Origin of the sequence: Curtobacterium sp. MCPF17_047, from assembly GCF_003234045.1 — a bacterium.
In the GTDB taxonomy this organism is placed as follows: Bacteria; Actinomycetota; Actinomycetes; order Actinomycetales; family Microbacteriaceae; genus Curtobacterium.
This window is the reverse complement of the sequence record NZ_QKSF01000005.1, coordinates 166,529-222,360: the sequence shown is the minus strand read 5'-3', so window position 1 is coordinate 222,360 and position 55,832 is coordinate 166,529. Positions and strand designations below refer to the sequence as shown.

Sequence of the window (55,832 nt, the reverse complement as noted above, 5' to 3'; positions counted from 1 at the left end):
CGCAGCTCGCCAGCGGAGCGGCGTCGGCCGACGCCGGTGCGAAGTCCCTCGCCACCGGCCTGCACTCGCTGGAGTCCGGCTCCTCGGAACTGGCGTCCCAGCTGGACGAGGGACGGACCGAGATCCCGGCGTCGACCGCGTCCCAGCGGGCCTCGCAGGCGAAGGTCATCTCCGACCCGGTGAAGGTCGGCGACGACAACGTCGCCGCCGCGTCGAACTACGGCGCCGGCCTGGCTCCGTTCTTCATCTCGCTGGCCGCCTGGATCGGCATGTACGCGCTGTTCCTCATCCTCAAGCCGATCTCGAAGCGCGCGATCACCGCCGTCCGACGCCCGCTGCGTGTCGTGTTCGGCGGCTGGCTGACCCCGGCGCTCCTCGGAGTCGTGCAGATGGCGGCGCTGTTCCTCATCGTCCGGTACGCGCTGGACCTCGACGTGGTGCACGCCGGTGGGACGGTCGGGATCATGGTCCTGGCATCGGCGACGTTCGCGGCGATCATCATGACGCTCAACGTGCTGCTCGGCTCGGTCGGCCAGTTCCTCGGGCTGGTGCTCATGCTCATCCAGCTCGTCACCGCGGGCGGCACGTTCCCGTGGCAGACGCTGCCGGGGCCGCTCGCCGCGCTGCACTTCGCGCTGCCGATGACGTACTCCGTCGACGCGATCCGGCAGACGATGTACGGCGGGTCGCTCGCCACGGCGTGGAGCGACGCCGGCGTCCTGCTCTGCTGGCTGCTCGGGGCGCTGCTCGTGTCGTACGTCGTCACGGCGCGGCAGACGCGGACGCGGACGCTGCGGGACCTGCGGCCGAGCCTGATCGGCTGACCCGGGCGGGCTCCCGGGCGACCCGGACACGACGGATGCCGCACCCCTCCGGGGTGCGGCACCCGTCGTGTGCAGCGGTCAGGAGACCTTGCTGTGCTGGAAGCTCCAGCCGTTCTCGGGAACGTTGTACGTCGCCGCGCTGCCGGTGGCGACGTTCTTGCACGCACGGTTCTGCACGAACTGCTGGACGGAGCCGCGGTGCTTCAGCGCGCCGATCGACAGACGTCCGATCTTGTAGCTGTTCGGGACCTTCCACGCCCCGCTCGACGACGAGGTGCCCGACTTGTTGACGGCCACGGACCAGCCGTAGTCCTGCTTCACCGCCGCGATGCCGGCGGTCACCGACACACTCGTGGTGGCGCTGAACGTCCCGGTCACCCCGAAGGTCGTCGACCGACTGATGGTGAGCGTGATGCCGCTGTTCCCGGTGACGGACGAGTCCCGACCGCTCGCCTGCGTGAACGTCGTCGAGTTGTTCGTCGCCTTGTAGAACGTGACGCCGCCCTCGCACTGACTGTTCGTCGTGTCTCCCGGATGCGTCACCGGGCTCGTCCACCCCGTGCCCGTCGTCGGCGGATCGGTCAGCGTCTGCTCGTCACCCGACTCGGAGAACACCGCTCCGTCCGTCGTGTCGGTGGACACGGGCGTGTCCGTTCCGTCCGTTGTGTCCGCGTGGGCAGCCGTCCCACCGATACCCACGAGCGCAGCCGCCAGGACCGACACTGCAATGATCTTCTTCAATTGTTCCCCCTGTTTTTTTCCAGTCAATCTTCGTCAGGAATACCAACCAGCCAGAACTGGGTCTGGGCCGGCAGTTTCACGGTGACGTGTGCGTCGCCCCCACCGTCGAGAGGAATGCCGCCGCTGTTCCCGACGATCCGTTCACACGGACCGGCGAACGTCTTCCCCATGGTGACCTCGTAGTGACTGTCCGGGGCGCACGAGACGTAGAACGTGATGCGTTTCGTGCCAGCCGGGAGCCCGCCGATGTCGAACGTCTTCGTTCCGCGGCCGAGCTCGTGTACCACGGGCTGTGCGTCGCTGTAGAAGTCGTCCGACTTGTCGGTGATCCGGACCAACGGATCGATCGGGGCCTTCGCGCTCAATGTCGTGTGAGCAGTTGCTCCAGGATGACCCGAGCAACCCACCACCCCCCCGATCGCGACAACTGACAAGAATGTTGCAGTCGCAATTCTGTAGTGCTTTTGCATTTGTTCTCCCTACGGACATGAACTTAGAGCGGGCGACCCGGACAACACCATGTGAAACCCCACAGCTTGCGAGCGATCGCTTTCCGGTGCCCCCTCGCGTACGGCGATGGTGAGGTGACAGCCCCTCTGCTCGCGACCGGGCCCGCGCTGCCCGCCCCCGGGCGTGGAGCGCGACAGCGGTACGATCGAGGGGACGCACCCGGCGGGTGCGCAGCCGGAGGTCGAGGATGACGATGGGGAACACCAAGCCCGCGACGATCTACGACGTCGCCGCTCGCGCGGGGGTGTCGAAGTCGCTCGTGTCCCTCGTGCTGCAGCGTTCCCCGCGGGTGAGCGAGCAGCGTCGGGCAGCGGTCCTCGCGGCGATCCAGGAGCTCGACTACCGCCCCTCGACGGCGGCGGTGTCACTCGCCGGCACGCGCTCGCGGACCATCGGCGTGGTGCTCGACGACTTCCGGAACCAGTGGTTCGTCGACCTGCTCACCGGCCTCCGCGAGTCGCTGCAGGACCAGGGACACCGACTCGTCGTCGCGGACCGGTTCCTCAACACCGGGCTCGACGTGTCCCCCGTCGAGGGGTTCCTGTCCATGCGCGTCGAGGGGCTGGTGATCGCCGGCGAACCGGACCCGGACCTCGTCGTCCCTGCCGGCACCCCGGTCGTCGTCGCCGGCGGACGGGCAGCGCTGCCGCGGGCCGACACCGTGGCGAACGACGACCTGGCCGGTGGCCGGATGGCTGCCGGGCACCTCGTCGAGCTCGGACACGTCCGGCTCGGCTTCGTCGGCGGACGGTCGGCCGCGAGTGACGCCCGACTCGAGGGCTGGCGCGCCGGGATCGACGTCGCCGCCGGAGTGGGCGACGACGTGACCGGGGTGGCCGTCGTGCTGGCTGCCGACGTCACCGAGGAGACCGGCGTCAGCGGCACCCACCGGCTGCTCGACGAGCACCCCGACGTGACGGCCGTGTTCGCGGCGAACGACGTGACCGCCCTCGGCGCGATGTCCGCGATCGCCGATCGAGGCCTCCGCGTCCCCGAGGACGTCTCGGTGATCGGGTACGACGACACCCCGATCGCGGCTTCTCGGTACGTCGGTCTCACGAGCATCGACGACCGGAGCATCGACATCGGCCGGGGTGCCGGCGCCCGGTTGCTCGAGCGCATCGCGGACCCGACGCTGCCGACGACCGAGGTGCTCGTCGAGCCGAGGCTCGTCGCCCGTCGGACGACCGCGCGCCGCTAGCCCGGACGCCCGAGCACCCGGCCCCGTTCGCCACGCCCGGCCCCGTTCGCCACGCCCGCCGCCCGCCGCCACGCCCGGCTCCGTTCGCCACGCCCGGCCCCGTTCGCCACGCCCGCCGCCCGTCGCCACGCCCGGCTCCGTTCGCCGAGGTCGCGACATCGTGCGCTCTCGCGGCCGGAGATGCGCACATCGTGCGACCTCGACGGGACGCGAGCGGCGAGTCGTGCGACCTCGACGGGACGCGAGCGGCGAGACACCCCGACGCCCCGCCGCCCCGCCACCCCCTCAGGCGGGGAGCTCCGCGTGCCGGACGACCCAGCTGTGCATGACGATGGCCGCCGCCGCCGAGGCGTTGATGCTCCGGGTCGACCCGAACTGCGTGATCTCCAGGTGCCCGTCCGCGCCCGAGACGGCCTCGTCGGTCAGACCCGGCCCCTCCTGCCCGAACAGGAACACACACCGCGCCGGGATCTCCGCCGTCTCGATGCGCGATGCCCCGGGCGTGTTGTCGATCGCGACGACCGGACGCCCTTCGGCGCGCATGACCGCGAGGAACGCGGCGACGTCCTCGTGGTGCCGCACGTGCTGGTACCGGTCGGTCACCATCGCCCCGCGGCGGTTCCAGCGGCGACGTCCGATGATGTGCACGGTCCCCGCCAGGAACGCGTTGGCGGTCCGGACGATGGACCCGATGTTCAGATCGTGCTGCCAGTTCTCGATGGCCACGTCGAAGCTGTGTCGTCGGGTGTCCAGGTCGGCGACGATCGCCGCCATGCTCCAGTACCGGAAGCGGTCGACCACGTTGCGCGTGTCGCCGTGCTCGAGCAGTTCCGGGTCGTACTGCGGGCCCTCGGGCCACGGCCGCGGGTGCGGTCCGACGCCGTGCGTCGTCGCCTCGTGGGTGGGTGGGAGCGCCGGCGTCGGCTCCGGCAGGTCGCCGGACGGGAGGCCCTGGGTCACGTGACCAGCGTACGGTGCGTCCGCCGCGCCTCCCGTCCGGACGCCGCCCGGCCGCACACGCCCGACCGGGCGAGTCCACCGCACTACGCTGACCCCATGGCATCCCGCGACGACGTCGAGTGCTGGCTGACGGACATGGACGGCGTGCTCGTCCACGAGAACCAGGCGCTCCCCGGCGCCCCCGAGCTGATCCGGCAGTGGCAGGACCAGGGCACCGAGTTCCTCGTCCTGACGAACAACTCGATCTTCACCCCGCGTGACCTCAGCGCCCGACTGCGCCAGTCGGGACTGCACGTGCCCGAGGAGCGCATCTGGACCTCGGCCCTGGCGACCGCCGACTTCTGCGCGTCGCAGATGCCGAACGGCTCCGCGTTCGTGATCGGCGAGGCCGGCATGACGACCGCCCTGCACGAGGCGGGCTTCATCATGACCGAGACCGCCCCCGACTACGTCGTCGTCGGCGAGACCCGGAACTACTCGTTCGAGGCGATCACGAAGGCCGTCCGCCTGATCCGCGACGGCGCGCGCTTCATCGTGACGAACCCGGACGCGACCGGCCCGAGCGCCGAGGGCGTCCTGCCCGCGACGGGGGCGATCGCCGCCATGATCGAGAAGGCCACCGGCAAGCAGCCCTACGTGGTCGGCAAGCCGAACCCGATGATGTTCCGTTCGGCGATGAACCGGATCGGTGCCCACTCCGAGAACACCGGCATGATCGGCGACCGGATGGACACCGACGTGCAGGCGGGCATCGAGGCGGGGCTGCACACCGTCCTGGTCATGACCGGGATCAGCGACCAGGCCGAGATCGACAAGTACCCGTTCCGGCCGAGCGAGGTCATCGCGGGCGTGCACGAGCTCCTGCACACGGAGCCGTACGAGGTCGAGATCTAGAGCCGGTCCATCGCCGTCACGGTCCGCCACCGTCGGCGCAACCGCCAGGCGCGGTCGTCCCGCCAGGCGACGAGTGCTCCGGCGACGACGCCGAGCAGCAGCACCGCGAACGCAGCCAGACCGAGCAGCCCGACGAGGAAGAAGTCGAGCCCAGCGCCCCGTGAGGCACTGACCGCGATCGCCCCGAAGTCCCAGAACGCGTGCAGCAGCACCGGGGCGAGCAGGTTTCCGGTCAGGCGTCGCGCCAGGTACAGCGTCGACCCGAACGAGGCGGCGAACACCACCTGCACCACCGTCTGGTCGACCGGGGCCCCGGCCAGGACGTTGACGAAGTGCAGCAGCCCGAACAGGGCGCACGACGCGAGCCACACTCCGACCTCGGGCAGTCGTCGCCGCAGTCCGACCATCAGGACGCCGCGGGTCAGCAGCTCCTCGAACACCCCGACGAGCAGCACGCCGACGGTGAGGAGCAGGAAGTAGTCCACCGACTTCCCCGCCCAGTCCACCAGCGGCAGCCGTCCGATGCACACCGCGAGGACGAGGATCGGTGCGAGCATCGTCCAGCGCGGTCGACCACGCGTCGGGTCGACGGTCGCGATCCGCCACCAGCCGAGCGCGGTGACGACCACCACGAGGACCGCGGCGACGATCGACTCCGGCACCACCAGGTCGTGCAGGACGCTGTCGGTCGTCAGGCCGAGCGAGTCGTAGTCGTCACTCGGTCGCGAGCGGACGATGCTGTAGGTGGCGAAGAGGACCAGCGGGGCGATGCCGACGAGCAGCGACGGCGGGACCGGCCACCACCGTCGACGGCGACGGACGGCGGGAGGTTGCACGGGGGTCACCTCACGGTTGTACCAGGGTCGGCCGTACCATTGGCGCATGCGCCTGCCCTCCCTCAGCACCATGGCGGAGGACTACGTCAAGCTGGTCTGGAAGGCCGGCGAACGCGGCGGCGAAGGGGGTCTCGCCACGCGGGACATCGCGGCCGCCCTGCACGTGTCCGCCTCGACCGTGTCGGGCAACCTCCGGAAGCTCGACCGCGACGGGCTCATCGAGCACACGCTGTACCGCGGCGTGGTCCTCACCCCGCTGGGGCAGCAGGCCGCCGTCGCCATGGTCCGTCGGCACCGGCTCATCGAGACGTTCCTGGTCGAACGACTCGGCTACTCGTGGGACGAGGTGCACACCGAGGCCGAGGCACTCGAGCACGCCGTGTCGGAGACGTTCCTCGACCGCGTCGACGCCGACCTCGGGCACCCCACGCACGACCCGCACGGCGACCCGATCCCCGGCGCGGACGGCGTCGTGCCGGACTCCCCCGGGGCGCTCCTCGGCACGGTCGACCCGGGCGTCTGCGGAACCGTCGAGCGGGTCTCGGACGACGACCCGGCGCTGCTGCGGTACTTCGACGAGCTCGGTGTCGGGCTGGGGACGCACCTGCGGGTCGAGCAGGTGCGGGACTACGCGGGGGTGGTGGCGGTCTCGCGGCGTGACGCCGGCGGGGCGGAGGCGATGGTGGACCTCCCGGCCGCCGCCGCGACGGCCATCTGGTTGACGCCCGACGCGCCCCACTGACGCGCGCGCCGCGCTGACGCGCCCGCCGCGCTGACACGCGCGGGCGGCGGCCCTCGAGATGCCGCGATCCGCGCATCTCGGAACCCGAGATGCGCGGATCCTGCATCCACGGCGGCTGCCTGCGGCGTGTTGCGCTATCTCGGGAGGCACGTGCTCAGGCCCGTCGCGCCTGTCGCGCCCGTCCCGCCGGACCGCCCGTCTCGCCGCGCCGGACCGCCCGGTCAGCCCTTCGCGGACCGCGTCCGCCCGAGGGCGACCTCGCGCCGGGCACGCGCGAGCGCCAGCGCCGACCCCGCGTCCGGGTCCTCGAGCAGCCGCGCCGTCTCCGCCGCGTGCTCCCGCACGTCCGGGTTCCGGTGCTCCGCCGCCGCGGCCAGCACCGGCGACGCGACGTCCGCCCCGAGCCCGGCGAGCGCACGGCTCAGCGCCAGGCGGGTCTCCGCGTCCCCGTGCCCGAGCTGCACCGCAAGCGTGCGGGCGAGTGCGGGCCGGGCGTCCTCGGGGGCGAGCAACACCGCGGCACGCCACGCGGTCCGGGCGACACCCGGGTCGACGTCGCCGAGCAGCTGCGCCACCTCCGGGTACACGGACCCGTCGCGGATCTTGGAGAGGGTGTGCAGCGCCTGGCTCCGCGCCTGCGCCTCCGGACGGTCGAGTTCGTCGAGCAGCCGCGGGACCACCAGGTCGGCCGGGAAGCGCACCAGCGCCCACGTGAGCATCTCCCGCACCTGCAGGTCCGGCTCCACCGCGCACTGCGCCACGAGGACGTCGAGCTCGTCCACGGACGGCGTGGTCCCGGCGGCCATCACCGCCCGGAGTCGGACGGCGGGACGGGGGTCGGAGAGGTACGAGGCGAGCGTCGGCATGGCTCCTCCACCTCACCCCGCGCACCTGAGTGGCAGCCCGGCGAGGGGCATAGCGTGGACCAGATCGTACCGACCTGGAAGGACTCCACCATGCCCCGTATCGGCTCCAGCGACCTCACCGTCTTCCCCCTCGCCCTCGGCGGCAACGTCTTCGGCTGGACCGCGGACCAGGAGGCCTCGCACCGGGTCCTCGACGCCTACACGGGTGCCGGCGGCGACTTCGTCGACACCGCTGACGTGTACTCCGCGTGGGGCGAGGGCAACTCCGGCGGCGAGTCCGAGACCGTGATCGGATCGTGGTTCGCCGCGTCCGGCAAGCGCGACGACGTGACGATCGCGACGAAGGTGTCGCAGCACCCGCAGTTCCCCGGGCTGTCGGCGGACAACGTCGCGAAGGCCGCACGTGCGAGCCTGCAGCGGCTCGGTACCGACCGGATCGACCTCTACTACGCGCACGCCGACGACCAGGACACCCCGCTCGAGGAGACCGTCCGCGCATTCGACCAGCTCGTCCGCGAGGGCCTGGTCCGCCACACCGCGATCTCGAACTACTCGGACGAGCGCGCCGCGGAGTGGATCCGGATCGCGAAGCAGCACGACCTGGCCGTGCCGGTCGCGATCCAGCCGCACTACAACCTCGTCAACCGCGAGCCGTACGAGTCCGACATCGCACCGCTCGCGGCGCGGGAGCACCTGGGCGTCGTGCCGTACTTCGCCCTCGCCGCCGGGTTCCTGACCGGCAAGTACCGGACGAAGGAGGACTTCGTCGGCAAGGACCGCGAGCGCCAGGTCTCCGGCTACTTCTCCGACCAGGGCCTGGCCGTCGTGGACGCCCTGTCCGAGATCGCGGCGGCGCACTCCGCCGAGATCGCCACGGTCGCGCTCGCCTGGCTGCAGGCGCAGCCGGACGTCGTCGCCCCGATCGCCTCGGCGCGCAACACGGAGCAGCTGCCGGCGCTCCTCGCCTCGGCTGAACTCGACCTCAGCACCGAGGAGCTGCAGACGCTCACCGACGTCTCGGCGGCCGTCCCCGCGGCGTCCTGACCGGATCACGGTCGCGCCCTGCGACCGACCGTCGGACGGGAGGCTCCCCACCAGCGGGTGGGGAGCCTCCCGTCCGTCACGTGGTGCGTGCGGTCAGTCTCCGGTGACGGGTGGTGCGGCCGGTGGCTGCACCGAGAGCGCCGCGGCCGGGCTGCTCGACGGCGAGGCCGGGTGCTCGTCGATCGTGTTGCCGCGGATCCACGAGGTGATGAGCAGCACGAGGAGCAGGAGCACCACGATGATCGCGATCGAGCCGTAGACCAGGAGCTGCTTGCCCCGGCGCCCCTCGTTCTGCAGGCGGGCGAAGCCCTCGTTGATGAAGTTGTCGCGGTCGGCGCCGGTTGCTCCCGGGCCGTCCGCGGCGGCACCGGCCTGCGGCGCGACGACGGCGGGCATCATCCGGGTGCTGGTGTCCTCCGGGCGGGAGGCGTCGGCGTCACGGAGCTGCTGGATCGCCTCGGTGCCGAAGAGGTCCTTGATGACGCCGGTGTCGCTCGTCTCACGGCCCTGCCACTCGGACTGGTCGATGTCCTCGGGAGCCGGGCCGTGCGCGCCGTCGACGCCGCCGTCGAGCCGGAACGACGGGTCCGTCGGAGCGGGCGTGGGCGTCTGCCAGTCCGGGATCGGCCACGCGGGGGTCGGGTCCTGACGAGGGGCGGACGACTCCGGGCCGCGCGGCTGCGGCCCGGCCTGGGCCTGGCGTTCGGGCTGGCGCTGGGCCTGGCGTTCGGGCTGGCGCTGGGGTTCGACGAGCGGCGGGACGGCCGAGCGTCGGTCGGTGTCGTCGTCCTCGGCTTCCCACCACGGGACCGCGGGCGTCGGCAGCACCGAGGGCGGTGGGACGGCTGCGGCCGAGCGCGGCGAGAACGCGGCGGTGGGGGCCGCGCCGCGGTCGTCGTCGAGGTCGTCGTCGTCGTCATGGTCGTCGACGGTGGCGAGGTCGTCGTCGGCCAAGTCGTCGTCGGCCAAGTCGTCGTCGCCGGGGGCCGTGTCGTGCACGACGACCTCGACGTCACCGGGGAACACCTCGCCGGTGCGGGCCGCGTCGTCGCTCAGGGACCAGCTCGAGCCGGAGGGGGTCGTCCGCTCATCGGTGCGCTCATCGGTGCGGTCGTGCTCGGGGACCGTGCCCTGACCGGACTGGCGGGCCGGCTCCGTCGGAACGACCGCAGCGGGCTCGACGACCGGATCGACGACCGGCTCGGCAGCGACCGGGGCGCCCGTCGCCCAGGAGTCCGCCGCGACGAGGTTCGTGTCGAACGCGTCACGGGTCAGCGTCGTCGGGACCTCGCCGGTCTGGTCGTCCAGCAGGGACCAGTCGAACGGACGGTCGGCCTGCGGCGCGGCATCGACGTCGTCCCCGAGACGCAGGAGTTCGGTGAAGGTCGGCGGCTCGGACGTGGGCGGCAGCGCGCCCTGCACCCCGACCGGCTGCGCGTCGGGACCACCGTGGAACGCGGGCGGCACCGGCGTCCCGCCGTCAACGCCCGCGGTCGGACGGGCACGGCCGAGCCAGTCGACGTCGTCACGACCGACGCCGTCCGGGTCGGTGCGGCGGCGCTCGTCCTCGATCGCCCGGGCCTCGGCAGCACGGAGGTCACGATCGGACCGGGCGGTGGGCAGCGAGATCGCGCGGGGGTCCGGGGCGTTCGACACCGGCGGCACGGCGGCGGGCGGCGGCACCCGGCCCGCGACACCACCCGGCAGCGCCAGCTCCTCGGGCATCGAGATGGCCTGGGTCGCCGCGGGGTCCGGCTCCGCCGCGGCATCGGCCTGCCCGTGCACGTCGTCGGCTTGCCCGTGACGGACGTCGTCGAGCTCGTGAACGACGTCGTCGTGCTCGTGGTCGGCCTGCGGCGCGGAGGCCGGTACCGACGCGGGGGCCGTGAACGGCTCCGGCTCCGGCTGTCCCGCCTGCCGAGCGGCACGTTCAGCCTCACGACGCTCACGGCGGGACGGCCACTCCTCCTCGGTGATCGGCGCGCCGAAGATGTCCGCCGCACTGCGGAGACCGTGGAACGGAGCGTCCGGGTCGGGACCGCGCCGAGCCTCCTGTCCGTCGCCCCCGTCTTCGGGCGCGACCGACCGGTCGGACTCGTCGCGCCCCTCCGGACGCTCCTCGGTCACGCGGACAGCCCCAGGTCGGCCAGCCCGATCGCCGCCAGGTACGGGTAGCCGGCCGCCTCGATCTTCTCCTTGGCGCCGGTGTCCCGGTCGACGACGACGGCGACGGCGGCGATGACGGCGCCCTCGCGCTCGAGCGCCTCGGCGGCCTTGAGCGGGGACCCACCGGTGGTCGAGGTGTCCTCGAGCACGATGACGCGCTTGCCGCGGACGTCGGGGCCCTCGACCTGACGGCCGCGGCCGTGGTCCTTGGGCTCCTTGCGGACGACGAAGGCATCGTACGAGCCGCCACGTGCCGCGGACTGGTGCAGCACGGCGCTCGCGATCGGGTCGGCGCCCATCGTCAGACCACCCACGGCGTCGACGTCCGGGACGCTCGCGATGAGTTCGGTCATGACCTGGCCGATCAGGGGCGCGACGCGGTGGTCGAGGCTCACCTTGCGGAGGTCGATGTAGTAGGAGGCCTGCTTCCCGCTGGTCAGCGTGAAGTCGCCGTGGAAGACCGCATCGGCCTTGATGTGCTCGATCAACTGCTCGCGCGCGTGGGTCACGGTGGTCAAGGGTAGCGGCGACGGCCGTTCCGCGCTCACCCGGGCGCACTGTCCGGCTGCTCCGATGCCGACGCCGGTACGCTCCGGTCATGCCCCTCGCCCGTCCGCGGGACGGCGTCCGACCGATCGAGGCCGGCGACCGCCGCCCCCGATCCACCGTCGTCCGGGCGGTCGCGCAGGAGGCCCTCGGAGCGGTCCTCGCGCTGGTGCTCGCGGTCCTCGCCCTGCGTCACGTGCTCGCCACGGCCCGGGTGGCGCTCCTCTGGTACGACGGGGACTCGGTGCTCCTGCCGCTGGTGGCGCGGTCGATCGCGCTCGGACAGCCGTTCGAGTGGGCGATGTCCCCGGCGCTGTTCTTCTTCCCCGAACTGCCGGTCTACCTGGCGACCGCGGCCGTGACCGCGACACCGCAGCAGGCCCTGGCGCTGAACGGCGTCCTCGTCCTGCTGGCCGTGTACGCCCTCGTCCGGGCAGCGGCGAACGAACTCATGCCGTCGGCCGGTCGCCCGGCTCGGGTCGCCGTGTCCGTGGTCGCCGTCGTCCTGCTGACCATGCTCGTGCTGACCGAGTCCTCGGCGACCGCGACCTCGCTCGAGCTGGCCTCGCTGCTCCTCACGACGACCTACTACTACGGCGCGGTGCTCGCGATGCTCGGGACCGCCGTCCTGGTCCTCCGGACGGTGCGGACCGGGCGGGCCTCCGTCCCCGTCCTCGCGACGCTCGGGCTGGTGGCGGCGCTGAGCACGGCGTCCAACCCGCTGTACGTGCCGTGGTCGGCCGGACCGGTCGTCGTGACGCTGGCACTGCTCGCGCTCGCCCGCCGCGTGCCCTGGCGACCGGCGACCTGGGTCTCGGTGACGCTGACGCTCGGTGCCGTCCTCGGGTACCTCCTGCGGATCCCGCTGCGGCCGTTCGTCTCCCTCGACCCCTCGACCTACGTGCACCCGGAGCGGGCCGGGGCGACCGCGGCGTTCTTCGCCTCGCTCACCGACGACCGGGCGGCGTCGGCGGCCGGGGACGCCGGACTGCTGCTCATGCTGCTCGGGGTGCTGCTGAGCGCCGGCGGGACGGCCTGGGCGTGGCGCGCACGGACCTCCCGGACGGTGCTCGTGGCGACCGCGCTGCCCCTGGTGACGATCGTGGCCGTGTCGGTCGGGGTGGTCGTCGCCGGCTCGGAGACACCGCGCTACCTCGAGCCGGTCGTCGCGATGCCGCTCCTGGCCGTCGTCGCCGTGTGCGAACTCACCCGGACCGCCGTCCGTCGGACCCGGCTGCACCGACCGGTGCGCGGTCTCCGGACCGCGCTGGCGGTCGCGGCCGCCGCGGTGCTCGTCCTCGGGATCGCCGTGACACCCGGCACGGTCAGGACCGTGGCAGCGGCGCGGTACACGCCGGTGGCCTGCCTGGACCGCTGGGTCGACGCGCAGCGGAACGAGGGTCGCGACCCGGTCGGCGTCGGTCAGTTCTGGACGGTGCGTCCGCTCGCGGCCTACGCGGAGCAGGACGTCCGACTGCTGCAGGTCCGCGACTCGTTCGACACCTACCCGTGGCTCGTCGACCTCGGCGCCTACCGGGACGCCCGCCCGGACTACGTCGTGATCGGCTCCGGGGACGTCTGGACGACCCCGGTCGAGGACTCGCTCGGACGCCCGGCGACGATCACGCACTGCACCGGGTACGACGTGTACGACTACGCGGACACCCGGGGCGCCGACGTGCTGCGGAAGCGGGTCGTCGGGTCGGCCGAGCAGATCCTGCGCGACCGCGGGTTCTGAACGGGCGGGTCCTGCGCGACGGGAGCCCTCACGCCTCGGTCCGGGGCACCGGGGTACGCACCCTCCACATCCCGATCTCGCGCCCGTGTCGTCCACAGCGGAGCGTCGCCGCAGGGTTCCACCTGTGGGGATGTATAGGCTCCGTTCCGATGTCTCGCACCGTGGTCCCCGCCTCCCGTCCCCGCTCCGCCTCCGCGGGCCGCCGACGCCTGCTCGCCACCGCGCTCGCGATCGCCGGCCTGGTCGGCTCGCTGGTCCTCGACGCACCGGTCGCGCAGGCCGCCTCGTACCCGTCGTGGGATGACGTCCTCGCGGCCCGGGGCAAGGAGTCCGCCAAGCAGTCCCAGATCGTCGAGATCCGCGGCATCATCGCCAGCCTGTCGGAAGAGGCGGACGCCGCGAAGGCCGAGGCGGATCGACTCGGTGCCGCGTTCGAGGCCGCGCAGCGCAAGGCCCTCCGCGCCGCCGAGAAGGAGCAGGCGCTCCGCGACGACGCCGAGGAGCACGCCGAGATCGCCGACGCCAGCGCGGCGCAGGCCGGCCGCTTCGCCGCGCAGATGGCCCGCTCGGGCGGTGGCGACGTCACGACCAGCGTGATCACCGGGGGCGAAGGCACCCGCGACCTGCTCTACGACCTCGGAGCACTGAGCAAGCTGTCCGAGCAGGCCGAACGCGTCGAGACCGCGGCCACCACCGACGCATCCGTCGCCCGCTCCCTCACCGACCAGGCCGACCGGGCAGCCGTCGCGCTGAAGGACCTCGCCCAGGCCGCGCAGGACCGGATGGGCGAAGCGCAGGCCGCATCCGACCGTGCCCAGGCCGCCTACGACGAGCAAGAGGACAACAAGTCCCGGCTCGAGGCGCAGCTCACCTCGCTGACGTCGGGCCGCGCCACGACCGAGGCCCAGTACGAGAAGGGCGAGCGGATCCGCAAGGCCGAGGAAGAGCGCAAGCGCAAGGCGCTCGAGGCCGAGCTGGCCCGCCAGCTGCGTGCCCAGCAGGCGGCGGCTGCCGCGGCTGCGGCGAACCAGGGCGGCGGTGGCAGCGGTGGCAGCGGCGCTCCGTCCGCCGGTGGCGGCGGGGCGGCACCGGGCTCCGGCTCCGGGTCCGGCTGGGTCCGCCCGGCCGGTGGCTGGATCACCAGCGGTTACGGCGTCCGCGTGAACCCGTACACGGGTGCGGTCGCCATGCACGACGGCCTCGACCTGGGCAGCGGCTGCTCCACCGCGATCGTCGCCGCCTCCGCCGGCACCGTCGAGTACGTCGGCCGGTACGGCGGCTACGGCAACTACGTCCGCATCGACCACGGCGGCGGCGTCAAGACGGCCTACGGCCACATCGTCGACGGCGGGTTCCGGGTCGCCCCCGGGCAGCGGGTGGGCGCTGGTGCCCTGATCGCGCTCGTCGGGTCGACCGGCAACTCGACCGGCTGCCACCTGCACTTCGAGACGCACGTCGGCGGCGGCACCGTGAACCCGGTCGGGTTCATGGCGGCTCGCGGGGTCGGCTTCTAGTCCGCGCCTCCTGCGGTCAGGGCCGGGAGGCCCCTCCCGCACCGCGCGGATCGTCGACGTCGTCGACGTCCAGCTCCCACATCATGCGGTACCAGGCCGTCCGGTCCCGGTCCTGCGGCAGCCCGTACGCCTCGTGGAACAGGTCGTCCCACCCGGGGCCGTGGTTCCACCCGAGGCTCATCGACGCCACCGCCAGGTCGGCCCACCGGTCCGCGACCCCGAGGGCGCCGAGGTCCACGTGCCCGATCCACCGACCGTCGTCGCCGACCAGGGTGTTCGGCGTGCAGGCGTCACCGTGGCAGACGACCAGTTGGTCGGTCTCCGGCTGCGGGCCCATCGCGTCGACGTCGCGTCCGGCTGCCCGGGCCCGGTCGAGTCGTTCCCCGGTCGACCAGACGAACGGGCACGACGCGACGGGCAGGGTCTCGTGCATCGCTCGGAGCCCCTCCCCCACCGCGATCACCGCCCTGCGCGGGTCGTCGTGCCACCGCGGGTCGACGGCGCTCCACCCGACGACCGGCCGGGTGGTCATCCAGGCGCCGGACCCGTCCGCTCCGTGGTCGACGACCTCGGGCACGGTGAGCCACCGGCCGGCCCACCGCAGTCGGGCGACCTCGGCGGCGATCCAGGGCGCGTGGTGCGGCGGCACCCACTTCACGTACGCCTCGGCACGGTCGGGCGACGGGCCGATCCGGAAGGTCGTGCCGCCAGCAGAGTTGACCCACACCGGCACGAGGGTCCGGCCGTCGGCGACCTCGGCGACGGCGTCCGGGACCGTGACCGGTTCGTCCGGCTGCCCACCGCGGCCGGCCAGGTCGTCCGGTCGCTCCACGGGTCAGCGCACCCGGTCCGGGCGCGAGGAGCCCCCGCGGACGATCCGGAGCAGCACCGGCAACCGCTGTCCGAGCAGTGCGTCCAGGTCGCGGACGACGTCCTCGACGCGGTCGACGACCTCTCGTGGTGGTGCTCCGCGCCGGGTACGGACGACGATCCGGATCGCGGTGCGGCGGCGGACGCGCCGGACGTCGACCGCCAGGGACGCGACCTGCGGCAGCGGGCTGATGGCGGCGGAGAGCGCGTGTTCGACCGCCGCGGCCTCGATCCGGACCTGACCGGGCAGTGAACCGTCGGGCCCGTCGTCCTGCAGGACCGTGCCGGTGCGGCCACCCCCGATCGCGCTGAGCACGAGCAGCGCCAGGACACCGAGGACGACGGCGCCGCCGAGCGCCCACCACCACGCGGACGAGTCGGCAGCGCCGGACCGGACGCCGCCGAGCGTCCGGTCCGCGGCCGTCTGCCAGAGGTCCGCCGCGGCGGGCAGCGTCTGCACCAGGACGACGGCGGCCCCGAGCGCCAGGAACACCAGGCCGACCAGGACCAGGACGACCCGGTTCAGTGCGCGGTTCGTGCCGTTCATCCGTCGATCCGGCCGGTGGAGCGCACGCGGACGTGTGCGGTGAGCGGGGGGACGGCGTCGACGGCGGCGAGTTCGCGTTCCACGGCCTCGGTGGCGGCGAGCGCGGCGACGTCCACCCCGGAGGCCGGCAGCAGCACGACGTCGAGCGTCCGGCGACCGACGGAGCCGACGGCGGCATCCGGCGCGAGACGGGTCGCGGCGCGGGCGGCGCGGGCTGCGGCGGAGGCCAGGACCTCGTCGTCGACGACCACACCGAGTCGGGCCGAGCGGACCGCGTGCCGGGGTCGTCGGGACGGCAGGAGCCCGTGCAGCAGGAACCAGAGGCCCACCAGGGCGATGACGGCACCGACGGCGACGACCACGGCGTCGATCAGGCCGGCCGGGGCCCGGACGGCGGTGTCCACGACGGTTCGCGGGTCGATGCCGGCGATGCGCTCGTCGAGCAAGACGACGACCGCGGCGGTCCCCACGGCCGCGGCGAGCACCAGGAGCAGGACCATCGCGGCGACGACGGAGGGTGTCCTTGACGCCGACGTCTCGCGCCGGACCATGCGACGCACGAAGCGGTCGTCGTCCGCGGGCGGGGTGTCCTTGCCGAGCTCCGGGCTCACCGGACCCTCCGTGGGACGTCCAGGACGGCGGACGAGAAGGTCACCGAGACGCGCTCGACCTTCCGCCCCGTGATCGTCCGCAGACGCTCGGCGATGGTGGCGCGGGCGCGGTGCGCCGTGGCGAGGACCGGCTCGTCGGGGACGGTGTGCGAGCCGAGTGCCGGCAGCACGAGCGGGCTGGTGACCTCGACCGCCAGCGCACCGCGACCGTCGTCGACGACCCGGGCACGGACCTCCCGGAGCGGTGCACGGAGCGCCTCGGCGGCGACGGCCTGGGCGGTGTGCACGAGTGCCGGGGACGCGATCCGGTCGGTGCCGGGCAGCGCGGCTGCGCTCACGAGGAGCTCCGGCGACCGCGGAGCACGTCGAGCAGGCGGCGGACGTCGACGTCGCCGCTGACGATGCGGCCGATCAGGCCGCCGAGCGCGATGGCGACGGCGACCACGACGAACGCCCAGAAGCCGAGCGTCAGGGCGACGATCGCCAGGACCGCCCCGACGGCCATGCCGACGACGGTGGTGTTCACCGGACGCGCGTCTCAGGCGCAGTGGCGGGGGCGTCGAGCGCGGGGATGTCGACGTCGACGATCGCGATGTTGACCTCGGTGACCTGCAGTCCGACCAGGTCGGTGACGGCGTCGGTCACGGCCTGGCGGACCGCGGAGGCGACCTGCTGCATCGGCATCGGGTAGGCGACGACGAGGGTCAGGTCGACGGCGGCCTGGGTCTCGCCGACCTCGACGCGGACGCCCTGGCCGAGGTCGCTCGAGCCGATGGCGTCACGGATCGCGCCGAACGCCCGCGCGGTGTTGCCGCCCAGGGCGACCACGCCGGCCACGTCGCGGGCGGCGATGCCGGCGACCTTCGCGACGACAGCGTCGTCGATGATCGTGCGGCCCTTCGCGGTGACCTGGGTGGTGGTGCTGCCGGTGGTCGTGCCGTCCACGCGGTCGGAGTCCGCCGTCGTTGCCATGAGTGCCTCCTGCGGTGCTGGTCTGATGTGGGTCCAGGCAACACCCTGCCACCGGGGCGTGTCCGCCGACAGGGCCGCCCCGGGCGGCCGGTCGGTCGCTCCCGGTAGGTTCGATCCCATGCGCGTCGCGACCTGGAACGTCAACTCCGTCCGCACCCGAGTCGGTCGGGTCGTCGACTGGCTGGTGCGGGAGGACGTCGACGTCCTCGGCATGCAGGAGATCAAGTGCAAGCCGGAGCAGTTCCCGGTCGAGGCGTTCGAGGCCGCCGGCTACACGGTCGAGGCGCACGGCCTGAACCAGTGGAACGGCGTCGCGTTCGCCAGCCGGCTGCCGATGGAGGACGTCACCCGCGACTTCCCCGGCCAGCCGGGATTCCTCAAGGGGCAGGAGGGCCCGGACCTGCCCGTGGAAGCTCGTGCCATCGGTGTCACGGTCGAGGGCGTCCGACTGTGGAGCCTGTACGTCCCGAACGGCCGTGAGCTCGGCGACCCGCACTACACGTACAAGCTCGACTGGCTGGCGCAGCTGGCCGACCGCACCGCCGAGTGGCTGCAGGCCGAGCCCGACCTGCCCCTCGCGCTGATGGGCGACTGGAACGTGGCACCGCTCGACGAGGACGTCTGGGACATGCGTGTCTTCGAGGGCTCCACGCACGTCAGCGAGCCGGAGCGTGCGGCGTTCCGCACGTTCGAGGAGCGCGGCCTGCAGGACGTCGTCCGGCCGCTCGTGCCCACCGGGTACACGTACTGGGACTACAAGCAGCTCCGCTTCCCCCGCAACGAGGGCATGCGCATCGACTTCGTGATGGGCTCGCAGGCGTTCGCTGACGTGACGGTGGGCGCCACCATCCACCGCGACGAGCGCAAGGGCGATGCCCCGAGCGACCACGTTCCGGTGTCGGTCGACCTGGACCTCGACACGGTCCTGGACGACGACCGCCCGATGATCTTCTGACCGGCCGGGAGGCGCGTCCCGGCCCCGCTCCGCGCCTCCCGACCGGCCTCTGCGGCTCCACGACACCCCGCTCACTCCCGCCGAGCGGTCACACCCTGTCGCTCAAGCCGCCCCCAGCCGACACTCCGTGACCCCTCGGCGGAAGACTGCCGGCCCGGGCTGGCGCGGTCCGACGGCGCGGCCGCACGCCCTACGGGTTCAGCAGCGCCGCGATCCCGACCAGGACCGGCACCGACCCGACGGTCGTGAGCAGCACCACGTCCCGTGCGACCGGCACCGCGGCCCCGTACCGCTGGGCGTAGTTGAAGACGTTCTGGGCCGCCGGCAACCCGCCGAGGACGGTGAGCACGAACACGCGCTGGTCGTCGAGCCCGAAGGCGTACCGGGCGAGCAGGAACGCGACCGCCGGCATCACCAGGAGCTTCACGCCGCTCGCCAGCAGCACGTCGACCCGGGTGGCCGCCTCCCGGAGCGGTGCCGCGCCGTGCAGGTTCATCCCGAACGAGAGCAGCACGACCGGGACCGCCGCGCCGCCGACCAGGGCGAACGGCTCGAGCACCGGGTCCGGCAGCGTGACGCCGGTGACGGAGCAGAGCAGGCCGAGCAGCGACGCGATGATGAGCGGGTTCGACACCGGCCCGAGCACCCGACGTCGCCAGCCGCCACCGGAGGCCGTGGCCGCGTCGAGCACGGTCAGCGCGATCGGGGCCATCACGACGAGCTGGAGCATGATCACCGGCACCACGGCGGTCGCCTGACCGAGGACGTAGACGGCGACGGGCAGCCCGATGTTGTTGGCGTTCGAGTACGAGGCGGCGAGTGCCCCGACGGTCGTGGTGGTGAGCGGCCGCCGGAGCACGAGCGCGAAGACCAGGGCGGTGCCGGCGGCGACGGACAGCGCGGTGATCGCCGACACGGCGAGCATCGGCGAGAACAGCGTCCGGACGTCGGCCGTGGCGATCGTGTGGAACAGCAGGCACGGCATGAGGACGAAGAACGCCAGCCGACTCAGCACGAACTGCGCGTGCGGTCCGAGCAGTCCGGCGCGACCGACGCCGTAGCCGGTCACGATGACGGCGGCGATGATCGCGAAGCCGATCAGGACGCCACTCATCCTGCCCATCTTCGCAGGCGCGTCGGGAAATACCGGTGATCCCACGGTTGTTCGGGCAACCATGACCACGCAGACGACGCTCTCCCGCTCCACGGACTCCAGCCAGCCCCTCGTGCCCCTGCTCGAGGAACGGTGGAGCCCGCGCTCCTACGACGAGACCGCGACGATCTCGGACGCGCAGCTCGATGCCCTCCTCGAGGCCGCTCGCTGGGCGCCGTCGGCTGCCAACACCCAGCCCCGGCGGTTCATCGTCGGTCGTCGCGGCACGCGCACCTTCGACGCGATCCACGCCACGCTGATGGGCTTCAACGGTGCCTGGGCGCACCGCGCCGGCGCACTCCTGGTCGCGATCGCCGAGCCGGTGACGGCCGACGGCGAGGCGCGACGCTGGGCGGAGTACGACCTCGGCCAGTCCGTCGCCGCACTCGCCGTCCAGGCACACGCCGAGGGTCTGCACCTGCACCAGATGGGCGGCTTCGAGGTCGACGCGGTCCGCGCCGCCTTCGACCTGCCGGAACACCTCGTCCCGGTGACGGTCACCGCGATCGGTCACGTCGCCGACGCCGCGCAGCTCGACGAGAAGGCAGCAGAGCGCGAGGTCGCCCCGCGCACCCGGATCCCCCTCGACGAGGTCGTGCTCGTCAAGGAGTAGTCGCCTGGCATGATCGAGGGCATGTCCGCACCTCGCCTCGTCGCCTTCGACCTCGACGACACGCTCGCGCCGTCGAAGTCCCCGCTCGATCCGCAGATGCTCGAGACGTTCGCCGCGCTGCTCGACGTCGTTCCCGTCGCCGTCATCAGCGGCGGGAACTTCCAGCAGTTCGAACAGCAGCTCGTCACGCCGCTCCGGAAGCGTCCGGGGCTGCGTCTCGACGACCTGCACCTCCTGCCGACGTGCGGCACCCGGTACTACGCGTGGGAACAGGACTGGGTGCTGCAGTACGCCGAGGACCTCACCGACGATGAGAAGGCCCGTGCCCTCGCCGCCGTCGAGGCGCAGGCGAAGGACGCCGGCTACTGGGAGTCCGAGACGTGGGGCGCGATCCTCGAGGACCGCGGGTCGCAGGTGACGTTCTCGGCGCTCGGCCAGGCCGCCCCGGTGGACGTCAAGAAGCAGTGGGACCCGACCGGAGCGAAGAAGGACGACCTCCGCCGCCGTGTGCAGGCCGAGCTCCCCGACCTCGAGGTCCGCTCCGGCGGCTCCACCAGCGTCGACATCACCCGCAAGGGCATCGACAAGGCGTACGGCATGCAGCGCCTGGCCGAGATCACCGGCATCGCGCTCGACGACATGCTCTTCGTCGGCGACCGGCTCGACCCCGAGGGCAACGACTACCCCGTCAAGGCGCTCGGTGTCCCCTGCCACGCGGTGGAGGGCTGGGAGGACACCGACGCGTTCCTCCGCGGACTGATCCCGACCCTCCGGACCGCCTGACGCGCCTCCCGGCCGGGAGGCCCCCCGACGTCGTCAGGTCATCGGACCGGCGGATCGGCGGACCGGCGACCCGTCAGAACGGTCGGACCGTCAGGGGATGCTGCGGACCGCCTCGACGAACGCCCGGATCGCACGCACGTCCTTGACGCCGCGTCCGGACTCGACACCGCTCGACACGTCGACGCCGTCGGGGTCGAGGCGCTGCACGAGACCCGCGACGTTCTCCGGCGTGAGGCCGCCGGCCAGGATCCACGCCTCGTCGACGGTGCCGGTCAGCGTCGCCGGGTCGACCAGGTGCCCGCTGCCGGGGACGGCCGCGTCGAGCAGCAGCAGGTCGTGGTCGAACGCGGTGCGCTGTTCCGCGGTCTCGGCCAGGTAGTCAGCGGCAGCGAGGGCGCGGATCGTGAAGAAGCCGGCGTCGCGGGCGCGGGCGAAGTCCGACGCGGACTCGCGGCCGTGCAGCTGCAGGGTGGTGAGCCCGACGGCCGAGGCGATGCCGACCACCTCGTCGATCGGCTGGTCACGGAACACCCCGACGGCGTCGACGCCGTCCGGCAGGCGCTCGGCGAGCTCCTTCGCGGTGTCGGCGGTGACGGTGCGGGGGCTGCCGGCGGCGAAGACGAACCCGACGGCGTCCGCCCCGGCCTCGACGGCGGCGTCGACCGTCTCCGGGGTGGAGAGGCCGCAGATCTTGATCCATCGCTGGTCGCTCATGCACCCATCCTGCCTGATCGGCCGCGGCGAGCAGCCAGTGGGGGGCGGCTCGTGCTCCCGCTCAGTGCAGCACGCCGACGACGTAACTGCCGACGCAGGCCGCCGCGACCGCCAGCGCGGTGGCCGACGCGGCCAGCACGTTCCGTCGACGCCAGCGCCGGACCACGTCGAACGTGCCGCGCCGGGCGTGCCGGTGGGCGGCCCGGTGCATGCGGTGCTCCTTGCGGCGGACCTCCCGGTCGGGTCCCAGCGGCACCGGACCGGTGACCTGCGTCGACCCGCCGCGCAGGGCACGGGCGACCGCGACCGCCGTGGGCCGGCGTGCCGGGTCCCGTGCGGTCATCAGGGTGAGCAGTTCCCGCCACTCGGAGGCGACGGTGTCGGGGACCTGCGGGTCGCGGCGGAGCCGGGCGAGGGCTGCCTCGATGACGGTGCCGGAGTACTCCTGCACGCCCGTCAGCGACTCGAGCAGCACCAGGCCGAGCGAGTAGACGTCGGTGGCGTAGCTGATGGGCTCGCCGGCGACCTGCTCCGGCGACAGGTACGCGGCGGTGCCGATGATCGTGCCGTCGTTGGTCAGCCGGGAGCCGTCGACGAAGTGCGCGACGCCGAAGTCGGTGAGCTTGACGGTCCGGACGAACCCGGACGCACCCTCGTCGCTCAGCAGGATGTTCGCGGGCTTGACGTCCCGGTGCACGATCCCGCGGGAGTGCACGTAGGCCAGTGCATCGGCGAGCTGCGCCCCGAGGTCCGCGACCTCGTAGTTGTGCAGCGGGCCCTCGGCCAGGCGGCGCAGCAGGGTGGCGTCCGCGATGAGCTCCATCACGATGAAGCGGTGCGGGCCGTCCTCGAAGTCGTGGGTGCCGGCGTCGTAGAGCGGGATGAGGCCCGGGTGCGAGAGCATGCTGAGCAGGCGGATCTCGCGCTCCTGGCGGACCCGGTCGGCGGTGGTCATGCGCTCCGGCGTCGCGAACATCTTCACGGCGACGGCGCGGTAGGTGTGCTCGTCACGTGCCTCGTACACCGAGCCCATGCCGCCCGTGCCGATCAGTTTCACGAGGCGGTACCGTCCTGCCAGAACGGTGTCCGCTCGCGCGGTGTCGGTGGCCAAGCTCATGCGTTCGTCGATCCTTCGGGAGTCCGGATCCGCGTCGGTCCTCGCGGTGTGACTCCTCGGCAACGGTACGCGCGGCCCCGTCGATCCGAGGCTCGGTTACCCGAATGTGACCCGTCCTCGGGGCACAACTGCGCATCAGGGATGGTGCCAGCGTCCTGTGGAGCGGCCCGGGTACCGTCCGGGTCCCGGACAGCCGGTCCGGACGAGGCGGGAGGCCGACATGCGCAAGGGCGACGAAGTGCACTGGAACACGTCCCAGGGCACGACGACGGGCAAGCTCGTCGAGAAGAAGACCGCGGACTTCGAGTTCGACGGGCAGGCCTTCAAGCCGACCGACGACGACCCGTACTGGATCATCGAGTCCGAGAAGTCCGGCAAGAAGGCGGCCCACAAGGAGTCGGCGCTCACGAAGGCCTAGGGGCCACCACCCCCGCCGGCTACTCCGACGCGGTCGACCGCGCTGCGGCCCGGCCGCGTCGGACCCGACGGACGACGAACGCCACCACGATCACGACGACCGCCAGGTACACGGCCCGGTCGATCCACTCGGTGTACGCCTCGACGCGCTCGTACTGGGTGCCGAGGGCTGCGCCGCCGAGGACCAGGATCGAGTTCCAGAGCCCGCTGCCGAGCACGGTGAACAGGCTGAAGGTGCCGAGGTGCATCCGGTCGGCCCCAGCCGGCAGCGAGATCAGGCTCCGCACGACCGGCACCAGACGCCCGAAGAACACCGCGCTCTTGCCGTGCCGGTGGAACCAGGACGCCGCCTTCCGGAAGTCGTCCTCGTCGACGAGCGGCAGCTTGCCGAACCAGCGGACGGTCCGGTCGAAGCCGATCACCGCGCCGAGCCAGTAGAGCACGAGCGCCCCGACGTACGACCCTGCGGTCGCCAGGACCAGCACGAGCGTCAGGTCCATCCGGCCGGCACCCCCGAGGAACCCGGCCAGCGGCAGGATCACCTCGGACGGGATCGGAGGGAACACCGTCTCGATGAAGAGCATGAGGGCGACGCCCCACTCCCCCATCGAGTCGATGACCTGCAGGACCAGGCCGGTCAGCCCGCCGATGTCGGGGTCCGGGCCACCGCCTGACCCGGAGGACGCGGTCGGGACGCCGGCGTGGGCGACGGTCGAGGGCACGGCAGTCGTCATCCCGTCACCCTGCCTGAGCGGGCTGACAGACTCCGGTGTACGGCTCGCCCGCGCGACCACTCCCGCCACCCCCGACCGCGGCGACCGCCCAGGCCGCCGCGCCCGCCCCGTCCGCCCAGGCCGCCGCGCCCACCCAGACCGTCGCGGCGCTGCCCGGTCAGGCGACGCCGGCGTGCAGCCCCGCGCCGAGCCCCAGCCGCTCGGCCCGCGCGGTCGCCAGGGACCGCGCCACCGCTCCCCGCGACACCGCGTCGCGCCCGAGGCCGGACGGCACCACCGCCACCGCCGGGGCGCCCGGGACGCCGAGGCCCGGCAACCGCTCGAGCTCGGCGGCCAGGGCGGTACAGAACTCCTCACCGTCGGGCAGCACCTCGCCACCGACGACCACGACCTCGGGGTCCACGGCCGCCACGAGCTGCGCGACCCCGGGTGCCACGTCCGCGGCGAGCGCACGGACCGCGGCCCGCCCGTCCTCCACGCCCAGTGCGGCGCCGGACCCGCCCGCCAGGGCGCTGCCACCGCGACCACCCGGGGACGTCGGGCCCGTGCCGGGACCGGTCCGGGCCTCCAGGGCGCGCGCCGCACCCGGCCACCCGGTCGCGGCGAGTCCGCCGACCTCGCCCGCGGCTCCGTGGGCTCCCTGCGCGACCGCGCCCCCGACGACCAGTGCCGCGCCGATCTGTCGTCCCATCACCAGGAGCAGGCCGTCGCGGACGCCGTGCAGGCGGCCCCAGGCGGCCTCGGCGCGGGCCGCTGCCTTGGCGTCGTTCTCGAACACGGTGACCGCGTCGGGGACCAGTGCGGCGATGCGCTCGGTGATGCCCTCGCTCTGCCACTCGGGCGCGGCGACCGTGTGCACGATCCGGCCGGTGCGGTCGATGATCGCGGGCACGCAGACGGTCACCGCGAGCAGCCGTCCGGGCGGCAGGGTGCCGACCAGGCGGTCGACGACCTCGCGGACCGCGGCCACGGCCTGTTCGATCGGCGCCAGGGTGGGGGCGAACTGCTCGGTGCGGGCGACGGGGTCGCCGTGCAGGTCGGCGAGGACGCCGACGACGGCGTGCAGGCCGAGGTCGATGCCGAGCACCAGTCCGGATCGCGCGTCGATGCGGAAGCGTCGAGCTCGTCGTCCGGCGCGGTTGGGGGTGGCGACGGCCTTGAGCTCCTCGACCCACCCCTCGGCGACCAGGTCGGTCAGGGCCGCCTCGACGGTGGGCCGCGTCAGACCGACGGCGGCGACGAGCTCGGTGACCGTCCGGGAGGCCCGCCCCGGGTCCCCGACGTCGGGTCCGGCCCGGAACAACTCGGCCAGGACCGCGCGGGAGTTCATCCTGCGGAGCAGGGCCGGGGAGCTGCCGATCGTTGACATGCTCGAGTGCGTCGCCATAATCTCCACATTACGAAAGACCGTTGAGGAATGGTGGAACCGACATGCTGATCCCCCGACCGCGATCCCGGAACGACTCGTCCGGCACCTTCACCATCGACGAGCGCACGCGCATCAGCGCCGAGCCCGCCACCGAGTCGACCGCACAGTACCTGCAGCAGGTGCTCCGAGCCTCCACGCGGCTGCCGCTGTCCGGCGCCGACGACTCCGACGCGCCGGTGATCGCCCTGCGGATCACCGCGACGCCGGAGGACCTGCCCGCCGGACCGGGCGAGGACCGCGAGGAGTCGTTCCGCCTGACCGTCACGCCGGACGCCGTCACCGTCGAGGGCGGCGGCGCTGCCGGGGTGTTCTACGGCGTCCAGGCGCTGCTGCAACTGCTGCCCGCCGACGTGTACCGCCGAGGACAGGTCCGCACCGCGGCGTGGACGCTGCCGGCGACCGTCGTCGAGGACGCTCCCGCGTTCGCCTGGCGCGGCGTCATGCTCGACGTGGCCCGGCACTTCCGCACCAAGGCCGAGGTGCTGCGCGTCATCGACCAGCTCGCCGCGCACCGGATCAACCGCATGCACTTCCACCTCACCGAGGACCAGGGCTGGCGCATCGAGATCAAGAAGTACCCGCGGCTCACCGAGGTCGGCTCCTGGCGCCGGGAGTCCCAGGTCGGCGCGCACGTCCCCGACGCCGACGGGGTGCTGCAGGTCGCCGGGTACGACGGCCGTCCGCACGGCGGCTTCTACACGCAGGACGACATCCGCGAGATCGTCGCCTACGCCGAGGACCGCTTCGTGACCGTCGTGCCCGAGATCGAGACGCCCGGGCACGTCCGCGCCGCCCTCGCCGCGTACCCGGAGCTCGGCGTCCATCCGGAACGTCGGGTCGAGGTCTGGACGGAGTGGGGCGTGGCGCACGACGTCCTCAACGCCGACGACAGCACGGTGCAGTTCTTCGAGGACGTGTTCGACGAGGTCGTCGCGCTGTTCCCGTCCGCCTACATCGGACTCGGCGGCGACGAGTGCCCGAAGGACCAGTGGGAGGACGACCCGCGGACGCAGGAGCGCATCCGGCAGCTCGGGCTCGAGGACGAGGAGCAGCTGCAGGCCTGGATCGTCGGACAGCTCGCGGCACACATCGAGTCGCACGGGCGACGGGCGTTCGGCTGGGACGAGATCCTCGAGGGCGGCACGCTCTCCCAGTCGGCGACCGTGGTGTCCTGGCGCGGCATGCGCGGAGCGGTCACCGCGGCCCGTCGCGGGCACGACGTCATCTCCACCCCGGACGACCAGGTGTACCTGGACTACCGGCAGAGCGACCTGCCGAACGAGCCGATCCCGGTGTCGATCGTGCTCACCGTCGACGACGTCTACGCGTTCGACCCGGTGCCGTCGTCGTTGACCGAGGCCGAGCGGGCGCACGTGATCGGCGGCCAGGCGAACATGTGGACCGAGCACGTCGACACCGTCCGACGGCTCGACTACCAGCTGTTCCCCCGCGTGGTCGCGCTGTCCGAGGCACTCTGGTCGGCGGACGTCGCCGGGCCGCGGGACGTCGCGGACTTCCGGGAGCGCCTGACCGAGCACCTGACCCGCCTCGACGCCCTCGGGGTGGAGTACCGCCACGAGTCCGGGCCGCTGCCGTGGGAGGAGCGCCCGGGCGTCCCGGGCCGCCCGCACTCCCGCGAGGAGCGCGCCGCCTACATCGACGCGGTCACGGCGAACATCGCGATGTAGTCCGGCTGCCTGCGGGGCGCGCCCACCGGTGGCGACACCCCGCTCACCTCCGCCGAGTGGTCATGAACTGTCGTTCTCGAGCCTCCAGAACGACGCTTCGTGACCACTCGGCGTCAGCCTCCGGGAGTGTCCCGCCGCTCGTGTCCCCACCAGCACGTGACGGACGGGAGGCCCGGTGCCAGCTGGCACCGGGCCTCCCGTCCGTCAGGTGGTGCGGCTACACCGCGACCGGCGCGCGCTGGCCGACCGTCTCGCCGGCCGAGGCCGCCTGGGCGGCGGCAGCATCCGTCGCCGCCGGCGCCCGGCGCACCCACTTCTTCAGTGCCACGAGGACCAGCGCGGAGACGACCGTCCCCGCCAGGACCGCCACGATGAACATCCCGATGCCACCGATCGCGAAGAACACGAAGATCCCACCGTGCGGCGCCCGCGAGGTGACACCGGCGGCCATCGAGATCGCTCCCGTGACGGCAGCGCCGACCATCGACGCCGGGATGACCCGCAGCGGGTCGGCGGCGGCGAACGGGATCGCACCCTCGGAGATGAACGAGGCGCCGAGCAGCCACGCGGCCTTGCCGTTCTCGCGCTCGGGCTTGGTGAAGCCGTTGCGGTACAGCACGGTCGAGGCGAGCGCCAGGGCGAGCGGCGGGACCATGCCGGCGGCCATCACCGCGGCCATGATCTCGAACGGCACGACGTTGCTGGCGGAACCGGCACCGAGTCCGGCGACGGCGAACGCGTAGGCGACCTTGTTGACCGGGCCACCGAGGTCGAAGGCCATCATCAGGCCGAGGATGATCCCGAGCAGCACCGCTGAGGCTCCGGAGAGCGAGTTGAGGAACTCGGTCAGCTGGGTCATCAGCCAGGCGATCGGCCCGCCGAGCACCAGGAGCATGAGGCCGGAGGCGATGATCGACGCGAACAGCGGGATGATCACGACCGGCATCAGCCCACGCAGCCAGCGCCACGTCGGGATGCGACCGATCCAGTAGGCGGCGGCACCGGCGATGAGGCCACCGACCAGGCCGCCGAGGAACCCTGCGTTCATGAAGACGGCGATGGACCCGGCGACGAAGCCCGGCGCGATGCCCGGCCGGTCGGCGATCGCGTACGCGATGTACCCGGCGAGGGCGGCCACGAGGAACCCGAGCGACACCGAGCCGATCTGGAACGCCGCAGCGCCGAGGTAGTACCCGAGGCCCTGCGCCGGCAGGTCGAGCAGCGTGGAGTGCTGCAGCGTCCACACGGCGTTGTTGACACCGTCGTCGCCGTGCGTCAGTGCGATGCCGTAGCCGGACAGCAGGAAGCCGAGCGCGATGAGGAGCCCGCCGCCCGCGACGAACGGGATCATGTACGAGACGCCGGTGAGCAGCCAGCGCTTCAGCGACTGCCCGAAGTGCTCGTCCTTCGCGGTGCTGGTACCGGCCTCGGCGGCGGAGCCGGAGACCCGTGCGGCCTTCGGGTCGTCGGCGGCGCGGAGGGCCTCGGCGATCATCGCGTCCGGCTCGTCCACGCCGCGCTTGACGGGGCCGGACACGAGCGGCTTGCCGGCGAAGCGGCTGCGGTCGCGGACGTCCACGTCGACCGCGAAGACGACGGCGTCGGCGCGGGCGATGAGGGCCGGGTCGAGCGGCTCCACCTGGGACGACCCCTGCGTCTCGACGTGCATCTCGGCGCCCGCGCGCTGGGCGGCGGCGACCAGGGCGTCGGCGGCCATGTAGGTGTGCGCGATGCCGGTCGGGCACGCGGTGACCCCGACGATGACCTTGCGGCGCCCGCCGGTGCCGGAGGTGTCGCTGTCGACGACGTGGGTGTCCGCGCCGGACGTGGGGCGGGCCTCCTGGCCGGCGGCGGTGCCGGTGCCGGTGCCGGCCGGGGTACCGGAGGCTCGTCCAGCGGTGCCGACGCCGGCTGCGGCGACCTCGCCGCTCACCTCGCGGTCGACCAGATCGACGATGTCCTGCGGTGTCGTCGCGGCGCGGAGGGCGGCCGTGAAGTCGTCGCGGATCAGCGCCCGGGCGAGGGTGGAGAGGACGGTGAGGTGGTCCTTGTCGGCGCCGTCCGGCACCGCGATCATGAAGACGACGTCGGCGTCGCCGTCCGGTGCACCGAACGGCACCGTCCGCGCCAGGCGGGTGAACGCCAGCGTGGGAGCGGTGACCGAGGTCGACCGGGCGTGCGGGATGGCGATGCCGCCGGGGACGCCGGTACCGACGCTCGCCTCACGCTTGATGGCGTCGGCGGCGAGGGTGTCGCCGGAGGCGGCTCGACCGGTCGCGGCGATGCGGTCGGCGAGGACGCGGATGACGTCGGACGAGGTGGCGCCGAGGTCCTCGTCGAGGCCGACGAGGTCGACCCCGATCAGGTCGGCGCCGTCGCCGGCGCCGGTGGTGTGCGCAGCGGACATGGGTTGCTCCTTCGCAGGTGGCGCGGTGCGCCGGGCTGTGCTGGTGGGACGAGTGATCTGACCTGACCGGACCGGCCCGGGGACCGAGGTCGCGGCCGGACCGACGGGACGACGGACCGTGTGGTCAGGCGCCGTGCGGGACGGGGACGGACGGGCGGTGCCCGGCCGGTGTCGGCGGTGTGCCGAGGCGGTGGACGACGATCGCGTCCGGGTCGGTGACGTCGAGTGCCGGGACGTCGCTGCCGGGCAGTCCGGCGGCGGCGGCACCGGTGGCGACGGCCTGGGCGAGTCGACGCTCGGGCGGGGCTCCGGCGACCTCGGCGAGCAGGTACCCGGCGAGCGCGGAGTCGCCCGCACCGACCGTGGAGCGTGCCGTGATACGCGGGGCGGCGGCGCTCCATGAGCCGGTGCCGTCGACGAGGACGGCGCCCGCGCTGCCGAGCGTGAGCAGGACCGTGTCGACTCCGCGCTCCCGGAGGCGTGCGGCTGCAGCTGCGGCGCGCTCCGCGTCCTGCTCGTACTGCTCCGGGTCGCCGCCGACGACCTCGGCGAGCTCCTCGGCGTTCGGCTTGACCAGGTCGACCCGTTCCCCGGACTGCAGCAGCGCGGTGAACGGCACGCCGGAGGAGTCGACCGCGATCCGGACGTCGTCGCCGTGCCGGGCGCGGACGGCGCGGACGAGCACCGCGAGGGCGTCGTCGGGCAGCCCGGGCGGCAGGGACCCGGCGAACACGACCCACCGGGCGGCCGGACCGGTCGGCGTCGGCCCCGCGGTGGTGGCGACGAGTTCCGCCAGGTCGTCCAGGCGCCCGGCGAGCGAAGGACCCGGCTCGTTGAGCTTCGTGGTGGTCCCGGTCGGTTCGGTCACGGTGACGTTCGAGCGGAGCGCGGCACCGATCGGCAGCGCGGCGGTCGGGATGCCCCGGGCGGCCAGGCCGACGAGCACCGGGTCGAGCTCGTCGCCCGGCAGGACCGCGACGGTGTCCCCGCCGCTGGCGACGACGACCCGGGAGACGTTGACGCCCTTGCCGCCGGGCTCCGCCGTGGAACGGGTGGCCCGCTGCACGGCACCACGCTGGAGTTCCCCGGCCAGTTCGATCGTCCGGTCGAGCGAGGGGTTCGGCGTGACGGTGACGATGCGGCCGGTCATGCGACGACGACCTCGACGTCGGCGTCGGCGAGTGCTCCGGCGAGGTCGGCGGGCGGGGCCTGGTCGGTGACGACGGTGTCGATCTCGTCGAGGCGGGCGAAGCGCATCAGGGCTTCCACCCCGTGCTTGGCGGCGTCGGCGAGCACCACGCTGCGCCGGGCGGCGAGGACGTACGCGGCCTTCACCGCGGCCTCGTACTCGTCCGGTGTGCTCAGGCCGAAGCCCGCGGACAACCCGTTCGTCCCGATGAACGCAACGTCGGGTCGGAGTGCCCCGATCTGGTCGACGGTGGCGGTCCCGACGGCGGCACTCGTGACGCCACGGACCCGACCGCCGAGCAGGTGCAGCTCGACGTGGTCGCTGTGCTGCAGGGTGCTGGCGATCGGGACCGAGTTCGTGATCACGGTGATCGTCGCTCCGGCCCGCTCGGGCTGCCACCGGGCGAGTTCCGCGGCGACGGCACCGCTGGTGGTGCCGGCGTCGAGCGCGATCGACCCGGTGAAGGTGGGCGGCACCAGGCGCATCGCGGCGCGGGCGATCGCGGTCTTCTCCCGGCCGTGCTGCCCCTCGCGTTCGGCGACGCTCAGCTCGACGAGGCTGGACCGTTCGACCGAGACCGCGCCGCCGTGCACGCGGCGCAGGACCCCGGCCTGCTCGAGGGCGTCCAGGTCGCGGCGGACGGTCTCGGTGGTGACGTCGAAGTGCGCGGCGAGGTCGGTGACGGACACGCGGCCGGCGGTCTGCAGTGCGGCGGCGATGGCGTCGTGCCGCTCGGTTGCGTACATGCCCGAACTCCTTCGTTCCCGTGGGTTTCGAGCACTGTACGCAGCAAACCCACTCGAACGCAACTGTTCTGTACTGAAACCAACATGAACCCAACACGGGAAGGAGGCCCGGTACCGGTCCGCCGAACCGGCACCGGGCCTCCAGACCGTCGCTTCCGGCAGTTTGGTCAGGGTGGTCCGGTCAAGCTGCTGCGAGCGCGCTCGTCGGTGGGATCCGCGCGGCCTGCGCGGCCGGGTAGAGCCCGGAGACCCCGCCGATCAGCACCGTCGCACCGAGTCCGCCGGCGACCACCCAGAGCGGCACCGCGATCGGCCAGCCCTGCGCCAGAGCGAAGACGACGGTGGCGCCGAGCCCGATCACCACCCCGGCGACACCGCCGAGGAACGACAGCAGCAGCGACTCGACGAGGAACTGGTTCCGGATGTCCCGCCGTCTCGCTCCGAGCGCGCGGCGGACGCCGACCTCGGCCCGACGCTCCAGCACGGTGATCACCATCGTGTTCGCGACACCGATCCCGCCGACCAGGAGCGCGACCCCGCCGATCCCGACCAGCAGGCCCGTGAAGGAGTCGTCGGTGGCGTTCTTCGCGGCGAGCGCGTCCGAGGGCCGTGTGACCCCGACGTCCTGGGGGGCTGCCGGACTGACCACCCGGGCGAGCAGGTCGCGCGCCGGGGCCACCCGATCCGGGTCGACGCGGGTGTACACGGCGGTGGGGTGCCCGTCGAAGCCCAGCGCGGCCGCGAGGTCCCGCGGCACGAAAGCCTGGTTGTCGAGGTCGGTCGCGAGTTCCAGCGGCCGGAGCACCCCGACGACCTGCAGCCATCGGCCACCGGTCCAGACGCGACTGTCCGTCGTCACCTGGTCGATCCCGAGCGCGTGTGCCGCGGACGCTCCGAGCACCACCTGCGGCGGTGCGTCCGGAGCCGTGTCGAGCCAGCGCCCGGACGCCAGCGACCCGCCGAGGACCTCGGGCACGTCTCCCCAGGTCCCCAGCACGCCGATGCCCTTCGTCTCGGCGGCCGGGATGAACGGGTTCCGGTACACCCGGCCGTCGTCGGCCCGGCCGACCCCCGCTGCGGCGAGCACGTCCTCCTGCCGACGGACCGAGTCGACCGCGGTAACCGGGAGCGGGGGCGTCTCGCCGAACGACTCGGCTTTCGTCACGGTGAGCACGTTCGTGCCGAGCGCGTCGAGGACCCGGTCGAGCGCGGCCTTGCTCGACGAGGAGATGCCGACGACCGCGATCATCGCCGCGATGCCGATGGCGATGCCCAGGGCGGACAGGACCACCCGGGTCGGGCGGGTCCGGAGCCCGAACACCCCGAGTCGGAGCAGGTCGCCGGAGCCCAGGGTGCGTCGTGTGGCCGTCGCGGGGTCGGCGGTCATCGGTCGGCCCCGATCGCGGGGGCGAGCTCGACGGGACCCGCCGGTGTGTCGCGTGGGCCGGCGTCACGCGGGCCGGTGTCACGTGGGCCGGTGTCACGCGGGCCGGTGTCGTGCGCACCGGTGTCGTCCTCCACCGCTCCGTCACGCATCCGGACCTGCCGTGGGAGGACCGCGGCGAGTTCCCGGTCGTGGGTGATGACGACCACCGTGGTGCCGGCGGCGTTGAGCTCCCGCAGCACGCCGAGGACCGCGGTGCCGGAGGCCGTGTCGAGGGCCCCGGTCGGCTCGTCCGCCAGCAGCACGGTCGGTTCCCCGACGATCGCCCGCGCGATCGCGACGCGCTGGCGCTCGCCACCGGAGAGCTGGTTCGGCAGGTGGTCGGTCCGGTGTCCCAGGCCGACGCGCTCCAGCGCCGTCACCGCCCGCCGCATCCGCTCCCGCCGGTGTGTGCCCGTGTAGAGCAACCCGTCCGCGACGTTCTCGGCGGCGCTGGCTCCGGCCTGCAGGTGGAAGTGCTGGAAGACGAAACCGATGTGCTCGGCGCGCAGGGCGGAGAGCGTGTCGTCCGTCATCGCGCCGACGTCCCGGCCGGCGACCTCCACCCTGCCGGAGGTCGGACGGTCGAGCGTGCCCATGACGTTGAGCATCGTGGACTTCCCCGAACCGGAGGGTCCGACCACGGCGACGAGTTCGCCGCGGTCGATCCGGAGCGAGACGCCGCGGAGCGCCCGGACCTCGCCGTGGGTGCGGGTGACGTCCGTGAGCACCAGCACGGCATCCGACCCGGACCGGGCCGGCACCGGCGGTGCGGGTACGGGCAGGACGGGCACGGCGCCGTTCACGAGGGCACCACCACGCGCGCACCCTCGTCCAGGTCTCCCGTGACCGCCGCGCGCCCGTCCGCCACGAGACCGACCTCGACCGGGACCCGCTCGGTAACCCCGTCCCGACCGACGACCTCGACCGCGTACCCCGAACTCCCACGGGCGACCAGTGCCGAGACGGGCACGGAGAGCACGTCCCGCTCGGTCCGCCCCTCGGCGACCACCTGCGCCGAGGCGGCTGCGGGCAGCCGTCGATCACCGGCGTCGAACGCCACGGTGACGTCGACCTCGTCCCGGCCGTCTTCCGTCTCGCTCGGAGTGGCGTCGGTGACCGACCCCGACATCGCGCCGCCGGCGCCGTTGACGAGCACCCGGACGCGTCTCCCCACGCCGAGCTGTCCGGCGTCCCGCGCGGGGACCCGCACCGAGACGACACGGTGCGTGCTCGTCACCTGCAGGACGTCGCCGCCGACCGGCTGCCCGAGTTGCCCCACGACCGAGGCGACACGCACCGCACCGTCGACGAAGGCGATCTGATCGCCGTCCACGACCCCGGTGACGGGCAGCCCGCGGTCCCGCTGCCACTGGCGGACGGCGGCCCCGGTCCGGGCGCCGAACACGTCGTCGGCGGGGACGTCGTACCCGAGGGCGGCCAGGTTCTCGGTGAGTTGCCGGACGTCGGCGCCCCGGGCACCGGCGCGAAGTGACCGCCAGAGCGGTGTCGTGCCGTACAGGGCGCGGACGGGTCGCTCGTCCACCGCGTAGAGCGGTTCGTCGCGGTGGACGACCTGGCCGGGCTGCGGCAACCAGGTGAGCGTGCCGCTCGCTGCCCCGGGTACCGAGGTGGGCGTGCCGTAGCCGAGCGCGCCCGCGATGGTCCGGGTCTCGACGAGGTCGCCCTGCTCCACCGGCACCGTCGTCGTGCCGTGGCGGTCCCCATCCGACTGCGCAGCACTCGCCCGCGTCGCGGCACCGTCCGCTGCGGTGGCGAGCGACCAGGTGGCGGTGCCGACGGCGAGCGCGCCGACCAGGCAGGCGCTGGCGATGCCGATCACCCGCGTCCGGCGGCTCATCCGGCGTCCTGCGTCTTCGTGTCGGGCGAGTACCGCTGCAGGCACTCGTCGACCAGCTGCTGGAACTCCGGCTCGGCCGCCGGCGGGTAGGTCGCCTCGTCGAACGAGAGGGCGCCGGACTGCTGCTCCGGGAAGTCCGGGTAGGCGTCCCGGACGCAGGAGGCGACCTGGTCGTACTCGCGTGCCCACCTGTCCTTCGCTGCGGAGTCGGCCCGGGTCACCCCCAGCTCGGTGGCGCACGAGTCGGCAGCACCGGCGAAGCGGTCCTCGTCGACGCCCTGCGGGGAGATCACCGTCCCGGAGCGCACCTGGTCGTCGCCGGGGTCCTCGATGTCGAAGCCCGCCGACCGCATGCAGTCGCCCCACCGTGCGCCGAGACCGGACGCAGCGGTCGTGCTGTCGGAGGCGGGCGCACCGCCGGCGCACCCGGTCAACCCGGAGGCCAGGCCGAGCGCGAGGACGGCGGCGGTGAGGACGCGTGTCGGAGGTCGGTTCGTTGTTCGCATGCCACCAGGACAGCGGACCGCCTGTTTCGTCAGCGGTCCCCGTCGGGAGACACCGACGAAACACCGGCGCTCGTCGCTCCGGTGTCGACCCGGACGAGCAACCCGCCGGTGTCCCCGGGACGGATCGCGAGCGTCCACCCGTGCGCCTGCGCGACCGCTGCCACGATCGACAGACCGAGGCCGCTGTGCCGTCTCCCGGGCACGACGGCGTCACGCGCGGCATGATCGGACGCGGCAGCCTCGGGTGCCCGGCGGAACGGTTCGGTCAGCGCCACCACGGTCGCCGGCGCGAGCAGCGGCCCGGAGTTCGCCACGGTCAGCACCCCGGCCGCGAGTTCCACACGGACGGACCCGCCCGGCACGTTGTACTCGACGGCGTTGTCGACCAGGTTCCGCAGCAGCTGGCGGAGCAGGACCGGCTCGGCCTGCACCGGCCGGCCGGGAGGCCCCCCCGCCGTCCGCCAGGTCAGCGTCACCCCGGCCTCCGCCGCGGCCCCGGCGAGCGCCGCCACGACCTCGGCCGTCACCGCGGCCAGGTCGACCGGCACCGTCTGCCCGCCGAGGTCGCGCTCGGCCTCGGCCAGCGCGAGGAGCGAGTCCACGAGGTGCTCGGTGCGGCGGTTCTGCTCCAGCAGTTCGGTCCGGACGACCGACACGTCGTCGGGGTCGGCGTCGTCGGGCAGACCGATCTGGATCGCAGCCCGCTGGACCGCGAGTGGCGTACGGAGCTCGTGTGCGGCGTGCGCCACGAACCGTCGCTGACTCGCGAACGAGGCCTCGAGCCGGTCGAGGAGCTCGTCGATCGTCCGCGAGAGCCGTCGGAGTTCGTCGTCCGGTCCCGTGAGGCCGATGCGCTCGTGCAACGTCGACGCGGACAGCCGCCTGGCGGTCGCGGCGATCCGGTCGACGGGCGCGAGCATCCGGCGTGCGAGGACCCACCCGGTGGCACCGGCGAGGACACCGGCGCCGGCGACCCCGAGCACCGTCCACTGCCACTGCAGGTCGGCGACGACGGCCACCGCTGCGATGCCACCGAGTCCGTCGAACGCACCGGACTCGTCGAGCCGACCGGTCGGCCCCGCGGCGCCGGAGGGCGGGCCGTCCGGGATCAGCAGCGGTCGGTCGCCGCTCCCCTCGGCCTGACGCTCCAGCACCACCTGTCCGAGCGATGCCTGCGACCCGAGGTTCACGACGGTGATCGAGGCCGTAGCGAGCGCCATGGACGTGACGGCGAACGCGAGCGCGGTGCGGGTCCGGATGCTCCCGACACGGCTCACAGCGCGTACCCGGAGCCGGGCACGGTGCGGATCGGGTCCGGTGCACCGAGCTTCCGCCGGAGCTTCGACATCGTCACCCGCACGGCCGCGGTGAACGGGTCGACGTTCACGTCCCACACCTTCTCGAGCAGTTCCTCGGCGGGGACGATCCGCCCGTCTGCTCGCAGCAGGACCTCGAGCACGCCGAGCTCCTTGCTCGTCAGGTCGAGCGGACGCCCGTCGCGGGTGACCATCCGCCGGCTCGAGTCGAGCACGATGCCGTCCCGCTCGAGCACGGGAGCCACCGGCGCGACGCTCCGCCGACCGAGTGCCCGGACGCGTGCGACGAGCTCCGGGTACTCGAACGGCTTCGTCAGGTAGTCGTCCGCACCGAGTTCGAGACCGTTCACCCGATCGGTGAGCGTGGACGCCGCGGTGAGCATGAGCACCCGGGTGAGGGAAGCACGGGCGGCGGTCCGTCGAGCGACCTCGTCGCCGTGCATCCCCGGGACGTCCCGGTCGAGCACGACGACGTCGTAGTCGTTCACCGACAGGAGCTCGTCGGCGTCGTCGCCGCGGTACGCCACGTCGACGGCCATGTCCTGCCGCCGCAACCCCCGGACGATCAGGTCGGCAAGCGGGATCTCGTCGTCCACCACCAGTACGCGCATCGCGGTACCGTACGGTGGAATGCTACATGTTCGCTGGGTGGATCAGCAGGACCGGTCACGCGGACTCGGGCACCCCGTCGGCCTCGTAGGGGACCTCGCCGTCGCGGCTGACTCCGGCGCGCTGCCGGTAGGACAGGTGTCCACCCAGGTACCCGCCGACGCTGACGACCGTGAGTCCGGCGAAGCCCAGGAGCTTCCCGGCCCCGGTGTTGCCGCGCTTCCGCTGCAGCCAGGAGAACCCGTAGAGCGTCAGTCCGACCCAGTTCACGGCCTGGTGCACCCAGCCGGTCCGGAGCTGCTCGCGGTCCAGAGCCGACCAGTCCACGTAGCCGGCGACGCTCGCGCTGCCGGCGGAGACGACACCGACGCCGACGAGGGTCTTCGCGGCCTTCGCGTTGCCGCGGCCGCCGACCAGGTCGAGGACCGCCGCGGAGATCCAGGCGCCCAGCGGCACCTGCACCATGAGCGGGTGGATCGGGTGCCCGAACGGGACACCGTGCAGCAGCTGCCGCAGAGCGCGGGGGCGAGCCAGCGCGCGCACCACCTTGCGGTCGAGGTCGACGGCCTTGTCGAGGACGCTGGCGTGTTCGATGGATTCGGTCAGGCGGCGCAGGGCGCGGATCTCCGGCATGGTGCCGAACCTAGGCCTGCGGGCCCGCGCCGGTCTCAGGGACCGGCGCGGGCCCGGGTCTACGGCCGGTCGCTACTCCGCGACGACCCCGTCCACCTCGCCGACCGCGAACGGCTCGACCAGCAGGCCCTCGCCGTCGTTCGCGACGTCAACACGCACGGTGTCGCCGTCCCGGACGTCGCCGGCCAGGATCGCCCGCGCCAGCTGGTCGTCGATCTGCCGCTGCATGAGGCGGCGGAGCGGCCGGGCACCGTACGCCGGGTCGTGCCCGCGTTCGGCGAGCCAGGTCCGCGCGGCCGGCGTGACCGCGAGCTCCAGCCGTCGGTCGGACAGGCGTCGGGCGAGCCGGTCGACCGAGATCGAGACGATCTGCCCCAGGTCGTCCTGCGTGAGCGCCTGGAACACCACGATGTCGTCGAGGCGGTTGACGAACTCCGGCCGGAATGCCTGCCGGACCAGGTCGCGGACGGAGTCCTCGCGCTGCTCGGGCGTCAGCGTGCTGTCGGTGAGGAACTGCGACCCGAGGTTCGAGGTGAGGATCAGGATCGTGTTCCGGAAGTCGACCGTCCGGCCCTGACCGTCGGTGAGCCGTCCGTCGTCGAGCACCTGCAGCAGCACGTCGAAGACCTCGGGGTGGGCCTTCTCGACCTCGTCGAGCAGGATCACCGAGTACGGACGGCGCCGGACGGCTTCGGTGAGCTGCCCGCCCGCCTCGTACCCGACGTACCCGGGCGGGGCACCGATCAGCCGTGCGATCGAGTGCTTCTCGCCGTACTCGCTCATGTCGATGCGGACGAGGGCCTTCTCGTCGTCGAACAGGAACTCGGCGAGCGCCTTCGCCAGCTCGGTCTTGCCGACCCCGGTGGGCCCGAGGAACAGGAACGAACCGGTCGGCCGGTCCGGGTCGGAGATGCCGGCACGGGTGCGGCGGACCGCTTCCGACACGGTGCCGACCGCGGTGCGCTGCCCGATGATCCGGCGGCCGAGCTCGGTCTCCAGGTGCAGGAGCTTCTCGGTCTCGCCCTGCAGCAGACGCCCCATCGGGATGCCGGTCCACTGGGCGATGACGGCGGCGATGTCCTCGTCGGTGACGCTGTCGTTCACCATCCGCTCACCCTGCTCGGCCTGTTCGGCGGCCGCGAGTTCGGCTTCGATCCGGGGCTTCTCGGCGTACTCGAGCCGCGAGACCAGCTCGTAGTCAGCCTCCCGCTGCGCCCGCTGGGACCGCATGTTGAGGTCGTCGAGCTCCTGCTTGAGTTCGCCGATGCGGTTGAGGTTCGCGCGCTCCGCCTGCCACCGGGCCTCGAGCGCGGCGAGCCGCTCGCCTCGCGAGGCCAGTTCGTCGCGGAGGGTGGCGAGCCGGGCCTTCGAGGCGTCGTCCTTCTCCTGCTTCAGGGCGAACTCCTCCACCCGCAGCCGGTCGACGCTCCGCTTGAGCTCGTCGATCTCGACGGGACTGGAGTCGATCTCCATCCGGAGTCGTGACGCTGCCTCGTCGATGAGGTCGATCGCCTTGTCGGGCAGCTGCCGCCCGGCGATGTACCGGTTGGACAGGGCCGCGGCCGCGACGAGCGCCTGGTCGTTGATCGTCACCTTGTGGTGCGCCTCGTAGCGCTCCTTGAGCCCGCGGAGGATGGCGATGGTGTCCTCGACGCTGGGCTCCCCCACGTACACCTGCTGGAACCGCCGTTCGAGGGCAGCGTCCTTCTCGATGTACTCGCGGTACTCGTCGAGCGTCGTCGCGCCGATGAGTCGGAGTTCGCCGCGGGCGAGCATCGGCTTGAGCATGTTCGACGCGGCCACGGAGCCCTCACCACCGCCGGCGCCCATCAGGGTGTGCAGCTCGTCGATGAAGGTGATGACCTGGCCGTCGGCGTCGTTGATCTCCTTGAGGACGGCCTTCAGCCGCTCCTCGAACTCACCGCGGTACTTCGCGCCGGCGATGAGCGCCGAGATGTCGAGCGAGACGAGCCGCTTGTCCTTGAGGGAGTCGGCCACGTCCCCGGCGACGATCCGCTGCGCCAGCCCCTCGACGACGGCGGTCTTGCCGACGCCCGGCTCGCCGATGAGCACGGGGTTGTTCTTCGTCCGACGGGTCAGCACCTGTGAGACCCGGCGGATCTCGGCGTCGCGGCCGATCACCGGGTCGAGCTTGCCGCTCCGCGCGATCGCCGTGAGGTCGACACCGTACTGTTCGAGGGCGGTCTTCTGCTTCTCCTGCGAGTCAGGAGCGCCCTGGAGGTTCGCCATGCGTTCCGTCCTTCCGTTGCGTTGTCGTTGGGTCGGCCGGCGCACACCAGCCGGACCGGAGTCCTCGGACCGTCCGGCTCACGGAGGCACCGCCCCACGAGCTTCCTGAGTCCACATGACTCAACTTTACGGGGAACGACCGCATTCCCGCCAGTCACGAGCAACCCCGACGAAACACCCCTCCCGCTGTGCTGGGGAGATGACCGCACCGAGAGCCCGCTCGACCCCGAGTCCACTCCGTTCCCCTGACCGCTCCCCCGACGGGCCGTCACATGCCCGGGCTTCCGCCAACCGCGCGACCCGCCTGGACGGGCTCGACCTCGCCCGTGGCCTGGCGGTGCTCGGCATGGTCGTCGCGCACCTCGGACCGCCGCACCCTGGCTTCGACTGGACGCGACCCGAGAGCTGGTCGGCGGTCGTCGACGGACGGTCGGCGGTCCTCTTCGCCCTCTGCGCCGGCGTCTCCCTGACCCTGATGACCCGTTCCCGCCCGGAGGGCGCCCCCGGTGCCGCGGACCTGGTCGTCCATCGTCGGCGGGTCCTGGTCCGGGCGGTCGCGCTGTTCGTCCTCGGGTCGCTCCTCATCGCACTCAACACCCCGGTCCAGGTGATCCTGCCCACGTACGCGGGGTGCTTCGTGGCGACGATCCCGCTCCTCCGCGCTCGCACCCGGACGGTCGCGGCAATCGCGGCGACAGCACTGGTCATCGGACCGGTCTGCACCGCGATCGGCCGGTCACTGCTGCACGACGCCGACGACCCGATCGTGCACGGTGTCCTGCTCGGCGCCTACCCGGGCATCCCCTGGTGGGGCGTGGTGCTGGTCGGACTCCTGGTCGGCAGACTCCCCCTGCGACGAACCCGGCTGCACCTGGTCCTCCTCGCGGGCGGCATCACCGCCGCGGTCGTCGGCTACGGCGGCGGGGTCCTCGCCCGGGCAGCCCTGGGACTCCCGCCCGGCACCGCGAGCCCGAGCGGGTCGGCGTCCGCCGGGTCGGCCGGCGGGAGCGAGCCGGCATCCGGTACGACGTCCGGCGCCGGGGCGGTCGGCGGCCTCCCGGATGCCGGACCGCACCTCGTCCCGAAGGGCGGTGGGACACTCGAGCACCCTGGCATCGACTGGGCCGGGCTCACCTCCGTGCAGCCGCACGCCGGGTCCACACCCGAGGTGCTCGGGGCGCTCGGGGTAGCGGTGGCGGTCCTCGCGCTCAGCCTCGTCGTTGCGCGTCCCGCCGGTGCCCTCCTCGCTCCGGTCCGTGCCGTCGGGGCACTCGCCCTGACCGTCTACGCCGCGCACATCGTCGTCCACGCCGCGCTCGACGCGGTCGCCGGTGACCGGTGGCACACGGAGTGGAGGGCGGCCCTCCTGGTCATCGTCGGCGCCGGTCTGCTGGCGACACCGTGGCGTCGGTGGCTCGGCGCCGGACCCCTCGAACGGTTGGTCAGGCGGACGAGTCGGAGCCTCGACGGTCCGGGTCCACGATCCCGACCGCACTGACGACGGCGCCGGCGAGCAGCAGCACGGCCATCACGACCATCGACCGGTGCAGTCCGTCGACACTCACCTCGCCGCCGAGGAACACTCCGGCGAGCGCGACCGTCACGAGGCCCGCGATCCGCGCGATGGCGTTGTTGACCGCCGAGCCCGCACCGGCCTCGTCCTGCGGGACGGATCCGAGGACGGCACTCGTCAGCGGCGTGACCATCGTCGCGATGCCCGCGCCGACCAGGACGAGCCCCGGCAGGACCGACCACCAGTACCCGGCTGGGTCGTCATCGGCGAGGAGCATGAGCAGCGCCCCGACCGCTGCGATCGCCGGCCCTGCCGCCATGAACCAGCGTGGCCCGAACCGGCCGGAGAGCGACCCGACGGTGGTCGACAGCGCCAGGAGCATCAGGGTCGGGGGCAGGGTCGCCAGCCCGGCGACCCACGCCGGGAAGCCCCAGACCTCCTGCAGGAACAGGGTCACGACGAAGAACACCATCCCGAGCGCCCCGTAGATGGAGAGCGTCGCGAGGTTGCCGACGGTGAAGTTCCGCGCGCGGAAGAGCCCGAGCGGCACGAGCGGCGACCCCGAGGCACGGCTCACCCGGAGCTCCCACGGCACGAACGCCACCAGGGCGGCCCCGCCGAGCACGAGCGCGCCGACGACCACCGGCGAACCCCACCCCAGTCGCTCCTGCTCGATCAGCCCGAGCACGACCCCGCCGACGCCGACCACGGCGAGCACCGCCCCGACGAGGTCGACCCGGGCGTGCGCACCGACCCGGACCTCGGCGGTGATGCGCCGGACGAGGGGGATCGTCACCGCGATGGGGATCGCGGTCAGCACGAAGATCCACCGCCACCCGATGCCGTCCACCACGACGCCGCCGACGACCGGGCCCAGGATCATCGCCGCACTCGACCAGGCCGTCCACGCCCCGATCGCCTTCGCCTGCGCGCCGCCGCGGAAGGCCGCGACGATCAACGCCAACGCGCTCGGGGTCACCAGGGCACCACCGACGCCCTGGAACGCCCGGGCGACGATGAGCACCTCGCCGGACGGCGCGATCGCGCAGATGACCGATGCGATCCCGAAGACGACGAGGCCCCACGTGATGATGCGCACCCGGCCGAACAGGTCCGAGAGCGAACCGGCGACCAGGATCAGCGACCCCAGGGTCACGAGGTACGCGTCCACCGTCCACTGCTGGACGACCAGCCCGCCGCCGAGCTCCGTCCGGATGGCGGGGAGGGCGACGTTCACGACGCTCGAGTCCAGTCCGACGACGAACGAGGCCAGGATCGCCACCAGGAGCACCAGGCGGCGGTCGTCGTGCAGTGGTGCTGTTGTCGCCGGGCGGTCTGCGGCGGCGGCGGACGTCATGGAGCCATCATGCGCCCATCGGTGGTCCGTCCGCTCCCCCGCGCAACCGGGCGTCGCCCGATCACGACGACAGCCCCCGTGCTCGTCGCACGGGGGCTGTCGTCGGTCCCGGGGCCGGGATGCCGATGGGAACGGCGGTCTAGAGGGAGCGGGAGTCGCCGTTCGGCGGCGTCGAGGGGCCGGGGTTCACGACCGGCTGCTGCACGCCGTTGGAGCTCGGGTACTGCGCCGTCGGCTGCTGGACGGGGGCGGCGGTGTGCACCGGCGCGTTCGCGTCGTACGCGGTGGCGTCCTGCGCGGCGGCTCCGGTCTTCTTGCGGTCGTCGGTGTCCATCTCCTTCTTGAAGACGTTGATCGACTGGCCGAGGCCCTTGGCGAGCGCCGGGAGCTTCGTCGCACCGAACAGCAGCAGCACGATGCCCAGGATGATCACCAGGTGGACTCCGGTGAGGCCTTGCAACATGATGACTCCTTCGGTACTGGAACTGGTCGCCGTCCGACCAGTGTGCCTGGTCGCGTTGCCCGGTCATCGTCGACCGGCCCGGCGGTGTCCCGCTGTCCGTCCATGCTAACTCCCGCTGCCCGGGAAGCCCAGACGCGTGCGGCAACGGACACTGTTCATCCAGGCTCGTGGCGCGGACCCCGCACGGGAACCGGGTCAGTCGGCCAGCACCCGGTCGAGCGTCCAGAGCACCGGCGCCGAGGTCAGGGCCGCAGCGTCCGCGCCCGTCACCCCGCCGACGCGGTACTCCACCCGCTCACCGGGCAGGAGCGTCATGAACCCACGGTCGACGGTGCCCGTCGGCGACACCCGGTCCGGCTGGACGAGCAGGTCCCGAACGAGCGAGTCCGCCTCCACGACCATCCGCACGCCGGAGCGGTCCGGCTCGTCCGAGACCGTCACACGGTAGTGCGCGGGCTGCCAGCGCATGTCCCGGTCCGGGGCGGGCGTCCAGACGGCACGACGCCAGTCCATGTCCGCCACGACGAGCTCACCACGCGCATCCGCGACCACGCCGACGGAGGCCGGCAGGCGCACCACGGCGACCCCGGGGCCGTCGAGGACCACCGGCAGGTACTCCTCGGCCAGGATCTGCCCGGCGAGGTCGATGCGCCGCACCCGGACGACGGAGTCGATGCCGTTCCGCGACGAGCGCACCGCGACCTCGATCGGGGAGCCGGCCGTGTCGGAGACCGGCAGCTGCGCGGTCGGCGGGTGCGCGCCTCCCGACCGGTCGACCCGCTCCGTACCCGGGGCGAGCGGCGTCACCGCGGTGACCACGGTCGAGACCGGCCGGATCGTCACCAGCACGTCGTCGTACAGGCGACGCAGTTCGTGCGCGAGCGGCTTGCGGCGGCCCGCGGAGTCGATGGCGGACCACGACGAGACCGACCACAGGTCGTTGAGCTGCCACACGATGACGCCGGTGTTGCGCGGCCAGTGCGTCCGCCAGTGCTCGACGCCGGTCGCGATGGCGCGGGACTGCTGCAGCTGCGTCAGCCAGTGCCACCGGTCGAAGTCCGACTCCCAACCCTCGCCGAAGCGCGGCTCGAGGCCACGGGCCAACTTGCCCATGCCGTCGTCGGCCTTCTGGTGGTGCACCACACCCGGCGACGTCGGGGTCATCGGTTCGTCGGTCACGGCCTCGCGCAGGGTCCGCCACGCGGGCGGCGCCTGCCAGCCGAACTCCGCCACGAAGCGCGGGACCGAGTCCCGGTAGTGCTCGTCGGACACCCGGTTCCAGACGTCCCACGAGTGGTGCGTCTCGTGGTCCACGTCGTTCGGTTCGAGCGACTCGGAGCCCGACCAGGGCGAGGCCACCGTGTAGAAGCGGGAGGGGTCCACCGCGTCCACGATCGTCGGCAGCAGGTCCAGGTAGTAGTCGAGTCCCCAACCGCGGTCGCCGAGTTCCTCGCCCCAGCCGTCGGCGTCGTGCAGCCAGATGTTCTCGTTGTTGCCGTTCCAGACCACCAGCGACGGGTGCCGCGACAGCCGCGCGACGTTGTCCCGTGCCTCGGCGACGACCTCGCTGCGGATCGGCTCGATCTCGGGGTACGAGGCGCACGCGAACAGGAAGTCCTGCCACACGAGCAACCCCAGCTCGTCGCAGCGCTGGTAGAAGTCGTGCGACTCGTACACACCACCGCCCCAGACCCGGACGAGGTTCGCGTTCAGGGCCACGGCGGCGTCGAGGCGCTCGGCGTACCGCTCCTTCGTGACCCGCGAGACGATCACGTCGTCCGGGATCCAGTTCACCCCGCGGACGTCGATGACGGTGCTGTTCACACGGATCGCGAACGGCCGTCCGACGGAGTCCTCGGCCGTGTCGACGACCACCGAGCGGAAGCCCGTCCGGAACGACGAGCGATCGAGCACGTCGCCGTCGACGGTCTGCAGGTGCACCTCGACGTCGTACAGCGGCTGCGGGCCGTACCCGCGGGGCCACCACAGTTCGGCGTCCGGGATCCGGACCGTCACGACGGCCTCGTCCTCCTTCGGCGTCACGGTGACGCGCGAGCGCTGCTTCGTCCCGTGGCCCGACACCGTGACGACGAGCACCAGGTCGTCGTCCTCGCCGTCCTGGTCCAGGTCGTTCATGCCGGAGCGCTCGAACGCGACGTGCGCGTCGAGGACACCCTCGCCGGCCTCGACGTCCACGAGGGGCCGGACGTCACGCAGCCGAGCGGTGGACCAGCGCTCGATGGCGACCGAGCGCCACGGCCCGCTCGTGACGGCGGTCAGGCCCCAGTCCCAGCCGAAGTTCGAGGCCATCTTGCGCACGTACGGGAACGGTTCGTCGTACGGCCCCGGCATCGTGCCCGCACGCGCTGCGACCCGCTCGGCCTCGCGGTACGGCGACTCGAACAGGATCTCGAGTTCGCGGTCGGTGCTGGCGTTCGTGCCGTCGGTCATGTCGAGCAGGTCGAACCGGTAGCGCCGGTGCATGTTGCGCGTCGTGCCGACCTGCACGCCGTCGAGGGTCAGGGTGGCGACGGTGTCCAGGCCGTCGCAGACCAGGTCGACCCGCTCGAACCCGCGCGGGTCCACGTCGACGGTCCGGCGGTACAGCCAGTCGGTCTGCCCGACCCACGCCGTCGTCGCCTCGTTGCGGTCGGAGGTCGGGTCCGGCAGCAGCCCCTCGCGCTCGAGGTCGGTGTGCACCTGGCCCGGGACCGTCGCCGTGAGCGCCCGGCCACGGACGACGTCGGGGACGCTCCCGCGTCCCCCTTCCTCGGCCGCGGACACGGTCCAGTCGTCGCGGAGTTCCTCGCGTTCGAGGGTCATGCGGGTCCTTCTCTGCTGGGGGTCGGTCCGCGTCGACCGCGGTCCGGGACGTCGTCCCCCGGTCCGCCACCCCCGTCGGCCACGGCCGGGAGGCTCGGCACCGGTCCCCCGGCGGTCGTCGCGTCACGCACGTGGATCGACGGGCGACCGCACGCGGGATGCTCGGTGATGCTAGTACGGCTGTCCGTCATCCAGGTCCGGAACCGGTCCACGTCGTCCCGAGTGCGCGAGGAGAGCGCGATCCCGGCCCCGCGCCTCCCGGGCGACTCCGACGGTCGAGTGCCAGGCTGGGGCGCATGATCAGTGTCGAACTCGCCCGCTCCCTGCGTGACGCCGGTCTCCGGTGGCACCCGGAGACCGGCGACCGCTTCGTGATCGACAAGCCGGAGGTCGACGACGACGTCTACACGGTGTCGGAGATGACCGTCGAGCGGCACGACCACCCGACCGGGACGTTCCTGGGCTTCAACGGGACGACGGAGTGGGCGCTCGACTCGGTCTCGGCCGCCGAGTCGCTGTGGCTGCCCCGGGAGGACCAGCTCCGGGAACTCCTCGGTCCGTCGTTCGCGGGGCTCACCCGAGAGTCCGGGACGGACGACCGGACGGTGTGGACGGTGACGGCCGTGATCGCCGGCGAAGACCGCTCCTTCGCGGCCGTCGACCCGGCGATCTCCTACGCGCAGGCGTTGGCCGCCTACATCACCGCCGCGCTCGAGTAGCACCGGGACGGACCAGCCCGCCTGGGAACCCAGGGACGACTCGTGGGGCCACGGGTGTTGTCTGGAGGCATGACCGTTCCGAACATCACGCTCAACGACGGACGCACGATCCCGCAGCTCGGCTTCGGCGTCTTCCAGATCGACCCCTCCGAGACGAAGGCAGCGACCCTCGCCGCGCTCGAGGTCGGCTACCGCCACATCGACACCGCCGAGATGTACGGCAACGAGAAGGAGGTCGGCGAGGCCATCGCCGAATCCGGCATCGACCGCTCGGAGATCTTCGTCACCTCGAAGCTCAACAACGGCTTCCACGCTCCCGAAGCAGCCCTGGAGAACGGCAGGAAGTCGGCCGAGCTGCTCGGTGGCTACACCGACCTGTTCCTCATCCACTGGCCGCTGCCGACCGTCTCGGACTTCGTCCCGACGTGGAAGGCGCTCGAGGAGCTCTACGCCGCCGGCACCGCTCGCTCCATCGGCGTCTCGAACTTCCAGGCGCACCACCTGCGCCGACTCATCGCCGAGGCGACCGTGACGCCCGCCGTGAACCAGATCGAGGTGCACCCGTACCTGACGCAGGACGAGCTGCGCGCGGTGGACACCGAGCTCGGCATCGCGACCGAGGCCTGGTCACCGATCGCGCAGGGCCTCGTGCTCGACGACGAGACCATCACCCGCATCGCCGGTGCCACGGGCAAGACGCCGGCACAGGTGGTCCTCCGCTGGCACATCCAGCGCGGCGACATCGTGTTCCCGAAGTCGGTCACCCGTTCGCGCGTCGAGGAGAACTTCGCGATCTTCGACTTCGAGCTCTCGGACGAGGACATGACCGACATCTCGACGCTCGACAAGGGGCACCGCACGGGCCCCGACCCCGACACGTTCGACTTCGTCCCGGCCTGATCCATCGCGGAACGAGGAGAGCCCCGGCCCGATGGTCGGGGCTTTCGTGCGTTCCGGCGACGTGCGCGGATGCGCATTGCATTCGAGATATCACCAGCATATTGCATGCAACATACAGCCTGTCCATGCGCTCCGCGTGGACAGGAAGGAAACCATGCGCAAGATCAACCGAGCCACCGCCGGAGCAGCCTTCGGCATCGTGCTCGCCGCCGGCTTCGTCCCGGCCGTCGCCTCCGCCGCGACCGCATCGTCGGACGCCCCCGCGATCCCGGGTGCGACCGCCGAGCGCCCGATCACGGACAGCCGCACCAGCATCGCGAAGATCCAGGGGGTGGCCGCCCAGGACGAGCGGAACGGCAACCGCCTGTTCGTCACCAGCCAGGCCACCCCGGAGGCCCAGGTCACGAGCACCGTCGCGAACGGCACGCTGAAGATCGTCGATGCGTCCGGGAACGTGCTCTGCATCGGCTCGGCGGCGGCGGACCGACCGAACCTCTACAGCTGCGAGCTCGAACCGCTCGTCTCCGGTCCGCAGACGATCACGGCAGCCGTCGTGAAGGCGAACGGCACCTACAGCACGCCCACCCAGGCGGAACTCGACGCGTACGCCGCGACACCGACCATCGAGTCGGTGACCCGGGACGGCGACGACCTTGTCGTGGCCGGGCACACCAACCGGGAGGCCCGGGTCGAGTCCTCGATCGACCGCACCTCCGTGCTCACCGAGACGGACACGGACACCGACGGCAGCTTCCGGATCCGGATCCCGGGCGGCGCCACCGCCGAGCAGGCCTTCGTCCGCACGGTGAACGACGCGATCCCGGCGGACACCCACGACCACGACGAGTTCGCAACGAGCAACTGGGCCCTGGCGTCCACTGACTCCGAAGCCGGCTCGGGCGAAGAGACCCCCGCACCCGGCGACGGCTCCGGCGAGGCCCAGGCGCCGGTCTACGACGTCACGAGCCCCGCCGCCGGTGCGACGGTCCGGACGGCGCAGCCGACCTTCACCGGCCACGGCCGCCCCGACGGTCGCGTCGCCGTCCAGACCGCGAGCGGCGAGACGCTCGGGGTCGCGACCGCCGACACCGACGGCAGCTGGGAGGTCACCCTCGAGGGCACGCTCCAGCTCGGCGGCAACGACATCGCCGTCTCGTTCGAGAACCCCGACGGCAGCTGGACGAAGCGTGTCACCCAGGAGGTCACCCGCGTCGCACGGACCGATGCCTTCCGGATCACGACGCCGGCCGATGGTTCGACGGTCACCGACCCGCGGCCGACGATCGAGGGTGCCACGGTCGGCTCGTACCGCCGCATCTCGGTGCAGGACGAGAACGGCACGACGTACGCGTCCGGGTCCTCCGACGCCGAGGGCGACTTCCGGCTCACCTTCGACGAGGACCTCCGTGCGGGCGTGAACACGCTCTCGGTGCAGTACCAGGAGCAGGGCGGCAACTGGGCGTCCTCCCCGTACACGCTGCACTACGACACGGATGCCGGCGAGGAGCCGGGCTCCGGCGAGGGCGAACAGCCCGGCGACGGCGACGAGGCCCCGGCCCCGGCCGAGGTCCAGGTCAGCACGACGCGCCTCGATGACGCCGACGTGGTACTCGGCCTCTCCGGCGCCGAGGGCACGGAGGTCACCGTCGTCGCGAACGGCGTGACCGAGCGCGCCACGATCGGGGACCAGGGCCTGGCGAGCGTCGTCGTGCCGGCACCGGCGGCGACGACCACGACGGCGCACGTCACCTCGACGAACGGCGACCGTTCGGCGGAGCAGGACGTCGTGATCGGTGACGGAGCGCACCCGTCCGACCAGGTGACGGCCGCGGTCGTCAGCTCCAGCGCGCTGACCGGCAGCGCCGAGATCGACGCCTGGGGCCCGGCCTCCGGCATCGGCGGGCTGCAGGCGGAGGACGCCGACGGCAACCTCCTCGCCTACGGCACCATCGGCGCGGACGGCTCCGGGCACCTGACGGTGACCGGCCTGACCGCGGGCGAGCACGTCCTCACGATCGTCTCGGGCGGGCTCTCGACCCAGGTCACCGTCACCATCTGACGCTGACCGATTGCAACGGCCCCGTCCTGCCGACGCAGGACGGGGCCGTCGTCCGTCATCCGGGCCTCCCGTGCCGGTGACTCACCACGTCTGGCGTGCTGGCTCCTCGGGGTCCGCCCGATCAGGGCTGCGCGACCGACGCAGTCACGGTGAACCTCGCGGTGCGCACGACCTGCCGGGTCGGTCCGACGACCCGCTCGAGCACCGGTCGGTACCGCAGGTGCGAGTTCCACACCGTCCAGAGCTCGCCACCGGCGCGCAGCACCGACGCCGCGTTCCGGAACATCGCCTCCGCCGCGTCGGTCGACACCGTCGTGTCCGCGTGGAAGGGCGGGTTGCAGAGCACCAGGTCGGCGCTGTCCTCGTCGAGTTCGTCGCCGGCGTCGCTCCGGACGGTGCGCACCCGGTCCCCGACGCCGTTCAGGTCCGCGGTCATCCGTGTGGAGGCGACGGCCGCGGCCGACACGTCCGTCGCGACGACGTGCACCCGCGGGCGTCGTCGAGCCACCACGGTGGCGATCACCCCGTTGCCGCAGCCGAGGTCGACGACCTGGCGGGCCTCCGGGACGGCGTCGTCGAGCGCGTCGAGGAGCACCCGGGTCCCCAGGTCGAGCGTCGCACCGGCGAACACGCCACCGTGAGCGGCGACCGTGATCCCGAGCTCGTCCTGGTGCACGCGGCGCGGCCAGGGATCGGTGACGTCGGCACGGGCAGCAGCCGCGCGCAACGGGTCGGAGGCGATGAGCAGGCGTGACTTCCCGCGCCCTCGACTCGCCACGACCTCACCGAAGGACCGGCGGAGGACGTCGTTCTGCGACAGCGACATGTACTTGGTCCGGCCACCGCACAGCAGCACCACGTCCGGTGCCGCGTACCGGGCGACCGCGCGGGCGACCTCGTCGAGCCGGTCGTGCGACTTGGTGAGCCGGAGCAGGACGAGCCGGGCGTCCCGGAACGACTCCTCGAACCCCTCCGGGTGGTGGAACCCGCGACGTCCGAAGGTCCCGGCGCTCGCTTCCAGCGCGCGTTCCCCGACGAGCGAGTCCTGCACCACCCGGACGTCGCTCGCGCCGTGCAGCGCGAGCACCCCGAGCGTGAGGACTCCGTACCGGTCGTCGACGACCGTGACGGCACCAGGATGGCGGAGCGCGTCGCCGTGCACGTGCGGAGCCTCGTCGAGCAGGAACCGATCGGTGCCGTCGATGGCGATGAGGTCCGGTCCCTGTTCCCGGGGGTGGCGCCGGAAGTGGTCGACGAAGTCGGAAGCGGACATGTCCCCGAGCGTACCGACGCCACCCCGGCCCTCCCCCGGCCGGGCCGTCGCGTGCGCAGGTCGCAACGGCGTCCGGTATATCACACGCGACAAGTGTGAGCAGGACTCCTACGCTCAGGGGAGGTCGGGTCCACCGGCTCCAGGACGCAGCGGGAGGGGTAGATGTTCGCACCGCGACCCAGGGCCGGGACGAGGAAGCTGCTCCGCGACGTCGCCCGTGACCGGCTCCGCAGCGAGATCATGAGCGGGCGGCTGCGCCCGGGCGACCGGTTGGACGACGACGAACTGGCCGAGCGGCTCGGGTGCTCCCGGACGCCGGTCCGCGAGGCCCTCGCCGACCTCGACCGCCTGGGGCTGGTCGAGTTCTGCGCGAACCGGTACACGCGGGTCGCCGTCCCGCGGGACGAGGACGTCCTGCCGGCGCTGCAGGCCCTCGGGCTGCTGTTCGGCGGACTGGTGCGCGTCTCCGTCCCGACGCTCAGCGACCAGAACCGCGCCGCGCTGTTCCGACGACTCGGGGTCCTGCTCGACTGCATGCAGACACCGGGCTGGCGGGCGACGGCGGACGCGGCGACCCCGGTCTACCGGACGTTCATCAGCGAATGCCGGAACCCGATGCTGTCGGCGGCGCTCCGCGCGTCACTCGACGGCCTGACCTTCCGGCTGCGCAGCGACCGTCTGCACGAGTCGCTGCCGTGGGAACACATCCGGAACGGCGTCGTCGCGCTCCGGATCGCGGTGGACAGCAGGGACGGTCGACTCGCCGAGCGCGCCACCTGGGCTGTCCACATGCTGCCGGACCCGGACCGCAGCAGCCCGCAGGTCGACGACGGGCAGCGCACCGGAGCAGACCGGACGGACCGCTGACCGTGTGCGGTGAGTGCATGCGAGCGGTGATCGATGCCGTCCGTGCGCGTCGTCCGGGGGCACGGCGAACGCGGTGCGCCCCGTCGGACGAGGCGCCGACCGGCGTCCCGCCGTGCTCGTCGTCCCCCAGCGCACTCCGCGCCCTGCTCGACCCTCCGCCCGACGCCTGACGACTGGCGCCTGACGCCTGAGCAGCAGAACGCCCGGGACGGTCAGCGCTCGGCAACCAACCGCACGCTCGAGGTCGTCGTGTTCGCGCCCTTCGACGTCGCCGTCGCCACGACCACGTGGTCGCGGGCCTCGAGCGCCGGCGTCCGGATGACCCAACGACCGTCGCCGTCGGCCACGGTGTGCCCGAGACCGTCGACGACCCCGCCCTGTTCACCGAGGTCGATCGCAGCTCCCGGCGCGGCCACCCCGGCGATCCGCACCTCCGGCCAGACGGGCGACACGGGGAACCCGTCGCCGGGAGACGTGATGCGCACGGCCGCGCCGTAGTCCAGGCGCACCGGCACGGTGTCGGTGTCCTGGCTGCGGACCCGCTGGACGACCTGGAGCGCGAACACGCCCCCGCGACCCGGAGCCGACACCGAGACCGTCCAGTTGCCGTCCTCGCCGACCGTGGTGCCGACGAGGACACGGGCGCCGTCCCGGACCTCGACCCGGGCGCCCGGCTGCCCTCGTCCCGCCACCGTCGCACGCTCCGAGACGTCCGCCGGGAACTGGGCCGAAGCGGTCAGGGCGGCGATGACCAGCCGGACGTCGACGTCGGCGCTCGCGACCTCTTCGCTGCCCTTCCGAGCGACCAGGTGGACGGGGTTCGTCCCGTTTGCCAGACCGGTGAGACCGAAGTTCCAGGAGCCGGTCGACGAGGGCGTGACCGACCGGGTGACCTCGGTGCCGTCGCGCTTCCAGGTGACCTCCACCGACGTCGTGCCCGCCGGTGCGGTGCCGACGAGGGTCGCGGTGCCGTCCACCACGTCGACGTCCTCCACGGTCGCCTGCAGGCCCGCGCCGGTGACCGTGGTCGTCACGGTCGCGGTCGTGTCGAAGGTGCCCGCGGCGACGGAACCGGCGAGCGTGCCCCGCAGCGAGCTCGTCGTCGTCGTGATGCCGATCGGCGTCTCGATCCGCATCGCGAAGCGGAACTGCTGACCCGCGGCGATCGCCCAGTTCCGGCTGCCGAGGGAGAACGAGTACGTCCTGCCGTCGGCCGAGCGGGATCCGCTGACGAGCGAGTCGCCGCCGAAGTCCTTCCAGGTGGTCCCGTCCCGGTACTGACCGGTCTGCCGGTCCTGGCCCGGCGCGAACGTGGTGCCCTCGGGCGCCGTGAAGACCAGGGTGCCGGTGGGCGTCGTGAAGGCGGACTGCGCGGTGTAGCCCGCGTACACCGTCGTCGTGGCACCGCGCGGCAGGTCCGCCGTGCCGACGTTGCCGGTGATCCGCCCCGGCTTCGCCGGGTCGGTGATCGTCACCGTCACCGACGTCTGGTCCCGGTACTGCCCGTCGACGTACTGCTGGAAGACCAGCGTGTTCTTCCCGACCTGCAGCCCTGTGACGGTCGTCTCCCACGTCCCCGTCCCGGCGTCGCTCGCGGTGGCGACCTGACGGCCGTTCAACCGGATGCTCGCCTTCCCCATCGCCGTTCCGGTGATCCGAGCGGTCCGTCCCACGTCGTCCTTCGACGCGACCTGCGCGGTGATCGCCCGCTGCGGGTACGGCCGCGTGACCGGTGAGCTGCTCACCGTTCCCGAGTTCTTGCACCCGATCAGGCAGGCGTAGGTCCAGAACCGGGGGGTCCGGGTCTCGCCGTACCGCCACCCGGCGAAGGTCGCGGTCGACGTGCCGCCGTCCCAGTGGTAGTCGCCACCGACGTTCCCGACGTGGATCTGACAGGTCGTCTCGAACAGCCCGCAGCGTGGCTTCCCGGTGACCCGGTAGGTCCGGTCGTCGATCGGCGTCAGGCTGACGCCTGTCGGCGTGTTCGCGACCGTCCTGGTCGATCCCGGCGGCGCCGATGTGGTCGTCGCCGACGCCGGCCCTCCGGCCACCAATGCGGAGACGACGACCGCCGTGGCGGCCATCGCGATGGTCGTGATGCGCATGGACTCCTCCTCGTGTCATGACTCGGTCCGAGCCAGGGCACACCGTAGGGAGGATCAGGATGCGCTACAAATTCGGTATATCACTCAGCGCTGGGGCCGGTAGAGCACGACCGCCGTGTTGCGCTGCGGCCGCATCCCGGCACGGAGCGGCACCGCCGCCCCGGTCGTCGTCGCGGCGAACACCCGAGCGCCCGGACGGCTGATCAACTGGTCGGCGAGGGCGCGCTCGAGCTCCCGGACCCGAGTCCGGAGCGCGCGGTTCTCGTTCTCCAGGTCCAGGACACGCCGGATCCCCTCCAGCGACACCCCCTCGGATCCCAGCCGCGCGATCTCCCGCAGCTGCGCGACGTCCCGCATTGAGTACCGACGGGACCCGCCGCGGGTCCGTCCGGGGACGACCAGGCCGAGCCGGTCGTACTGCCGCAGTGTCTGCGGGTGCATCTCCGCCAACTCGGCGGCGACCGCGATCGCGAAGACGGGCGAGGTCTCGTCCATGTCGGCCATCTGAGCGCTCCTAGCGGGACTGACGGGAGGCTCGGTGCGGGTTCCTGACGGAGCCGCACCGAGCCTCCCGGCCGGGTCTGGTGGTGATGTGGTGCGTGACGCTAGCCGCGCGCCTTGGCGAGCAGGTCCTCGCGCGGGTCCTCGTCGGGCAGGGCTGCGGCGAGGGCGTCGAGCGCCTCGCGCGCCTTGTCCGACAGGTGGGACGGCACCGCGACCTGGACGGTGGCGAGCAGGTCGCCCGTGCCGTTCTTGGTCGTGACGCCGCGGCCCTTGACGCGGAGGACCCGTCCGGACGGCGTGCCGGGCGCGACGCGGAGCTTGACCGGCGCGCCACCGAGGGTCGGGACCTCGATCGTCGCGCCGAGCGCGGCCTCCACGAAGGTGACCGGCACGTCGACCCGCAGGTTGAGGCCGTCTCGCTCGAACACCGGGTGCTTCCGCACCGTGACGGTGACCACGAGGTCACCGGCCTCACCGCCGTCGGGGCTCTGCTCACCACGACCGCGCAGCCGGATCTTCTGGCCGTCGGCGACGCCCGCGGGGATGCGGACGTTCACCGGCCGGCCGTTGCCCTGCGCGAGCTTGACGGTGTCACCGGCGACGGCGGTGGCGAGGTCGAGCGTCGTCGTCGCGGTGACGTCACGCCCCTTCGTCGGACCGCCGAAGCCACGGAACCCACCGGTGTTCTGGCCGAAGCCGCCACCGCCGAACATCCCGCCGAGGATGTCCTCGAAGCCGCCGGCACCGCCGCCGCCCTGACCGAAGCGGACGCGCTGTCCGCCCCCGCCCTGGCCGCCGCCGCCGCCGAACATGCCGCCGAAGACGTCCTCGAAGCCGCCCTGGCCGCCCGGTCCGCCCGCCGTGAAGCGGGCCCCGGAACCCATCGCGCGGACCTGGTCGTACTCCTTGCGCTGCTCCTTGTCGGAGAGCACGGAGTACGCCTCGCTGATCTCCTTGAACTTCGACTCGGCAGCAGCGTCGCCCGGGTTGGAGTCCGGGTGGTACTGCCGCGCGAGCTTCCGGTAGGTCTTCTTCAGGTCGGCCTCAGAGGCGTCCTTGGACACCCCGAGGACCGCGTAGAAGTCCTTGTCGAACCAGTCCTGACTGGCCACGGCTCACCTCCC

The 55,832-nt window shown here is 72.7% G+C and carries 53 protein-coding genes (1 of these 53 cut by a window edge); 17 read left to right on the top strand and 36 right to left on the bottom strand.

Annotated elements, in window-relative coordinates; translation table 11 throughout:
• A protein-coding gene (locus DEJ33_RS07460) for a YhgE/Pip domain-containing protein (protein WP_111194601.1) crosses the window boundary here: on the top strand, window positions 1-824 show its final stretch. Its footprint begins 1,258 nt before the window's first position; only the last 824 of its 2,082 coding nucleotides appear in the window; its start codon lies beyond the left edge, outside the window; its stop codon occupies window positions 822-824.
• A 78-nt stretch (window positions 825-902) separates the two neighbouring features.
• Here the strand turns inward: DEJ33_RS07460 and DEJ33_RS07455 are convergent, their stop codons facing one another.
• Together DEJ33_RS07455 and DEJ33_RS07450 are read right to left on the bottom strand one after the other, a co-directional pair.
• Window positions 903-1,565 carry a hypothetical protein gene (locus DEJ33_RS07455; protein ID WP_146242559.1) on the bottom strand — a complete coding sequence of 221 codons (663 nt, stop codon included), beginning with the start codon at window positions 1,563-1,565 and terminating at the stop codon, window positions 903-905.
• Between the two features lie 23 nt (window positions 1,566-1,588).
• The gene (locus DEJ33_RS07450; RefSeq protein WP_146242558.1) at window positions 1,589-2,035 is read right to left on the bottom strand and encodes a hypothetical protein; all 447 of its coding nucleotides are present in this window, start codon (window positions 2,033-2,035) and stop codon (window positions 1,589-1,591) included.
• Between the two features lie 233 nt (window positions 2,036-2,268).
• Between DEJ33_RS07450 and DEJ33_RS07445 the strand changes: the two genes are divergently transcribed.
• The gene (locus tag DEJ33_RS07445) at window positions 2,269-3,276 is read left to right on the top strand and encodes a LacI family DNA-binding transcriptional regulator (protein WP_111077506.1); all 1,008 of its coding nucleotides are present in this window, start codon (window positions 2,269-2,271) and stop codon (window positions 3,274-3,276) included.
• Between the two features lie 285 nt (window positions 3,277-3,561).
• Here the strand turns inward: DEJ33_RS07445 and DEJ33_RS07440 are convergent, their stop codons facing one another.
• Window positions 3,562-4,236: a TrmH family RNA methyltransferase gene (locus DEJ33_RS07440; protein ID WP_375342145.1), complete on the bottom strand. Its 675-nt coding sequence runs from the start codon at window positions 4,234-4,236 to the stop codon at window positions 3,562-3,564.
• Between the two features lie 96 nt (window positions 4,237-4,332).
• On the opposite strand from DEJ33_RS07440, the gene DEJ33_RS07435 reads away from it, so the two are divergent.
• A complete protein-coding gene (locus DEJ33_RS07435; protein WP_111194599.1) occupies window positions 4,333-5,130 on the top strand; it encodes an HAD-IIA family hydrolase in 798 nt (265 codons plus the stop codon).
• Here the strand turns inward: DEJ33_RS07435 and DEJ33_RS07430 are convergent.
• Entirely contained in the window at window positions 5,127-5,966 is an 840-nt protein-coding gene (locus DEJ33_RS07430) for a CPBP family intramembrane glutamic endopeptidase (RefSeq protein ID WP_181437266.1), read from the bottom strand. The genes DEJ33_RS07435 and DEJ33_RS07430 overlap by 4 nt on opposite strands.
• Window positions 5,967-6,012: 46 nt before the next feature.
• Here DEJ33_RS07430 and DEJ33_RS07425 point away from each other — a divergent pair, with 46 nt between their 5' ends.
• Complete coding sequence (locus DEJ33_RS07425) at window positions 6,013-6,708, top strand: metal-dependent transcriptional regulator (protein ID WP_110905266.1); 696 nt, start codon at window positions 6,013-6,015, stop codon at window positions 6,706-6,708.
• A gap of 221 nt (window positions 6,709-6,929) precedes the next feature.
• Here the strand turns inward: DEJ33_RS07425 and DEJ33_RS07420 are convergent, their stop codons facing one another.
• Window positions 6,930-7,574 (bottom strand): HEAT repeat domain-containing protein, encoded by a 645-nt coding sequence (locus tag DEJ33_RS07420; RefSeq protein WP_111194597.1) that lies wholly within the window; start codon window positions 7,572-7,574, stop codon window positions 6,930-6,932.
• Window positions 7,575-7,664: 90 nt separating this feature from the next.
• Here DEJ33_RS07420 and DEJ33_RS07415 point away from each other — a divergent pair, with 90 nt between their 5' ends.
• On the top strand, window positions 7,665-8,618 hold the full coding sequence (locus DEJ33_RS07415; protein ID WP_111194596.1) for an aldo/keto reductase: 954 nt from the start codon (window positions 7,665-7,667) through the stop codon (window positions 8,616-8,618).
• 93 nt (window positions 8,619-8,711) lie between these two features.
• Here the strand turns inward: DEJ33_RS07415 and DEJ33_RS07410 are convergent, their stop codons facing one another.
• Together DEJ33_RS07410 and pyrE are read right to left on the bottom strand one after the other, a co-directional pair.
• Window positions 8,712-10,745, bottom strand: coding sequence for a hypothetical protein (locus DEJ33_RS07410; protein WP_111194595.1), 2,034 nt, complete (start codon window positions 10,743-10,745; stop codon window positions 8,712-8,714).
• Window positions 10,742-11,293, bottom strand: coding sequence for an orotate phosphoribosyltransferase (pyrE, locus tag DEJ33_RS07405; RefSeq protein WP_111194627.1), 552 nt, complete (start codon window positions 11,291-11,293; stop codon window positions 10,742-10,744). The genes DEJ33_RS07410 and pyrE overlap by 4 nt, the downstream gene beginning before the upstream one ends.
• An 89-nt stretch (window positions 11,294-11,382) precedes the next feature.
• On the opposite strand from pyrE, the gene DEJ33_RS07400 reads away from it, so the two are divergent.
• Together DEJ33_RS07400 and DEJ33_RS07395 are read left to right on the top strand one after the other, a co-directional pair.
• A complete protein-coding gene (locus DEJ33_RS07400; protein WP_111194594.1) occupies window positions 11,383-13,068 on the top strand; it encodes a hypothetical protein in 1,686 nt (561 codons plus the stop codon).
• A 149-nt stretch (window positions 13,069-13,217) separates the two neighbouring features.
• Window positions 13,218-14,582 (top strand): M23 family metallopeptidase, encoded by a 1,365-nt coding sequence (locus tag DEJ33_RS07395; RefSeq protein ID WP_111237413.1) that lies wholly within the window; start codon window positions 13,218-13,220, stop codon window positions 14,580-14,582.
• A gap of 16 nt (window positions 14,583-14,598) precedes the next feature.
• Here DEJ33_RS07395 and DEJ33_RS07390 read toward each other — a convergent pair whose 3' ends face one another.
• The 6 genes from DEJ33_RS07390 to DEJ33_RS07365 are packed head-to-tail and all read right to left on the bottom strand — an operon-like array spanning window position 14,599 to window position 17,582.
• The gene (locus DEJ33_RS07390) at window positions 14,599-15,414 is read right to left on the bottom strand and encodes an aminoglycoside 3'-phosphotransferase (RefSeq protein WP_258374537.1); all 816 of its coding nucleotides are present in this window, start codon (window positions 15,412-15,414) and stop codon (window positions 14,599-14,601) included.
• 3 nt (window positions 15,415-15,417) lie between these two features.
• On the bottom strand, window positions 15,418-15,999 hold the full coding sequence (locus DEJ33_RS07385) for a hypothetical protein (RefSeq protein ID WP_111194592.1): 582 nt from the start codon (window positions 15,997-15,999) through the stop codon (window positions 15,418-15,420).
• Entirely contained in the window at window positions 15,996-16,610 is a 615-nt protein-coding gene (locus DEJ33_RS07380; protein ID WP_111194591.1) for a hypothetical protein, read from the bottom strand. Before DEJ33_RS07380 ends, DEJ33_RS07385 begins: the two co-directional genes overlap by 4 nt.
• Window positions 16,607-16,948 carry a hypothetical protein gene (locus DEJ33_RS07375; RefSeq protein WP_111194590.1) on the bottom strand — a complete coding sequence of 114 codons (342 nt, stop codon included), beginning with the start codon at window positions 16,946-16,948 and terminating at the stop codon, window positions 16,607-16,609. Before DEJ33_RS07375 ends, DEJ33_RS07380 begins: the two co-directional genes overlap by 4 nt.
• Entirely contained in the window at window positions 16,945-17,136 is a 192-nt protein-coding gene (locus tag DEJ33_RS07370; protein WP_110903721.1) for a DUF2273 domain-containing protein, read from the bottom strand. The genes DEJ33_RS07375 and DEJ33_RS07370 overlap by 4 nt, the downstream gene beginning before the upstream one ends.
• Window positions 17,133-17,582: an Asp23/Gls24 family envelope stress response protein gene (locus DEJ33_RS07365; RefSeq protein ID WP_111077496.1), complete on the bottom strand. Its 450-nt coding sequence runs from the start codon at window positions 17,580-17,582 to the stop codon at window positions 17,133-17,135. The genes DEJ33_RS07370 and DEJ33_RS07365 overlap by 4 nt, the downstream gene beginning before the upstream one ends.
• A 118-nt stretch (window positions 17,583-17,700) precedes the next feature.
• On the opposite strand from DEJ33_RS07365, the gene DEJ33_RS07360 reads away from it, so the two are divergent.
• Window positions 17,701-18,537, top strand: coding sequence for an exodeoxyribonuclease III (locus DEJ33_RS07360; RefSeq protein WP_110903723.1), 837 nt, complete (start codon window positions 17,701-17,703; stop codon window positions 18,535-18,537).
• A 190-nt stretch (window positions 18,538-18,727) separates the two neighbouring features.
• On the opposite strand, the gene DEJ33_RS07355 is transcribed toward DEJ33_RS07360, so the two are convergent.
• Window positions 18,728-19,651: an AEC family transporter gene (locus DEJ33_RS07355; protein ID WP_111194589.1), complete on the bottom strand. Its 924-nt coding sequence runs from the start codon at window positions 19,649-19,651 to the stop codon at window positions 18,728-18,730.
• A 61-nt stretch (window positions 19,652-19,712) separates the two neighbouring features.
• Between DEJ33_RS07355 and DEJ33_RS07350 the strand changes: the two genes are divergently transcribed.
• Both DEJ33_RS07350 and DEJ33_RS07345 read left to right on the top strand, forming a co-directional pair.
• Window positions 19,713-20,303: a nitroreductase family protein gene (locus tag DEJ33_RS07350; protein WP_111194588.1), complete on the top strand. Its 591-nt coding sequence runs from the start codon at window positions 19,713-19,715 to the stop codon at window positions 20,301-20,303.
• Between the two features lie 21 nt (window positions 20,304-20,324).
• Complete coding sequence (locus DEJ33_RS07345) at window positions 20,325-21,086, top strand: HAD-IIB family hydrolase (protein ID WP_111194625.1); 762 nt, start codon at window positions 20,325-20,327, stop codon at window positions 21,084-21,086.
• A gap of 90 nt (window positions 21,087-21,176) precedes the next feature.
• Here DEJ33_RS07345 and DEJ33_RS07340 read toward each other — a convergent pair whose 3' ends face one another.
• On the bottom strand, window positions 21,177-21,800 hold the full coding sequence (locus tag DEJ33_RS07340) for a phosphoribosylanthranilate isomerase (protein WP_111194587.1): 624 nt from the start codon (window positions 21,798-21,800) through the stop codon (window positions 21,177-21,179).
• A 61-nt stretch (window positions 21,801-21,861) separates the two neighbouring features.
• Window positions 21,862-22,917 (bottom strand): serine/threonine-protein kinase, encoded by a 1,056-nt coding sequence (locus tag DEJ33_RS07335; protein ID WP_111194586.1) that lies wholly within the window; start codon window positions 22,915-22,917, stop codon window positions 21,862-21,864.
• Between the two features lie 220 nt (window positions 22,918-23,137).
• Between DEJ33_RS07335 and DEJ33_RS07330 the strand changes: the two genes are divergently transcribed.
• Window positions 23,138-23,335: a DUF2945 domain-containing protein gene (locus tag DEJ33_RS07330; RefSeq protein ID WP_111077491.1), complete on the top strand. Its 198-nt coding sequence runs from the start codon at window positions 23,138-23,140 to the stop codon at window positions 23,333-23,335.
• A 19-nt stretch (window positions 23,336-23,354) separates the two neighbouring features.
• Here the strand turns inward: DEJ33_RS07330 and DEJ33_RS07325 are convergent, their stop codons facing one another.
• Together DEJ33_RS07325 and DEJ33_RS07320 are read right to left on the bottom strand one after the other, a co-directional pair.
• Window positions 23,355-24,068, bottom strand: coding sequence for a DedA family protein (locus DEJ33_RS07325; protein WP_111077490.1), 714 nt, complete (start codon window positions 24,066-24,068; stop codon window positions 23,355-23,357).
• A 157-nt stretch (window positions 24,069-24,225) separates the two neighbouring features.
• The gene (locus tag DEJ33_RS07320; protein ID WP_181432819.1) at window positions 24,226-25,437 is read right to left on the bottom strand and encodes an ROK family protein; all 1,212 of its coding nucleotides are present in this window, start codon (window positions 25,435-25,437) and stop codon (window positions 24,226-24,228) included.
• A gap of 62 nt (window positions 25,438-25,499) precedes the next feature.
• Here DEJ33_RS07320 and DEJ33_RS07315 point away from each other — a divergent pair, with 62 nt between their 5' ends.
• Complete coding sequence (locus DEJ33_RS07315) at window positions 25,500-27,185, top strand: beta-N-acetylhexosaminidase (RefSeq protein ID WP_111077488.1); 1,686 nt, start codon at window positions 25,500-25,502, stop codon at window positions 27,183-27,185.
• Between the two features lie 217 nt (window positions 27,186-27,402).
• Here DEJ33_RS07315 and DEJ33_RS07310 read toward each other — a convergent pair whose 3' ends face one another.
• The 11 genes from DEJ33_RS07310 to DEJ33_RS07260 all read right to left on the bottom strand — a co-directional run bounded on the left by DEJ33_RS07310 (window position 27,403) and on the right by DEJ33_RS07260 (window position 40,125).
• Window positions 27,403-29,592 carry a fructose-specific PTS transporter subunit EIIC gene (locus tag DEJ33_RS07310; RefSeq protein WP_111194585.1) on the bottom strand — a complete coding sequence of 730 codons (2,190 nt, stop codon included), beginning with the start codon at window positions 29,590-29,592 and terminating at the stop codon, window positions 27,403-27,405.
• A gap of 124 nt (window positions 29,593-29,716) precedes the next feature.
• Window positions 29,717-30,742 (bottom strand): 1-phosphofructokinase family hexose kinase, encoded by a 1,026-nt coding sequence (locus DEJ33_RS07305; protein ID WP_111194584.1) that lies wholly within the window; start codon window positions 30,740-30,742, stop codon window positions 29,717-29,719.
• Complete coding sequence (locus tag DEJ33_RS07300) at window positions 30,739-31,527, bottom strand: DeoR/GlpR family DNA-binding transcription regulator (protein ID WP_111077485.1); 789 nt, start codon at window positions 31,525-31,527, stop codon at window positions 30,739-30,741. The genes DEJ33_RS07305 and DEJ33_RS07300 overlap by 4 nt, the downstream gene beginning before the upstream one ends.
• Before the next feature lie 181 nt (window positions 31,528-31,708).
• Complete coding sequence (locus DEJ33_RS07295) at window positions 31,709-32,914, bottom strand: ABC transporter permease (protein WP_111194583.1); 1,206 nt, start codon at window positions 32,912-32,914, stop codon at window positions 31,709-31,711.
• A complete protein-coding gene (locus tag DEJ33_RS07290; RefSeq protein ID WP_258378115.1) occupies window positions 32,911-33,681 on the bottom strand; it encodes an ABC transporter ATP-binding protein in 771 nt (256 codons plus the stop codon). The genes DEJ33_RS07295 and DEJ33_RS07290 overlap by 4 nt, the downstream gene beginning before the upstream one ends.
• A gap of 71 nt (window positions 33,682-33,752) precedes the next feature.
• Window positions 33,753-34,811 (bottom strand): peptidoglycan-binding protein, encoded by a 1,059-nt coding sequence (locus DEJ33_RS07285; protein ID WP_111194582.1) that lies wholly within the window; start codon window positions 34,809-34,811, stop codon window positions 33,753-33,755.
• Window positions 34,808-35,317, bottom strand: coding sequence for a hypothetical protein (locus DEJ33_RS07280; RefSeq protein ID WP_111194581.1), 510 nt, complete (start codon window positions 35,315-35,317; stop codon window positions 34,808-34,810). The genes DEJ33_RS07285 and DEJ33_RS07280 overlap by 4 nt, the downstream gene beginning before the upstream one ends.
• A gap of 29 nt (window positions 35,318-35,346) precedes the next feature.
• Window positions 35,347-36,594: a HAMP domain-containing sensor histidine kinase gene (locus DEJ33_RS07275; protein ID WP_111194580.1), complete on the bottom strand. Its 1,248-nt coding sequence runs from the start codon at window positions 36,592-36,594 to the stop codon at window positions 35,347-35,349.
• Window positions 36,591-37,244, bottom strand: a complete 654-nt coding sequence (locus tag DEJ33_RS07270; protein ID WP_111077480.1) for a response regulator transcription factor — start codon at window positions 37,242-37,244, stop codon at window positions 36,591-36,593. Before DEJ33_RS07270 ends, DEJ33_RS07275 begins: the two co-directional genes overlap by 4 nt.
• A 55-nt stretch (window positions 37,245-37,299) precedes the next feature.
• Entirely contained in the window at window positions 37,300-37,875 is a 576-nt protein-coding gene (locus tag DEJ33_RS07265; RefSeq protein ID WP_111194579.1) for a DUF2231 domain-containing protein, read from the bottom strand.
• 72 nt (window positions 37,876-37,947) lie between these two features.
• A complete protein-coding gene (locus DEJ33_RS07260; protein WP_111194578.1) occupies window positions 37,948-40,125 on the bottom strand; it encodes an ATP-dependent Clp protease ATP-binding subunit in 2,178 nt (725 codons plus the stop codon).
• 199 nt (window positions 40,126-40,324) lie between these two features.
• Here DEJ33_RS07260 and DEJ33_RS07255 point away from each other — a divergent pair, with 199 nt between their 5' ends.
• Window positions 40,325-41,623, top strand: a complete 1,299-nt coding sequence (locus tag DEJ33_RS07255) for a heparan-alpha-glucosaminide N-acetyltransferase domain-containing protein (protein WP_181432820.1) — start codon at window positions 40,325-40,327, stop codon at window positions 41,621-41,623.
• Here DEJ33_RS07255 and DEJ33_RS07250 read toward each other — a convergent pair.
• From DEJ33_RS07250 to DEJ33_RS07240, 3 genes are all read right to left on the bottom strand, one after another.
• Window positions 41,568-42,995: an MFS transporter gene (locus tag DEJ33_RS07250; RefSeq protein ID WP_111194576.1), complete on the bottom strand. Its 1,428-nt coding sequence runs from the start codon at window positions 42,993-42,995 to the stop codon at window positions 41,568-41,570. The two genes, DEJ33_RS07255 and DEJ33_RS07250, sit on opposite strands and share 56 nt — an antisense overlap.
• Window positions 42,996-43,134: 139 nt before the next feature.
• Window positions 43,135-43,458, bottom strand: a complete 324-nt coding sequence (locus DEJ33_RS07245; RefSeq protein WP_111077475.1) for a twin-arginine translocase TatA/TatE family subunit — start codon at window positions 43,456-43,458, stop codon at window positions 43,135-43,137.
• A gap of 195 nt (window positions 43,459-43,653) precedes the next feature.
• Window positions 43,654-46,281: a glycoside hydrolase family 2 protein gene (locus tag DEJ33_RS07240; RefSeq protein ID WP_111194575.1), complete on the bottom strand. Its 2,628-nt coding sequence runs from the start codon at window positions 46,279-46,281 to the stop codon at window positions 43,654-43,656.
• Window positions 46,282-46,577: 296 nt separating this feature from the next.
• Between DEJ33_RS07240 and DEJ33_RS07235 the strand changes: the two genes are divergently transcribed.
• From DEJ33_RS07235 to DEJ33_RS07225, 3 genes are all read left to right on the top strand, one after another.
• Window positions 46,578-47,000, top strand: a complete 423-nt coding sequence (locus DEJ33_RS07235) for a pilus assembly protein CpaE (RefSeq protein ID WP_111194574.1) — start codon at window positions 46,578-46,580, stop codon at window positions 46,998-47,000.
• Between the two features lie 69 nt (window positions 47,001-47,069).
• Window positions 47,070-47,900 carry an aldo/keto reductase gene (locus DEJ33_RS07230; protein WP_111194573.1) on the top strand — a complete coding sequence of 277 codons (831 nt, stop codon included), beginning with the start codon at window positions 47,070-47,072 and terminating at the stop codon, window positions 47,898-47,900.
• A 154-nt stretch (window positions 47,901-48,054) separates the two neighbouring features.
• Window positions 48,055-49,959, top strand: coding sequence for an Ig-like domain-containing protein (locus tag DEJ33_RS07225; protein ID WP_111194572.1), 1,905 nt, complete (start codon window positions 48,055-48,057; stop codon window positions 49,957-49,959).
• Window positions 49,960-50,080: 121 nt separating this feature from the next.
• On the opposite strand, the gene DEJ33_RS07220 is transcribed toward DEJ33_RS07225, so the two are convergent.
• On the bottom strand, window positions 50,081-51,232 hold the full coding sequence (locus DEJ33_RS07220) for a class I SAM-dependent methyltransferase (protein ID WP_111077471.1): 1,152 nt from the start codon (window positions 51,230-51,232) through the stop codon (window positions 50,081-50,083).
• Between the two features lie 162 nt (window positions 51,233-51,394).
• Here DEJ33_RS07220 and DEJ33_RS07215 point away from each other — a divergent pair, with 162 nt between their 5' ends.
• Window positions 51,395-52,099, top strand: coding sequence for a GntR family transcriptional regulator (locus DEJ33_RS07215; protein WP_111077470.1), 705 nt, complete (start codon window positions 51,395-51,397; stop codon window positions 52,097-52,099).
• Window positions 52,100-52,311: 212 nt separating this feature from the next.
• Here the strand turns inward: DEJ33_RS07215 and DEJ33_RS07210 are convergent, their stop codons facing one another.
• The 3 genes from DEJ33_RS07210 to DEJ33_RS07200 all read right to left on the bottom strand — a co-directional run bounded on the left by DEJ33_RS07210 (window position 52,312) and on the right by DEJ33_RS07200 (window position 55,820).
• A complete protein-coding gene (locus DEJ33_RS07210; protein ID WP_111194571.1) occupies window positions 52,312-54,204 on the bottom strand; it encodes a hypothetical protein in 1,893 nt (630 codons plus the stop codon).
• A gap of 84 nt (window positions 54,205-54,288) precedes the next feature.
• Window positions 54,289-54,699 carry a heat shock protein transcriptional repressor HspR gene (locus DEJ33_RS07205; RefSeq protein ID WP_110903820.1) on the bottom strand — a complete coding sequence of 137 codons (411 nt, stop codon included), beginning with the start codon at window positions 54,697-54,699 and terminating at the stop codon, window positions 54,289-54,291.
• Between the two features lie 110 nt (window positions 54,700-54,809).
• Window positions 54,810-55,820, bottom strand: a complete 1,011-nt coding sequence (locus DEJ33_RS07200; protein ID WP_111121872.1) for a DnaJ C-terminal domain-containing protein — start codon at window positions 55,818-55,820, stop codon at window positions 54,810-54,812.
• Between the last annotated feature and the right edge of the window lie 12 nt (window positions 55,821-55,832).

Coding starts and splice junctions, on each gene's coding strand:
- DEJ33_RS07450 (WP_146242558.1), bottom strand. CDS start 2,035: ATGCAAAAGCACTACAGAATTGCGACTGCAACATTCTTGTCAGTTGTC.
- DEJ33_RS07445 (WP_111077506.1), top strand. CDS start 2,269: ATGGGGAACACCAAGCCCGCGACGATCTACGACGTCGCCGCTCGCGCG.
- DEJ33_RS07435 (WP_111194599.1), top strand. CDS start 4,333: ATGGCATCCCGCGACGACGTCGAGTGCTGGCTGACGGACATGGACGGC.
- DEJ33_RS07425 (WP_110905266.1), top strand. CDS start 6,013: ATGCGCCTGCCCTCCCTCAGCACCATGGCGGAGGACTACGTCAAGCTG.
- DEJ33_RS07420 (WP_111194597.1), bottom strand. CDS start 7,574: ATGCCGACGCTCGCCTCGTACCTCTCCGACCCCCGTCCCGCCGTCCGA.
- DEJ33_RS07415 (WP_111194596.1), top strand. CDS start 7,665: ATGCCCCGTATCGGCTCCAGCGACCTCACCGTCTTCCCCCTCGCCCTC.
- DEJ33_RS07400 (WP_111194594.1), top strand. CDS start 11,383: ATGCCCCTCGCCCGTCCGCGGGACGGCGTCCGACCGATCGAGGCCGGC.
- DEJ33_RS07395 (WP_111237413.1), top strand. CDS start 13,218: ATGTCTCGCACCGTGGTCCCCGCCTCCCGTCCCCGCTCCGCCTCCGCG.
- DEJ33_RS07385 (WP_111194592.1), bottom strand. CDS start 15,999: ATGAACGGCACGAACCGCGCACTGAACCGGGTCGTCCTGGTCCTGGTC.
- DEJ33_RS07365 (WP_111077496.1), bottom strand. CDS start 17,582: ATGGCAACGACGGCGGACTCCGACCGCGTGGACGGCACGACCACCGGC.
- DEJ33_RS07360 (WP_110903723.1), top strand. CDS start 17,701: ATGCGCGTCGCGACCTGGAACGTCAACTCCGTCCGCACCCGAGTCGGT.
- DEJ33_RS07355 (WP_111194589.1), bottom strand. CDS start 19,651: ATGAGTGGCGTCCTGATCGGCTTCGCGATCATCGCCGCCGTCATCGTG.
- DEJ33_RS07350 (WP_111194588.1), top strand. CDS start 19,713: ATGACCACGCAGACGACGCTCTCCCGCTCCACGGACTCCAGCCAGCCC.
- DEJ33_RS07345 (WP_111194625.1), top strand. CDS start 20,325: ATGTCCGCACCTCGCCTCGTCGCCTTCGACCTCGACGACACGCTCGCG.
- DEJ33_RS07340 (WP_111194587.1), bottom strand. CDS start 21,800: ATGAGCGACCAGCGATGGATCAAGATCTGCGGCCTCTCCACCCCGGAG.
- DEJ33_RS07335 (WP_111194586.1), bottom strand. CDS start 22,917: ATGAGCTTGGCCACCGACACCGCGCGAGCGGACACCGTTCTGGCAGGA.
- DEJ33_RS07330 (WP_111077491.1), top strand. CDS start 23,138: ATGCGCAAGGGCGACGAAGTGCACTGGAACACGTCCCAGGGCACGACG.
- DEJ33_RS07325 (WP_111077490.1), bottom strand. CDS start 24,068: ATGACGACTGCCGTGCCCTCGACCGTCGCCCACGCCGGCGTCCCGACC.
- DEJ33_RS07320 (WP_181432819.1), bottom strand. CDS start 25,437: ATGTCAACGATCGGCAGCTCCCCGGCCCTGCTCCGCAGGATGAACTCC.
- DEJ33_RS07315 (WP_111077488.1), top strand. CDS start 25,500: ATGCTGATCCCCCGACCGCGATCCCGGAACGACTCGTCCGGCACCTTC.
- DEJ33_RS07310 (WP_111194585.1), bottom strand. CDS start 29,592: ATGTCCGCTGCGCACACCACCGGCGCCGGCGACGGCGCCGACCTGATC.
- DEJ33_RS07305 (WP_111194584.1), bottom strand. CDS start 30,742: ATGACCGGCCGCATCGTCACCGTCACGCCGAACCCCTCGCTCGACCGG.
- DEJ33_RS07300 (WP_111077485.1), bottom strand. CDS start 31,527: ATGTACGCAACCGAGCGGCACGACGCCATCGCCGCCGCACTGCAGACC.
- DEJ33_RS07295 (WP_111194583.1), bottom strand. CDS start 32,914: ATGACCGCCGACCCCGCGACGGCCACACGACGCACCCTGGGCTCCGGC.
- DEJ33_RS07285 (WP_111194582.1), bottom strand. CDS start 34,811: ATGAGCCGCCGGACGCGGGTGATCGGCATCGCCAGCGCCTGCCTGGTC.
- DEJ33_RS07280 (WP_111194581.1), bottom strand. CDS start 35,317: ATGCGAACAACGAACCGACCTCCGACACGCGTCCTCACCGCCGCCGTC.
- DEJ33_RS07270 (WP_111077480.1), bottom strand. CDS start 37,244: ATGCGCGTACTGGTGGTGGACGACGAGATCCCGCTTGCCGACCTGATC.
- DEJ33_RS07265 (WP_111194579.1), bottom strand. CDS start 37,875: ATGCCGGAGATCCGCGCCCTGCGCCGCCTGACCGAATCCATCGAACAC.
- DEJ33_RS07260 (WP_111194578.1), bottom strand. CDS start 40,125: ATGGCGAACCTCCAGGGCGCTCCTGACTCGCAGGAGAAGCAGAAGACC.
- DEJ33_RS07255 (WP_181432820.1), top strand. CDS start 40,325: ATGACCGCACCGAGAGCCCGCTCGACCCCGAGTCCACTCCGTTCCCCT.
- DEJ33_RS07250 (WP_111194576.1), bottom strand. CDS start 42,995: ATGACGTCCGCCGCCGCCGCAGACCGCCCGGCGACAACAGCACCACTG.
- DEJ33_RS07245 (WP_111077475.1), bottom strand. CDS start 43,458: ATGTTGCAAGGCCTCACCGGAGTCCACCTGGTGATCATCCTGGGCATC.
- DEJ33_RS07240 (WP_111194575.1), bottom strand. CDS start 46,281: ATGACCCTCGAACGCGAGGAACTCCGCGACGACTGGACCGTGTCCGCG.
- DEJ33_RS07235 (WP_111194574.1), top strand. CDS start 46,578: ATGATCAGTGTCGAACTCGCCCGCTCCCTGCGTGACGCCGGTCTCCGG.
- DEJ33_RS07230 (WP_111194573.1), top strand. CDS start 47,070: ATGACCGTTCCGAACATCACGCTCAACGACGGACGCACGATCCCGCAG.
- DEJ33_RS07225 (WP_111194572.1), top strand. CDS start 48,055: ATGCGCAAGATCAACCGAGCCACCGCCGGAGCAGCCTTCGGCATCGTG.
- DEJ33_RS07220 (WP_111077471.1), bottom strand. CDS start 51,232: ATGTCCGCTTCCGACTTCGTCGACCACTTCCGGCGCCACCCCCGGGAA.
- DEJ33_RS07215 (WP_111077470.1), top strand. CDS start 51,395: ATGTTCGCACCGCGACCCAGGGCCGGGACGAGGAAGCTGCTCCGCGAC.
- DEJ33_RS07210 (WP_111194571.1), bottom strand. CDS start 54,204: ATGCGCATCACGACCATCGCGATGGCCGCCACGGCGGTCGTCGTCTCC.
- DEJ33_RS07205 (WP_110903820.1), bottom strand. CDS start 54,699: ATGGACGAGACCTCGCCCGTCTTCGCGATCGCGGTCGCCGCCGAGTTG.